This window comes from Bacteroides sp. AF32-8BH (assembly GCF_003435205.1).
GTDB classification, from domain to species: Bacteria; Bacteroidota; Bacteroidia; order Bacteroidales; family Bacteroidaceae; genus Bacteroides; species Bacteroides ovatus.
The window spans coordinates 1-57,671 of record NZ_QVLZ01000010.1 but is presented as its reverse complement, the minus strand read 5'-3'; the positions used below and the strand labels follow the sequence as shown (position 1 = coordinate 57,671).

Annotated in this window: 42 protein-coding genes and 4 pseudogenes (1 of these 46 running past the window's edge); 25 read left to right on the top strand and 21 right to left on the bottom strand. The window is 42.8% G+C overall.

Going from position 1 to position 57,671, the window contains the following annotated elements; translation table 11 throughout:
• From DWZ47_RS08750 to DWZ47_RS08640, 23 genes and pseudogenes are all read left to right on the top strand, one after another.
• Positions 1-493: the final stretch of a ComEC/Rec2 family competence protein gene (locus DWZ47_RS08750; protein ID WP_117512859.1), read on the top strand. 1,601 nt of this gene lie to the left of the window's left edge; 493 of the gene's 2,094 nt are visible here — the last part of the coding sequence; its start codon lies beyond the left edge, outside the window; its stop codon occupies positions 491-493.
• A 46-nt stretch (positions 494-539) separates the two neighbouring features.
• Positions 540-1,577, top strand: coding sequence for a DHH family phosphoesterase (locus tag DWZ47_RS08745; protein ID WP_004297310.1), 1,038 nt, complete (start codon positions 540-542; stop codon positions 1,575-1,577).
• A 118-nt stretch (positions 1,578-1,695) separates the two neighbouring features.
• Entirely contained in the window at positions 1,696-2,391 is a 696-nt protein-coding gene (locus DWZ47_RS08740) for a DUF4827 domain-containing protein (protein WP_004297311.1), read from the top strand.
• A 42-nt stretch (positions 2,392-2,433) separates the two neighbouring features.
• Positions 2,434-3,822, top strand: a complete 1,389-nt coding sequence (gene glmM, locus DWZ47_RS08735) for a phosphoglucosamine mutase (protein ID WP_004297312.1) — start codon at positions 2,434-2,436, stop codon at positions 3,820-3,822.
• Positions 3,823-4,804: 982 nt separating this feature from the next.
• The gene (locus DWZ47_RS08730; protein ID WP_117512857.1) at positions 4,805-8,755 is read left to right on the top strand and encodes a helix-turn-helix domain-containing protein; all 3,951 of its coding nucleotides are present in this window, start codon (positions 4,805-4,807) and stop codon (positions 8,753-8,755) included.
• Between the two features lie 231 nt (positions 8,756-8,986).
• Entirely contained in the window at positions 8,987-11,140 is a 2,154-nt protein-coding gene (locus tag DWZ47_RS08725; protein ID WP_074557423.1) for a TIM-barrel domain-containing protein, read from the top strand.
• A gap of 42 nt (positions 11,141-11,182) precedes the next feature.
• A complete protein-coding gene (locus DWZ47_RS08720) occupies positions 11,183-12,742 on the top strand; it encodes a glycoside hydrolase family 76 protein (RefSeq protein WP_004324754.1) in 1,560 nt (519 codons plus the stop codon).
• A 432-nt stretch (positions 12,743-13,174) separates the two neighbouring features.
• A complete protein-coding gene (locus DWZ47_RS08715) occupies positions 13,175-14,770 on the top strand; it encodes a C2 family cysteine protease (RefSeq protein WP_224440820.1) in 1,596 nt (531 codons plus the stop codon).
• A 109-nt stretch (positions 14,771-14,879) separates the two neighbouring features.
• The gene (locus DWZ47_RS08710; RefSeq protein ID WP_004297318.1) at positions 14,880-18,017 is read left to right on the top strand and encodes a SusC/RagA family TonB-linked outer membrane protein; all 3,138 of its coding nucleotides are present in this window, start codon (positions 14,880-14,882) and stop codon (positions 18,015-18,017) included.
• A gap of 22 nt (positions 18,018-18,039) precedes the next feature.
• Positions 18,040-19,959, top strand: coding sequence for a RagB/SusD family nutrient uptake outer membrane protein (locus DWZ47_RS08705; RefSeq protein WP_004323617.1), 1,920 nt, complete (start codon positions 18,040-18,042; stop codon positions 19,957-19,959).
• Between the two features lie 36 nt (positions 19,960-19,995).
• The gene (locus DWZ47_RS08700) at positions 19,996-21,141 is read left to right on the top strand and encodes a SusE domain-containing protein (RefSeq protein ID WP_004297320.1); all 1,146 of its coding nucleotides are present in this window, start codon (positions 19,996-19,998) and stop codon (positions 21,139-21,141) included.
• 63 nt (positions 21,142-21,204) lie between these two features.
• Complete coding sequence (locus tag DWZ47_RS08695; RefSeq protein ID WP_004297322.1) at positions 21,205-21,681, top strand: hypothetical protein; 477 nt, start codon at positions 21,205-21,207, stop codon at positions 21,679-21,681.
• Positions 21,682-21,797: 116 nt separating this feature from the next.
• Positions 21,798-24,320 carry a glycoside hydrolase family 31 protein gene (locus DWZ47_RS08690; protein ID WP_117512855.1) on the top strand — a complete coding sequence of 841 codons (2,523 nt, stop codon included), beginning with the start codon at positions 21,798-21,800 and terminating at the stop codon, positions 24,318-24,320.
• Positions 24,321-24,396: 76 nt separating this feature from the next.
• Positions 24,397-26,677 (top strand): annotated as a pseudogene (locus DWZ47_RS08685) (GH92 family glycosyl hydrolase).
• A gap of 12 nt (positions 26,678-26,689) precedes the next feature.
• Entirely contained in the window at positions 26,690-29,032 is a 2,343-nt protein-coding gene (locus DWZ47_RS08680) for a GH92 family glycosyl hydrolase (RefSeq protein WP_117512853.1), read from the top strand.
• A 12-nt stretch (positions 29,033-29,044) separates the two neighbouring features.
• Positions 29,045-29,842, top strand: a complete 798-nt coding sequence (locus tag DWZ47_RS08675; protein ID WP_004323619.1) for a basic secretory family protein — start codon at positions 29,045-29,047, stop codon at positions 29,840-29,842.
• 8 nt (positions 29,843-29,850) lie between these two features.
• Complete coding sequence (locus DWZ47_RS08670) at positions 29,851-33,108, top strand: GH92 family glycosyl hydrolase (RefSeq protein WP_117512851.1); 3,258 nt, start codon at positions 29,851-29,853, stop codon at positions 33,106-33,108.
• A gap of 53 nt (positions 33,109-33,161) precedes the next feature.
• Positions 33,162-35,108 carry a glycoside hydrolase family 97 protein gene (locus DWZ47_RS08665; protein ID WP_074557433.1) on the top strand — a complete coding sequence of 649 codons (1,947 nt, stop codon included), beginning with the start codon at positions 33,162-33,164 and terminating at the stop codon, positions 35,106-35,108.
• Positions 35,109-35,858: 750 nt separating this feature from the next.
• A complete protein-coding gene (locus DWZ47_RS08660) occupies positions 35,859-36,179 on the top strand; it encodes a helix-turn-helix domain-containing protein (protein WP_004308054.1) in 321 nt (106 codons plus the stop codon).
• A gap of 12 nt (positions 36,180-36,191) precedes the next feature.
• The gene (locus tag DWZ47_RS08655) at positions 36,192-36,539 is read left to right on the top strand and encodes a hypothetical protein (RefSeq protein WP_004313787.1); all 348 of its coding nucleotides are present in this window, start codon (positions 36,192-36,194) and stop codon (positions 36,537-36,539) included.
• A gap of 99 nt (positions 36,540-36,638) precedes the next feature.
• Complete coding sequence (locus tag DWZ47_RS08650) at positions 36,639-37,391, top strand: DNA cytosine methyltransferase (RefSeq protein ID WP_008776848.1); 753 nt, start codon at positions 36,639-36,641, stop codon at positions 37,389-37,391.
• Positions 37,279-37,704, top strand: coding sequence for a hypothetical protein (locus tag DWZ47_RS30400; protein ID WP_132061476.1), 426 nt, complete (start codon positions 37,279-37,281; stop codon positions 37,702-37,704). The genes DWZ47_RS08650 and DWZ47_RS30400 overlap by 113 nt, the downstream gene beginning before the upstream one ends.
• Positions 37,705-37,752: 48 nt before the next feature.
• Complete coding sequence (locus DWZ47_RS08640; protein ID WP_004308051.1) at positions 37,753-38,526, top strand: phage antirepressor KilAC domain-containing protein; 774 nt, start codon at positions 37,753-37,755, stop codon at positions 38,524-38,526.
• A gap of 78 nt (positions 38,527-38,604) precedes the next feature.
• Here DWZ47_RS08640 and DWZ47_RS08635 read toward each other — a convergent pair whose 3' ends face one another.
• From DWZ47_RS08635 to DWZ47_RS08525, 21 genes and pseudogenes are all read right to left on the bottom strand, one after another.
• Positions 38,605-39,090, bottom strand: a complete 486-nt coding sequence (locus tag DWZ47_RS08635) for a hypothetical protein (RefSeq protein ID WP_007217340.1) — start codon at positions 39,088-39,090, stop codon at positions 38,605-38,607.
• Positions 39,091-39,101: 11 nt separating this feature from the next.
• Positions 39,102-39,566 carry a TraQ conjugal transfer family protein gene (locus DWZ47_RS08630; RefSeq protein WP_117512849.1) on the bottom strand — a complete coding sequence of 155 codons (465 nt, stop codon included), beginning with the start codon at positions 39,564-39,566 and terminating at the stop codon, positions 39,102-39,104.
• Positions 39,567-39,617: 51 nt separating this feature from the next.
• Positions 39,618-40,106, bottom strand: coding sequence for a hypothetical protein (locus DWZ47_RS08625; protein WP_004308049.1), 489 nt, complete (start codon positions 40,104-40,106; stop codon positions 39,618-39,620).
• 10 nt (positions 40,107-40,116) lie between these two features.
• Positions 40,117-40,701 (bottom strand): conjugal transfer protein TraO, encoded by a 585-nt coding sequence (locus DWZ47_RS08620; RefSeq protein ID WP_004308048.1) that lies wholly within the window; start codon positions 40,699-40,701, stop codon positions 40,117-40,119.
• Positions 40,702-40,703: 2 nt separating this feature from the next.
• Positions 40,704-41,603 carry a conjugative transposon protein TraN gene (gene traN, locus DWZ47_RS08615; protein ID WP_004308047.1) on the bottom strand — a complete coding sequence of 300 codons (900 nt, stop codon included), beginning with the start codon at positions 41,601-41,603 and terminating at the stop codon, positions 40,704-40,706.
• Between the two features lie 33 nt (positions 41,604-41,636).
• Entirely contained in the window at positions 41,637-42,755 is a 1,119-nt protein-coding gene (gene traM / locus DWZ47_RS08610) for a conjugative transposon protein TraM (RefSeq protein ID WP_117512847.1), read from the bottom strand.
• On the bottom strand, positions 42,756-42,944 hold the full coding sequence (locus tag DWZ47_RS08605; protein WP_004308045.1) for a hypothetical protein: 189 nt from the start codon (positions 42,942-42,944) through the stop codon (positions 42,756-42,758).
• Complete coding sequence (locus DWZ47_RS08600) at positions 42,944-43,204, bottom strand: hypothetical protein (RefSeq protein WP_004318726.1); 261 nt, start codon at positions 43,202-43,204, stop codon at positions 42,944-42,946. The genes DWZ47_RS08605 and DWZ47_RS08600 overlap by 1 nt, the downstream gene beginning before the upstream one ends.
• A 12-nt stretch (positions 43,205-43,216) precedes the next feature.
• A pseudogene (gene traK / locus DWZ47_RS08595) lies at positions 43,217-43,840 on the bottom strand (conjugative transposon protein TraK).
• A gap of 21 nt (positions 43,841-43,861) precedes the next feature.
• Complete coding sequence (traJ, locus tag DWZ47_RS08590; RefSeq protein ID WP_117512845.1) at positions 43,862-44,881, bottom strand: conjugative transposon protein TraJ; 1,020 nt, start codon at positions 44,879-44,881, stop codon at positions 43,862-43,864.
• A 24-nt stretch (positions 44,882-44,905) separates the two neighbouring features.
• Positions 44,906-45,538 (bottom strand): DUF4141 domain-containing protein, encoded by a 633-nt coding sequence (locus DWZ47_RS08585; protein ID WP_004318720.1) that lies wholly within the window; start codon positions 45,536-45,538, stop codon positions 44,906-44,908.
• A gap of 7 nt (positions 45,539-45,545) precedes the next feature.
• Positions 45,546-46,148 (bottom strand): annotated as a pseudogene (locus DWZ47_RS30915) (TraG family conjugative transposon ATPase).
• Between the two features lie 8 nt (positions 46,149-46,156).
• Positions 46,157-47,803 (bottom strand): group II intron reverse transcriptase/maturase, encoded by a 1,647-nt coding sequence (gene ltrA / locus DWZ47_RS08570; protein WP_005655094.1) that lies wholly within the window; start codon positions 47,801-47,803, stop codon positions 46,157-46,159.
• 630 nt (positions 47,804-48,433) lie between these two features.
• Positions 48,434-50,458: pseudogene (locus tag DWZ47_RS08565) on the bottom strand (TraG family conjugative transposon ATPase); the annotation flags it as partial.
• Complete coding sequence (locus DWZ47_RS08555; protein ID WP_004309896.1) at positions 50,421-50,771, bottom strand: DUF4133 domain-containing protein; 351 nt, start codon at positions 50,769-50,771, stop codon at positions 50,421-50,423. The gene DWZ47_RS08555 and the pseudogene DWZ47_RS08565, both read right to left, overlap by 38 nt.
• A gap of 11 nt (positions 50,772-50,782) precedes the next feature.
• Positions 50,783-51,049, bottom strand: a complete 267-nt coding sequence (locus DWZ47_RS08550; protein ID WP_029425492.1) for a DUF4134 domain-containing protein — start codon at positions 51,047-51,049, stop codon at positions 50,783-50,785.
• A 451-nt stretch (positions 51,050-51,500) separates the two neighbouring features.
• Positions 51,501-52,253, bottom strand: coding sequence for a hypothetical protein (locus DWZ47_RS08545; RefSeq protein ID WP_004309898.1), 753 nt, complete (start codon positions 52,251-52,253; stop codon positions 51,501-51,503).
• 4 nt (positions 52,254-52,257) lie between these two features.
• A complete protein-coding gene (locus DWZ47_RS08540) occupies positions 52,258-52,671 on the bottom strand; it encodes a DUF3408 domain-containing protein (RefSeq protein ID WP_004309899.1) in 414 nt (137 codons plus the stop codon).
• Positions 52,672-52,682: 11 nt separating this feature from the next.
• A complete protein-coding gene (locus tag DWZ47_RS08535) occupies positions 52,683-53,462 on the bottom strand; it encodes a ParA family protein (protein ID WP_004309900.1) in 780 nt (259 codons plus the stop codon).
• Between the two features lie 250 nt (positions 53,463-53,712).
• Positions 53,713-53,940, bottom strand: coding sequence for a hypothetical protein (locus DWZ47_RS08530; protein WP_004309901.1), 228 nt, complete (start codon positions 53,938-53,940; stop codon positions 53,713-53,715).
• The gene (locus tag DWZ47_RS08525; RefSeq protein ID WP_005680110.1) at positions 53,937-54,872 is read right to left on the bottom strand and encodes an amidoligase family protein; all 936 of its coding nucleotides are present in this window, start codon (positions 54,870-54,872) and stop codon (positions 53,937-53,939) included. Before DWZ47_RS08525 ends, DWZ47_RS08530 begins: the two co-directional genes overlap by 4 nt.
• Before the next feature lie 284 nt (positions 54,873-55,156).
• On the opposite strand from DWZ47_RS08525, the gene yfcE reads away from it, so the two are divergent.
• A complete protein-coding gene (gene yfcE / locus DWZ47_RS08520) occupies positions 55,157-55,696 on the top strand; it encodes a phosphodiesterase (RefSeq protein WP_004309903.1) in 540 nt (179 codons plus the stop codon).
• Between the two features lie 1,491 nt (positions 55,697-57,187).
• Entirely contained in the window at positions 57,188-57,343 is a 156-nt protein-coding gene (locus DWZ47_RS30605; protein WP_004309904.1) for a hypothetical protein, read from the top strand.
• Positions 57,344-57,671: the final 328 nt, after the last annotated feature.

Sequence of the window (57,671 nt, the reverse complement as noted above, 5' to 3'; positions counted from 1 at the left end):
TCCCCGGACAAGCCTGGTCTTTTATAACGTGCGCGGTTGCCCTGCAGTACATTGCATTGAGAGCGATGGACGTTCCTGGATAAACTATGTAGATACTATCTCCAATGAAAAACGTCTGAAGCGCATGGCTGCTAACTATTGGAAGCATCATCATCTTCTGCCTCCCAAAGAAATAACTGCCGATTGCCGGTATATGGAACTTAATCGTCAGCAGCAGATTATATCCTATCATGGCTGTCATATTTGTGTAATAAATGATAACCATTGGCGGAACAAAACCACCGTTTCTCCGTTATATATTCAGTATCTTTACTTATGCAAAGGATATGACGGACATCTGGAAGAGCTCACCCGAATCTTTTCTTTCTCTTACGTCATATTGGACGCATCTCTCTCGGAATACCGCAGACACCTCCTTGAAAGCGAATGCAAGCAATCCGGTCTGCGGTTTATCTCGCTATCCGACGAAGGTTCTGTCCGCTTTTTGCTCTAAGTACAAAGATTTATCGTACATTTGCACCTTGATAAAGTATAAGAGTATGTTGACGAAAGTAATTGAACAAGCCAAAATAGACCATTTTACTAAATGGTTTGAACGAGCTGACAAAATAGTAATTGTATCTCATGTTTCTCCTGACGGCGATGCTATCGGTTCTTCATTGGGATTATATCATTTTTTAGATTCACAAGAGAAAACAGTAAACGTAATTGTGCCGAATGCTTTTCCCGATTTTCTGCGGTGGATGCCGGGCAGTAAGGATATCCTGTTGTATGACCGTTACAAAGACTTTGCAGATAAATTGATCGCCGAAGCAGACGTCATCTGTTGCCTCGATTTCAATGCACTGAAGCGTATCGACGATATGGCAGATGCTGTGGCCGCTTCTCCGGCACGTAAAATAATGATCGATCATCATTTATATCCCGAAGATTTCTGTAAGATAGTAATGTCCTATCCCAAAATATCTTCTACTTCCGAACTGATATTTCGTCTCATCTGCCGTATGGGATATTTCAGTGATATCTCTAAGGAAGGCGCAGAATGTATCTACACAGGGATGATGACAGATACCGGTGGGTTCACCTATAACTCGAACAACCGGGAGATTTATTTTATCATTAGCGAACTCCTTTCTAAAGGAATCGATAAAGATGATATTTATCGTAAGGTGTACAACACCTATTCGGAGAGCCGTTTACGTTTGATGGGATATGTATTATCGAACATGACTGTGTATTCGGAATCTAATTCGGCTCTAATCACCCTGACAAAAGCAGAGCAAAGCAAATTTAACTATATAAAAGGCGATAGCGAAGGCTTTGTTAATATTCCCCTTTCCATTAAAAATGTCTGTTTCTCTTGCTTCTTGAGGGAAGATACCGAGAAACCGATGATTAAAATATCCCTTCGTTCAGTAGGAACCTTCCCATGCAATCAGTTAGCTGCCGAATTCTTCCATGGAGGAGGCCACTTGAATGCTTCGGGCGGTGAATTTTTCGGAACGATGGAAGAGGCAAAAGCGGTCTTTGAGAAAGCGCTTGAGAAATATAAACCTTTACTAACAGCGAAAAGCTAAAGATGGAAGGTTAAAAGTGAATATGGAAAGGTTAAAAGATACGAACTTTCAACTTCCCCCTTTCAACTTTTAATGATTTTGAGATACATTTGTGCGGAATATAGCTAAATAACAGATAATGAAGAAACTTGTATTTTTATTTCTCTCTTTGTTAACCGCCGGAAGTCTGTTCCAGGCATGCGACAATTCGAAGACTTATGCAGAAATGCTGGAAGACGAGAAAAATGCGGTGAATAAGTTCATCAAAGATAATGATATCCGTGTCATTTCACTGGAAGAGTTTGAACGGGATACGATTACAGCTTCTAAAGAAGCGGGGAATGGATATGACGAATACGTTGCTTTCTCCAATGGCGTATATATGCAGATCGTAGATCGTGGAGGAAAAGAGGATAAGAATGGAGTTGAAGTTATTAATGAGGTAGATACTTTTGCTAACAATAATGTCATTTGTACCCGCTATGTAGAACAGGATATGATGACAGGAGATACTACATGTTTCAATGTTCCTTTGGAAAAATGGATGGATATTTCTGAATATTATAAGTCTCCATTAACATTCCGTTATGTGCAAAACTCATCTACTGTTTATGGAATCGTTTTATCTGGTGATTTTGATTATGACTATTTGTGGACAGTTGCTAATGGTTATGGAACTGCAATTCCATCCGGATGGCTGATTGCTTTACCATATTTGCGTAATAATGCCCATGTACGCCTAATTGTACCTTCTAAGATGGGACATACAACTGCACAACAATATGTCAATCCTTATTTCTATGATATCCGGAAGTTCGAGAAAGCAAAAAGCTAAAGCACTAACATTAGATAAATCAAATCTTTAACTAAAGAACCTATGACTCTAATCAAATCTATCTCTGGAATCCGCGGAACTATTGGCGGAGGAGCGGGAGAAGGACTGAACCCGCTTGACATTGTAAAATTCACCTCGGCTTATGCTACTTTGATTCGTAGAACCTGCAAGGCAAAGAGTAATAAGATTGTTGTGGGACGTGATGCCCGCATTTCCGGTGAAATGGTAAAAAACGTAGTAGTCGGCACATTGATGGGAATGGGCTGGGATGTAGTAGACATTGATCTTGCTTCTACCCCGACCACAGAACTTGCTGTAACAATGGAAGGCGCCTGTGGCGGTATTATCCTGACAGCTTCTCATAACCCGAAACAGTGGAACGCACTAAAATTGCTGAATGAACATGGTGAATTTCTGAATGCAGCCGAAGGCAACGAAGTACTTCGTATTTCTGAAGCTGAAGAATTTGACTATGCCGATGTCGACCATCTGGGATCTTACCGCAAAGACCTGACTTATAATCAGAAACATATCGACAGTGTATTGGCTCTTGACCTGGTAGATGTAGAAGCTATCAAAAAAGCTGATTTCCGGGTAGCTATTGACTGTGTAAACTCGGTAGGCGGTATCATTCTTCCCGAACTTCTTGAACGTTTAGGTGTGAAACATGTAGAGAAACTCTACTGTGAACCTACCGGAAACTTCCAGCACAACCCCGAACCGCTTGAAAAGAACCTCGGTGACATCATGAACTTAATGAAAGGTGGAAAGGCCGATGTAGCTTTTGTTGTAGACCCCGATGTTGACCGTCTGGCAATGATCTGCGAGAATGGCGTAATGTACGGTGAAGAATATACACTGGTTACTGTTGCCGACTATGTACTGAAACATACCCCCGGTAACACTGTTTCTAATTTGAGCTCTACTCGTGCTTTGCGTGATGTAACTCGCAAGTATGGAATGGAATACAGCGCTTCTGCCGTAGGCGAAGTAAATGTTGTAACGAAGATGAAAGCAACCAATGCCGTTATCGGCGGTGAGGGAAATGGTGGAGTAATTTATCCTGCTAGTCACTACGGACGTGATGCATTGGTAGGCATCGCATTATTCCTTAGCCATCTGGCTCACGAAGGAAAAAAGGTTAGCGAGCTCCGTGCTACTTATCCTCCTTACTTCATTGCTAAAAACCGTGTAGACTTGACTCCGGAAATCGATGTAGATGCTATCCTTGCCAAAGTGAAGGAAATCTATAAGAACGAAGAAATCAACGATATCGACGGTGTGAAAATAGACTTTGCCGACAAATGGGTGCATTTGCGCAAGAGTAATACAGAACCGATCATCCGTGTGTATAGTGAAGCTTCTACTATGGAAGCTGCCGAGGAAATCGGTCAGAAGATAATGGATGTGATTAATGAATTAGCAAAATAATATCCTGTAAAATAGGATTTTATTTATAACATTTGAGTCTCGTATATCATAAAGATAACTGAATAAGTTGTCTCATTGATATACGAGACTTTTTATTAGGATGATATCCACTGAATAATGATAGTTACTCTTCTCCTTGAGTATTAACAATAAAGTTTCTTTTGATTAAGTCTAAACTTCCTTTCGTCCAATAGTAAACTTCTCTTTTGTTATTTACAAACTTAAAATGCAAGCTTCATTTTTATAAATGCAAGTTTTGTTTTTAAAAACGGAACCTTTGTTTTTAAAAACGGAACCTTTGTTTTTATAAATGAAGGTTGCATTTATAGATTGGAAGGGATGAAAAGCAACTTTACTGTTAATAAAAAGAAAGTTTGGACTTAATCAAGAGCAACTTTTCTATTAATAGATTACATGAGAAGTAAGCAGTATTGAGAGGAAACTAATCTATATAGCTTACTTCTCTACTTCGTTAGAATAGATATAGTATAAGGAGGTTAGTGATATACAAAGGTTTATAGATCTTATAATCAATGATAAATAAACGGCTTATATATGTAGATTTGATATGTGAAAAGGATAATTAAAGGAAAATTGTAGTATATTTGTACTGTCCTTTAGGACGTTTTTATTATAAGGAAGCGTTCAAGTGCGAATCTGGACAATTCGAGCTGTGTTGAGGAAATAAACAAAACGTTCTCCCTTTGGTTTGTATGTTGCACCTAGGTGCTGATATACAGTCAAGGGCGTGAGCTGTTTTTGCTTGTATTCAACACAGAGGTAGTCCAGAACCTGCACTTGGATATAAGTTTAGCGGTCTCGCGCTTCTTTTGTGTATACACTTCTGTTGAGACTAGGAAGGAACTAACAAATTGAAAAACATGCAAACGGTACAAGTGTTGCCAGTAATGTTACTAATGTCCGTAACAGTATCAGCAAGAGGCCTAACAGGTTTTGAACAGCTTATTGATAAACGTACGATATGAAAATAAAACTGATAGCATTATTTATAATGATGAGATCATTGGCTGCTATAGCTGACAATGATACTTATTTCTTTTCAAAAGTAGATTATCAACAAGGCTTATCCAATAGTGCAGTGCTTTGTCTTTTTCAAGATAATGTGGGGCTGATGTGGTTTGGCACGTATGATGGAGTGAACTGTTGGGATGGAAAGACGATGGAAGTGTTTCGCTCTGATTTTTCAGAAAGCAAAACGTTGAGCAATAACGTGATTCATTCCATTTCGCAGGCAGATAATAGTTGCTTATGGATTTCTACCCATTTGGGAGTAAACCGCTTCTCGCAAAAGGCGAGGCAAGTGGTAGCCAACTATGATTTTTCAGGTGATTATTATGTTCATTCTAATAATCAGGGAAACACTTGGATACTTACCGGAGACGGAATTTACTATTATAATACGCATCATCAACGTTTTATCCGGGTACAAACTTCTGTTTTACCAGTGGATAGTATGGAACGACGTGCATTTGTGACCGATGATGGGGGGCTTTGGGTATTTCCACCTAGTACGGGACAAATTCTTAATTACTCACTCAATAGGTTTGATACGGATAGTTTGTCGGTGAAATTATCTATCTCAACAAACAAGTTCCATTCGAAAGCAATTGAAGATATTTTCTATCAGAATGGTATTTTTTGTTTCGTAGATTGTGACAGAGATTTATATATGTATGATATCTCTCGTAAATCCAAGATTTATATTCGTAATCTTTCATCACTCGTTCAGAAATATGGAGTAATAACAGGGATTGTTCCCTTTTATGAAGATATTATCATTGGATTTCGTGCTAATGGATTGATTCGTTTACGTACTTCTAAAAAGTATGAAGAAGAGATCGTCAATCGTAATATCCGAATCTATGGAATTTATAGGGAACCGCGTCAAGGGTTGCTTTGGATTGCATCGGACGGGCAGGGAGCTGTGATGTACGCCAAAAAATATTCGATCGCTACCAATTTGATGTTGAATCGTATGTCACCTAATTTGAGTAGACAAGTACGTTCGATACTGACAGATGAATATGGAGGATTATGGTTTGGAACAAAGGGAGATGGGCTTTTACATTTGCCTGATTATCATGAAGCAGTAGGAAATCCTCTTGGGAGGGCTATGGTTTATTCTCCTGGAGAGAAACAGGTAATGTCATCATATATTAAATGGAATCATGAGTTTCACGTTTATAAACTGGCCCAAAGTCGCTATATGGATGGCTTCTGGATAGGGGCAGGAAATCCGGGATTATTTTATTATTCATTCAGAGATGATGCTGTGCATTCGGTAGAATATTCTTCCGGTCGACCTGTTATTGAGATACATGATATTTATGAAGAAAATGATAGTGTGTTATATGCTGTAACGGCGGTGGATGGTTTTTATAAAATGGTGCTTGAAAAGAAAGGAGGGACTATTAATGTACGTCAGCAAAAACGTTATCATTTTTTTCATGAGCAACGGGAGATTATGATGTTTTATCCCATGTTGGCGGAAGGGGATTCTATCTTATGGTTAGGTAGTCGTGAAAAAGGACTTGTTCGTTTCGATAAACGAACGGAAGAATATCAAGTCATCTCTTTGAAAGAAAAGCTGCGCAAGTCGGTAGACGATATATTAAGTTTGTACCGCACTGAAGATGGTAAAATGTATGTAGGAACAACTTCTGGTTTGGTTTGTCTTTCATTTTGTGGAAAGAAGATAGAAGCTACTTATATCGGTAGGGAGCAGGGACTTCTTAATGATATGATACATGGTATACAGGAAGATGGCAATGGCTTCCTTTGGCTGGGTACCAATCGCGGACTCATCAAATATAATCCGAAAAATGGCTCGTCGCATGATTATTATTACAGTGCCGGTGTGCAAATAGGAGAGTTTAGTGATGATGCCTATTATCAGTGTCCTTATACAGGCAGTCTTTTCTTTGGAGGAATTGATGGACTGCTTTATCTGGATCGTAAAGTGGCGGCTGCCCCTGAGTTTTATCCGGATATTGTGTTACGTCGGTTGTGGCTTGGGCGGACAGCAGTAAATTTAGGTGATTATTATACGGAAGATGGAAAAAGTCTGCAATTGGAAGGAGCGGAAACTTCTTTCTCTCTTTCTTTTACCGTACCTGATTATTTGACCGGGAAAGAAGTGGAATATTCATTCATCCTGGAAGGATATGATAACCAATGGACTTCATTCAGCAGCATCAATGAGGCTTCATATACTGATGTGCCTGCGGGTGATTATATTTTTAAAGTCCGTTATAAGAAAGACGTGTTCGATACGGAGTATAAATTCTTTTCCATTCCCATACATATTCTTCCACCGTGGTATCAGTCGCTATGGGCTTATCTCCTTTATATTTTATTAATAGTGCTCTTTGTGGTTTATTTGTTTCATTTACTTCGTAAATATATCCTTCATGAACGTATACTGAAACGGTTGCTCAATACGGAAAATAATAAAAAGGTGCTGGAAAGTAGTAGTTATAATCGTGACTTATTGGATAGTTTTACCCTCATTTACCATGCTTGCGATCAGCTACGTGCAGAAAACACCTCTTATGAACAACGTCGTAAGCAAGTGGAGTTAATACGTGAAACAGCGATGAGTGCTCTTTTCCGGCCAGAGACGCTTTATTCAGAGAAACTGAAGCATTTTTATCCTACTACCTTTGTTTTGTCTGCCCGTATGTGTATACAGGAGTTATCTATGGAAGTACTTCGCACGTTGAAGTCAGAAGGAGTAGATGTTACTTTGGTACAATCTCTGATTCCTGCGAATTTTACTTTTCCGGTCTATAAAAATGCTTTACGTTGTATTCTTTATTATTGTTATCAGTTTGTTTGTCAGAAAACATCGTCAGGCAGAATTACGGTTAGTGTGCAGGAAGAAAACGGCAAGATGTCGTTAATAATATCTGGTACGGTTGATGTGCTTAAAGAACTACAACAACAACTGACCGGAACTCCTTCCTCTGTGTTTAATAAAGAAGATATTGATCGGTTTTTCGGTATTCAGTTGATGCTTTGTTTTGTGCAATCAGCTTTAGAGCAACTTCATACAGTTGTTCGTTATGTAGAATCTGACAGTGGTCAACATAGCCTGATGCTTACTTTCGATCCCGCCACATTAATTGAAAATCAATCGAGTGAAAAGAAAACGATTCTTTTATTAGAAGATCGTGAAGAAATGGTTTGGTTGATAACAGGATTACTTTCTGAAGAATATTTGATACATTCGGTGAAAAGTGTACAGGTGGCATTTGAGGAAATTCATCGTTCGGTTCCTGCTGTTTTTTTAGTTGATATGGCTATGTATGCGGAAGAGGAAAGTACGTTTATGGAATATGTTGGAAAGAATCGCTCGGCTTTATCGAAAACAGCTTTTATTCCTTTGCTGACATGGAAAGCAAGTTCGGTTATTCAACGCGAATTGATTAAATGGTCCGATTCCTATATTGTACTACCCTATGATATTCTCTTTCTGAAAGAAGATGTTCATAAAGCTATTTATGGTAAGCGGGAAGCCAAACAAATTTATTTGGAAGATTTGGGTGAATTGGCAGGGCAAATAGTGTGTACTACAGCAGAACAGGCTGATTTTATCCGTAAACTTTTACAAGTGATTGAACAGAATCTTGAAGAGGAAGAATTGGGTTCAACATTGATAGCCGATCGTATGGCAATGAGTCCGCGCCAGTTTTATCGTAAGTTTAAGGAAATATCTCCCATTGCTCCTAGCGATCTGATTAAAAACTATCGGATGGAGAAAGCTGCGCGCCTTTTAAGAGAGGAAGATCTTTCTATTCAGGACGTTATTGCTGATGTGGGGATATCAAGGCGTTCCTATTTTTACAAAGAATTTGCTAGAAAATTCGGTATGACACCTAAGGATTATCGAGAACAGCATAAGAATCCGTAGTTTTCTTGTACTTTATATTGTGCGCTCATTATACACAATATATTGTAACACATTGTAAATGTCTTGTTTATAATGTGCTCCCATTGTACATGTTATGTGTCTTTTGACGAATGTGATTTTGCCAGCATTTTGTCATTTCAGAGGATGATTAATGAGTGAAAAAGTGTTTAATTCGCTTTGTACTTAGCCATTGAAGGATAAGTATTCAACAGAATCATTAATTAAGAAATCATGAAACAAAACTGCATTAAAACTGTAGCAATTAGTTTGCTCGTAACATTGTCTTTGTCAATTAATGCCTCTACGAGGAAGGTAAATGTCGCGCGTAGCGTTATGGTAGGAAATGGAATTGCCAAATTTGTACCTGATGGCTTTGATGCCAAGAAAGTACCTTCTTTTGCAATTGAAAAAGAACCTCGCGAACAGGGAGCGCTTTCTTCCGGGTGGGAGCTGGTTCCCGATTTTTCACTGACTGACGGTAAAGCGAATGCATCATTAATCATACCGGAAGGTACGAGTATCTACGGAGGCGGAGAAGTTACCGGATCTCTTTTAAGAAACGGAAAAACCATAAAACTGTGGAATACCGATTCCGGAGCATACGGAGTTGATAATGGAACGCGTTTGTATCAGTCACATCCATGGATGATGGGAGTCAGGAAGGATGGAACCGCCTTTGGTATTTTGTTTGATACTACTTGGAAAGCTGAATTAAGCAGTACAGATGAGAAAATAGAGTTAAGAAGTGAAGGGGAGCTTTTTCGTGTATTTATCATTGACAGAGAATCACCGCAGGCTGTTGTTCGAGGATTATCCGAACTAACCGGTACTATGCCGATGGTTCCGCGCTGGGCTTTAGGCTATCAGCAATGCCGTTTTTCTTATACGCCTGACAGTCGTGTAATAGAAATAGCCGATACGCTTCGTTACAAGCGTATTCCGTGTGATGCAATTTGGATGGACATTGATTATATGGATGGTTATCGTATATTCACATTTAACCCGCAAGGTTTTCCTGATCCAAAAGCTGTAAATCGAGACTTGCATCTGCGTGGGTTCCATTCGGTATGGATGATTGATCCGGGAGCTAAAGCTGAAACAGGTTATTCTGTCTATGATTCGGGAACAGCAAATGATGTTTGGGTAAAAACTGTAGATGGAAAAGAATATAACGGTGATGCATGGCCGGGGAAAGTGGCATGGCCGGATTTCACAGATCCTAAAGTTTGCCAGTGGTGGGGCGGACTTTATAAAGACTTTATGGCGCAAGGCGTAGATGGGGTTTGGAACGATGTGAACGAACCGCAAGTGAGTAATACACCTACCGGAACGATGCCGGAAGATAATTTGCATAGAGGTGGAAATGGAATTCCTGCCGGAACTCATTTGCAATATCATAATGTTTACGGGTTCTTAATGGTTAAGTCATCAAGAGAAGGAATGTTAGCCGCGCAACCTAAGAAACGTCCTTTTATTCTGACTCGTTCTAATTTTTTGGGAGGGCAGCGTTATGCCGCAACATGGACAGGTGACAATGGTTCCAGTCGCGAGCATATGGAGATGTCTGTACCTATGTCGTTAACATTGGGACTGTCGGGACAACCTATGAGTGGCGCTGACATTGGTGGCTTCTTGTTCCATGCAGATGCCGATTTGTTTGGGAATTGGATTGCACTGGGAGCTTTTTACCCTTTTTCTCGCGGTCATGCTTGTGCCGGAACCAACAATAAAGAGCCTTGGGCTTTTGGAAAAGAAATAGAAGAGGTTTCCCGTATTGCTTTGGAACGCAGATATATTTTGCTACCTTATTATTATACTCTTTTGCATGAGGCTTCCACAACAGGTATGCCTATCATGCGTCCGATATTCTTTGCTGATCCAAAAGATCTTTCGTTAAGAGCGGAAGAAAAAGCATTTCTGGTTGGTGATGACCTGTTGGTAATCCCTTCATTTGCTAAAAAAACGGCGCTTCCTAAAGGAATATGGGAGGATTTGTCACTAGTAGACGGGGATAAGGATGGTAAATATCAGGCAAAATTAAAGATTCGTGGTGGTTCTATCATTCCTACCGGCAAGATAATACAGAATACCACTGAAAATTCACTGGATCCTTTGATGCTTTTGGTCTGTTTGGATGAGCAAGGCAAGGCTTCCGGAAGTATGTATTGGGATGCTGGAGACGGCTGGTCATACCAAAAAGGTGATTATAGTTTACAACAGTTTACAGCAGAACGTAATGGTAACAAAGTCATGGTGAAACTGGTTGGAAAAACAGGAAAAAGAGAACTGGAGAATAAAGGGATGGCAATTGTCAAGGTGATAACTAAACAAGGTATTCGACTGGCTAGTGGTAATCTGACAGAAGGTATTGAAGTCGGATTGTAAACAGGCTACCACCTCGTTGGGAAATAATAAATGAAAAAATATATGGAAAAGATAATTGGTATATTGATAGTTCTATTTGTGGTTGGGACTACCATGCAGTCGTGTAGTGAAGATAGTAAAGAAGAGGAAAACTTTCTCCAAAAAATTGATCCGGTGGAGCAACTGGAAGTGTTGAATACAAATAGGGAGAAAGAGCTGGTTGTGAATTTTGTGAGGAAAACCTATGTGAAAGATCTCCAGATAGAAATAGCTTATCGGAGGATAGACACCGGAAAGACGCAGGAATGGAGCATTGTTTTATTAAATGGTAATGATGTCAAATACAAAAACGGAGCAAATTATTTGCTACAAGTACCTTCAGAGGGAACGTATGAGGTAGCGGTCACTTTAGTGGGAGTCAATGGTTTGCGGTCGGAGAGTAAAAGTCAGGAAGCGGCAACCTTTGAATATGCACAAATGAAAATGTTTGATTGTGCTCATACCTTGATGACAAAGGTTATAGAGTATTATTATCACAAGGGGCCTCGGACGTGTTGGCAGACATGGTATCCTAAGGCTGACGGTTATTGGGATGGAGACGCACTTGTATGGGGACAAGGTAGTGGATTGTCTGCGTTTGTGGCAATGAGAGAAGCTTCTCTTGGTACGGGGCAGGAACGGCACTATGAGTCTTTGGACAATGATATGTTCAGTGGTATTCAGGCTTTTTGGATAGCAGATCGTGGACGTACTGCATATAGTGTGTATCCGGCAGCTGGCAACGAGCGTTTTTATGATGATAATGTATGGATTGGACTTGATATGGCGGAATGGTATATTATTACTAGAGATAAACGTTATTTGACTCAGGCTGAGGCTGTGTGGAATTATTTGGCACAGTATGGGTGGGATGAAACTTGTGGTGGCGGAGTACATTGGAGAGAATTGAACGAACCTAGTAGGTCGAAGAATACTTGTTCTACAGCTCCGACAGGGGTATTGAGTTGTATTTTATATCAGTTAACTAACAAACAAATTTATTTGGATAAAGCAAAAGAGTGTTTTAACTGGTTGCAGACTTATATGTATGATCCTAGTGATCATTTGTATTATGATAACGCTTCTCCTAAAGATGATGATCCCACTCAGGTAGGTAACATAGAGAAGAATAAGTATTCTTATAATTCTGGTCAGCCTTTGCAGTTGGCTTGTCTTCTTTATAAAATAACGCAAGAGAATTCTTATTTGAATTTAGCAAAACAAATAGCGGAAGCTTGTCACAATAAGTGGTTTAAACAGTTTCATTCGGATATTTTGAAACGTGATTTTAAAGTCCTGTCGCCCGGACACGCATGGTTTAATACTATTATGTGTCGTGGATTTTTCGAACTCTACTCCATTGACAAGAACTCATTGTATTTGGAAGATATACATAGTACGATGTTACACGCCTGGTTTGGCAAAGCACATCATAATAATGGATTGATTAATAATGAGGATTTGAGTGGTTTAAGTGGAGATATTCCGACAGAAGACGGTGGCAATAAATGGCAGATTCTACATCAGGGTGCACTTGTAGAACTGTATGCTCGTTTAGCTGTATGGGAAAAAAAACAGAATTGATTTTCTCGTCGGCAGGTATTTGGAAAAATATCTGCCGGCAAGTTATATATTCTTAGGCAAGTCGTTTATTATCATAGCTAGTCTTTTTACGTCTATTAATAGTGGAGTCGGTACCTTACCCCATTTTGTTCGGGTTTGAAAAGAGAATACAGATTTGAATTAATACTTTTCTCTTGTGTTCTCTTATTGTTCTCTTATTGTGCTTAGTGGTGCTTAATGTGTTGAATATTAGGACTTTATTTTGTGCTCTTATTGTGCTTGTTGTGCGCTTCTTTGTCAACGAAATTTTGTCTTCATTTTGTCACGCCAGAGTATATGTAATAGGTGAAAAAGAACTTATTTTGCTTTCGTTAACAAGAAAAATATATGCATAGTTAAGAATACAAATGTATTTAGTAACCTTAATAAACAAGTAAAATGAATGTATTTAGAATGAAAAAACATCACGCGAAATCGTTGCGGTGGAAGATGAACACCGATTCTTTTCTTATGAAGAGTGGATTTCTATTTTCAATTTTATTATTGTCGTTTTGTGCTGCTAGCTGTTCAGATGATGATGAACAAGGAAAAGGAAGAGCTTTCTTTCAGACTTATTGGGCATTAGATGCCAATAATTCCAGTATGCCTTGTGGCGGAACTCTTTGGACTCAATATTCGGATGCACCTGTTGGGTCGGAAGTTGGAAAGTTAGTAGATAATGATTTAGACACAAAGTACGTTACTTATCATAGTAATGTGAATATAAATTGGAATGGAAACAGTAGTGTCTCAGTAAAATCCTATTCACTTACATCGGCAGCTGATTCTCCGGAAGCAGATCCGAAATCGTGGACATTATCCGGTTCTTCTGACAATCAAAAATGGGTAGTACTGGACACTCAGAAAGATCAGACTTTCGCAGAACGAAAACAGACGAAAACGTATGCTGTAGAAAATGAAGAAGAATATAGATATTATAGATTGAGCATACAAAGTAATCATGGGGCAAGTTCTACTCAACTCGCAGAGTTGTCATTGGCAGCATCTGCTTTCGTTGGAGACATTGATGATTTGATGTCGAAATCTTCCGGAAGTACGTATAGTCCGGATAATGTGATGGGTACTCAGCATGCCGAGTCGGATTTGTCCGTTACGCAGGAAAAATTGCTGTGGTTGAAAGATCCGAATAAAGAACCGGATCCTTTTGCCGGATTGAGTTGGGCTGGTTTCCAAGTCTCCAATCTTTATCCTTTTGGCGAACCTTGTCCGGCAGATGTAAACCAACATTCCATTGGTGACTGCTGTTTGTGTGCGGTGATGGGTTCTTTGTCTTACGTTTATCCGGGATTTATCAAGAATATTATTAAGAATAATGGCAACCAGACATTTACGGTGAAGCTGTACGATCCGAAAGGACAGCAGATCGAAGTCGGAGTAAGTAATCTGTTCGTGGGTACGAGTGGAAGTTTGGGCGCAAGTTCCGGCAAGAGCGGTCAGCCCACATGGTCTACAGTTCTTGAAAAGGCAGTCATCAAGTGGTTTCAAGCGTTTAGAAACACGTCGGACATTGGCGGTATCGGTTCGGAATATGCAGCAGCTATCATCACCGGTAATGGCTCCAGTTTTGCTTTTGCTCCGGAAAAATTAACTCCTGCCGAGCTGCAACGTGCCGTGTCGGTTTCACTGAAGAGAGGAAAACTGGTGGTAGGAGGATTCACTAAAAGCGATGTTCCTGTCGACGGTAAGTATAAAACTGTTTCTGCACATGCTTATACCGTGTCTTTGCCTGTGGATGATACGATGCTTTTCGTCATGCGTAATCCATGGGGTGCAGTGCCTACTATTAGTGGTGGACATGACGGGACGGGCGACGGCATGTTGTTCATCAAGGATGATAATACGGTTCCGCCGCTTATCGATCTCCGTATAATGGAACCGGGAGCAGCAGAAGAATTTGGAGTAGGAGGAAATTTATCTCCTTATACACCGCCTTCTTATACTCCGATGCCAATGCGCATCGCTCCTCATTTATTAAGAACTGGAAGGTAGTTTGATTTAATATTTGAATATACTCATATCCTGTAAAACGCAGGACTCAAAAGATCTTATTTATATGTTAAACTTAAAATTAATATTAACCTTAATTATACATTAAAGTATGAAAAATGTAATTCAAAGCATTTTGGGAACATTCTTTTTTGCTTCTCTAGCTGTCCCGGTTTGGAGTTTGCCAACTGATGGTATGGCTGCATCTTTGCGGGAAGCTTCCGTAGAGAGTACTTTGGAAGTGCAACAGCAGAAAGGAGTTCGTGTAACGGGAATGGTTACTGATAAGGATAAGAATCCATTGCCGGGAGTAACGATTGTTGTAGCTAATGTTGCAAACCCTTCGGGGGCAGTGACAGATGTTGACGGTTTGTTTCAAATAACCGTTCCGGCCAAAAATTCTACATTGGAGTTTTCTTATATTGGATTTAAGAAGAAATCTGTTTCGTTAAATGGATCGAAGTTACTCAATGTAGTTCTGGAGGAAGACGCTTCGGAGTTGGAGGAAGTTGTAATTACCGGTTATGGTAGCCAGAAGAAAGCGTCTATCATCGGTTCTATTGAGACGATTCAACCACAGCAACTGCAATTTGGTACAAGTCGTACATTAAGTAACAACTTAGCGGGTAAGTTAAGTGGTGTAATTGCTATTCAGCGTAGTGGTGAACCGGGGTATGATGATTCTAACTTCTGGATTCGTGGTATTAGTTCTTTTTCGGGCAGTAATTCTCCATTGATCTTGGTGGATGGTATTGCACGAGATCTTAATAACGTAGATGTAGCCGAGATTGAAAGTTTTTCTATTTTGAAAGATGCGTCGGCTAGTGCCATGTATGGTGTACGTGGTGCTAATGGTGTAATCGTCATCACAACGAAACACGGTCAAATTGGTGCACCCCAGGTAAGAGTACACGTAGAACATTCTATTAATCAACCTACCAAATTCCCAGATTTTTTGGATGCACCGGATTATATGACGTTACTCAACCAACTGGCTGCACAGGATGGAGCGATATTACCTTTTGATCAAACGCGTATTGATCGTACCCGTAGCGGATATGATCCCGATCTTTATCCGAACGTAAACTGGATTGATGCAATTACAAAAGATTATGCTTACACAACCAAAGGTAATTTGGAGGTAAGTGGTGGTTCTGATTTCTTGCGTTACTGTATCGTAGCTTCATATTTTAATGAGTCGGGTATTCTGCAACAAGATAAAACATTGCCGGTAGATAATTCTACGGACAATAATCAGTTCAATATGCGTTCGAATATTGATATGAACGTAACCAAAACTACCTTGATGCGTGTAAATATTGGTGGTTTTCTGAATCGTTTCAGGAAACAACGTTGCAGCACAGACCAAGCTTTTTCCGAAGCTTTCGAGACTTTACCTTTTGTGCACCCGGCACGTTATAGCGACGGTTCCATTCCTCGTGAAATGAATAGAGCTAACCCGTGGAGGACTGCGACGCAGGGAGGGTATGACTTCACTACCTCGTCCAAGATTCAGACTTTATTTTCTGTAGAACAAGACTTGAGACAGATTACGCCGGGATTGAAAGCTAAAGGTATCTTCAGTTTCGACCGTTGGAACAGTAGCAGGAGGTCGCGTACCAGCAATACTCCTACCGTACATCCGGCGACAGGGCGTGATGCAGAAGGTAATTTGGTGTATACGTCGTATGATGTGGGCGATGAATCAATGGGTAGTGAAACCGGCACTGAATATGGTAATACCAATGTTTATTTTGAGTTTAACTTGAATTATAGCCGTAAGTTCGGAAAGAACGATATTGATGCTTTGCTTCTTTATAATCAACAGGCTTATGACGACGGTTCTATTCAGGATTATCGTAAACAAGGGTTTGCAGGACGTTTGTCTTATACATACGATAGCCGTTATGTAGCTGAATTCAACTTCGGTTATAATGGTTCGGAAAATTTCGCCAAAGGTCATCGTTTCGGTTTCTTTCCTTCCGTAGCATTAGGTTGGTTGATGAGTGAAGAACCGTGGATGGAGCCTTTGAAAAACACTTTTGATAAGATTAAATTCCGTGCTAGTATGGGACAAGCAGGTAACGATAATATTGGTGGTCGTCGTTTTGCTTATTTGACTACACTAAAAACAGATGCCAGCGGATATACTTGGGGGACTACAGGACAAAAGAACTACGATAAAGGTATTACAGAAGGCGAGATTGGTGTGACAAATCTGACTTGGGAAACAGCTACTAAATCAAATCTTGGTCTGGAAGTTGGTTTGTGGAACGCGTTGGATATTACAGTAGATGTTTTCCGTGAAAAACGTAAGAATATCTTTATGCAACGTCGTATTATTCCTACACAAACAGGTTTTATCACAAATCCTTGGGCTAACTATGGAAAAGTAACGAATGGCGGTATGGAGGTTTCGATTAATTTGCACAAGCAACTTAATAAAGACTGGTTTACATCTTTCTATGGGAATTTTACTTTTGCCAAGAATCGTGTAGACGAGTATGACGAGGCTCCTTCTAAAATTGGTACTTATCGCGGACAGACAGGGCGCTCTATGAATGAACTTTGGGGGCTTACCGCTGAACGTTTGTTCACTGCAGACGATTTTGAGTCTGATGGTTCATTGAAATTCGGTATTCCAAAACAAGAGGTGGGTGCTGACAAACTTTATCCGGGTGACATTAAATATGTTGATATGAATGGAGACGGTAAAATTACTGAAGAAGACGAAGGTTATATTGGCGGAACGGAAGATCCGCGTATCGTTTACGGTTTTGGCGGTGTTATAGCTTATAAGAACATAGATTTTAATTTCTTCTTTCAAGGTACTGCCGACGCTCATCGTGTGATTGGTAATTCAACCATCTTCTTGCCAGGTAGTGGTACAACTGTGCAGGGGAATGCTTATTCTGAAAATCTGGATGATCGTTGGACGGATGATAATCAAGATCCGTATGCTTTTTGGCCTCGCCTTACATATGGTCCTAACAAGAACAACTATCGTGCTTCTACTTGGTGGAAGAAGGATATGAGTTTCTTACGTTTGAAAACTGTAGAAATCGGATATACTTTCCCGAAGAAATGGATGGAAAAAATTTACTCTAAGGGGGCACGCGTATTTGTCAGCGGTAACAACCTCTTATGTTTCTCTCCTTTCAAATTGTGGGATCCGGAACTTGGTACTAATAATGGTTTGAAATATCCGATGAACCGTTCTATTTTGTTTGGTATTGATATTAATTTCTAAACTAAACCTCAAAAACAATTTTATGAGACATCTCAATTTTTCAAAATATATGGTAGCGGGTCTTATGGCGGCTTCGCTGCTTACGACAAATACTTCGTGTGCAGATTATCTTGATAAAGAACCTGACACGGAACTGGACATCGAAATGGTGTTTTCCAATAGAGATAAGGTGTATCAATGGTTGGCTTTTGTGTACAACACAATTCATGAGCCTGATAAATGGCGTATCTGGAAAGATGGTTACGAAGTGTTTGCTGATGACCTGACTCCTTCAAAGCGCTGGGAGCAATGGGATGGTAAAACCACCATTCCTAAAATCTTTGGTGAATGGACTGTCAATTCGACATGGGATGGCGATTTTTGGCGTATGATGCCGCAATATATCCGTCACGGATATATTTTTCAACAACGTGCCTATGCTTTGCCGGATAGTGATTTGCCACAGAGTGAAATAGATAATATGAAGATGGAAGTTAAGTTCCTAACTGCTTATGCTTGGTGGCAGTTGGCTGAAAACTATGGTGCTATTCCTTTTAAACCGGATTATATCACCCCTAGTGATTTCACCTTGTCTGATTTGATGATTGGACAAAGTCCTTTTGATGAAGTAGTAGATTATTGTGATCAACAAATGTTGGAGGCCGCAAATGCACTGCCTGCTATCTACGATGATCCTTCTAAATATGGTCGTATCAATAAGATTATGGCACTGACTGTTCGTTCTCGTATGTTATTGTTTGCTGCTAGCCCTCTGGTTAATGGTAATGAATGGTACAAAGATTATCGTAATAAAGCGGGGGAACTGGTATTCAATCCGACTTACGATCCCAACAAATGGGTAAAAGCAGCCGAGGCTTGCAAGCTTTGTATTGATGAAGCGGAAAAAGCAGGATACAAACTGTATGTTGAAACAGGTCCTACCGGTGAGAACGATCCATTCATGTCTACCTATAATGTCCATATCAAGAAATGGAGTGAAGGAAACCGAGAAATTACTTTCCCGGTAACAAAAGGAAACGGTTACTTTGATTTTTTCCTTTATGGAGCTTCCACACGTGAATTCAGTGGCGGTGGTGGTCAAGGAGTCTATCAAGGATTGGTTGATGCATTTTTCACAAGAAGGGGATTACCTATTCTTGAGGATGAATCTTATTCAGAAAAGGGATTCTCGGAAAATGTAGATAAACGTAATACTAGCTGGTCTTATGGTACCGGTAAAGAGGGAGAAATAACTGCTGCCGGAATCTATAAGATGTATTGCAACCGCGAACCTCGTTTTTATAATGCTGTTTCTTTCCATGGATCTTGGCAAGAATGTGCGAAGCGTCCGTATGACTTCTTCTACAACGGAAAAGACAATATTCGTACCAGCTCGCCTCATGATGCTCCTCAAAATGGTTATTTGGTTCGTAAGAGTCTTTGTATGACCGATAATAAAAAAACAGGTGTATATACTAGTCGTCAAGGTTTCACTTATCGGTTGGCTTTCACTTATTTGGATTATGCCGAAGCTAATAATGAGGCCTATGATACAAGTGCTGCCCGTGAATTGTGCTTAAAATATTTAAATAAGGTAAGAGAACGGGCAGGTGTGCGTCAGTACACATTTGACGCTGTCTCTGACTTGGATGAGAATTTTATACATATAGAGAACACGCAAGCAGCTGTGCGTAAAGTTGTCAAAGCTGAACGTCGTGTAGAACTTTGTTTGGAGAACAATCGCTGGTACGATCTTCGTCGTTGGAAAGATGTGGAAAATACACCGGAAATGATTGGTGATGATTATGGTATGAATTCAGAGGGAACTACCAATGAGACTTTCTTCAAACGTACCGTTTATCAGACTCGTGTATGGAAAAGATGTTACTATTGGATGCCAGTCTTTATTGATGAATATGAGAAGAACCCGAATTTGGTGCAAACTCCGTTCTGGCTCGAATAGTGAATAACAATCAATTATTTAATGAAGTAAAAAATTATGAAGAAGATATTCTATCAAATAATGGGGTTGTGCAGCATATTAGGAGTGGCGACAGCCTGTAATGAAGATCCAGAGTACTTCACGCTGGACGAACAGCCTGACGAGATGCATATTGTAGCTTCTACCGATAAGCTGGTGTTGGATAAAGGAAAGGAAGACGAAACTGCGATAACCTTTACTTGGGATGCCGCTAGTAGTCCGGTCAATGAGACTGACTTAGTGACCTACTCGTTACGTTTGTATGCTACGGCAAATAAAAGTGCAAATAATACCGATTTTTATGAATTGGATACTGATCGGAAAAAGAGTTTCACGCATGATGAACTTAATGCTATTATTGGTACTTGGGTGTTGCCGGGGCAAGAGGTTAAAGTTACTGCACAAGTCGTTTGTACCGTTCATAATGCGGACAAATACATAAAGCCGGAATCGTCCACGGTAGAATTTACTGTGTCGGGTTATGAGAAGTATCCTACTTATATTTACATTCACATGACAGATAATGAGGGTAAAGTCTCAACTCAACGGCTAGGACAACGCAACATGGGAACCGGTATTTATGAGGGTACATTTGATGTGACTCCTTGTGCGTATCATTTTATTACAGTAGCAGGTGGAGATTATCCTGCCTACGGTAATAGTGGAGATGGTCTTCATATGGTCTATTTGAATGAGGGTGAAATTACAGAATTTACTAATACAGAAACAGGACGTCGCACTTTCATTGTGGACACTAATAACGATTATAATGATTGCCGTATGATGGAAATTTTAGAACTACCTGTTCCTGAAACAATGTATATGGTAGGTAATGGTTGTTCTGTTGGTTGGACTCTTAATAGTGGTGATGGTCTTTTCAAAATAGAGAATGCTCGTAATCCACACCTGTATTCTTGGACAGGTGAGTTCAATGCTGGCGGTGAAATAAAAATCAGTCTTGGAGGTTCAAGTTGGGGTGAAGATCCGTTCTTCTTTGCTCCGGAGGCCGCTACCGATCCGTTAACAAATCATGACTTGACAAAGTATCGTCTGGAAAAAGATGGCGGTGACCTCAAGTGGGTTCCTACTGTAAGTGGTCGTTACAAGTTTACTTTCTGTTTGGATGTGAAAGATATGCATACAGAGTTTGTTCCTGCAAACTAATAAAAGAATGGAAGCCGGAAGAATTCCGGCTTCAAAACTTGAATACTATAAATCTTGATTACAATGAAACATTTATATCGTTTGGTAGTATCTTTACTACTATTTGTGGGCTTTCAGTCTTGCGTTGACGAAGATGGGGCCGGTGTTCCTTCACCTAAAAGTTTAATTATAGAGGCCGATGAGTATACGTTGGACATGACAGATCTTACCACTCCTCAATTTATAGCTTTCCGTTGGGTAGATGTAGGTAATGCCACTTATACGGTAGCATTTACTAAAGCCAGTGATTCTGATACAGAGAATATTGTCACAGAAGTCTTGAACAACGAGGTGACAGTTGAAGAAGAACTTAATGTGTTGAGTATGACCATAAGTAAAGTTCAATTAAAAGACTACTTGACAAAAGCTGGCTTTACACAAACAGGTACCTATGATGTTGTTATTAGCATCACTGCAACTCCTATTGATCTGTCTATTTCTACTGCTTTAGCCGAAGAAGGCAGTGTGAAAACGGCTGTCATTCATGTTACCAGAGATTGATTCTGTGTAAATTCAAACATCTCTTCTTTCTTTTTTTGTATTTTTGCATGAAAAGTGGAAGAGATGCCTTAATATTCTAAACCAAACCAATTATTCATTATTCAAAATTCAAGCAGATGAAGAACTTTTACTTGTTCTTTTTGATAACTTTCTTTTCAATTTCCTTGGGTGCACAAGAAAAATCGAATAACGTTGCCTATGAGGATACGAATGTACGTTTTACAGTCATTTCTGACGGTACAATTCGTATGGAGTATGCTCCTGATGGTAAATTCATTAATCAACACTCTTTCTTGGCTGTAGAACGTAATTATCCGGCAGTTAAATTCAAACTAAAGAAAGGTGCATGGATTGAGCTTTCTACCTCTAAAATGAAACTGCGTTATAAAAAAAATAGTGGTGCTTTCACTGCCGAGAATCTTCAGATTTCTTCGATGAAAGGGTTGACACCTGCTTTCGTTTGGAAGCCAGGTATGAAGCAACAGTATAATCTGAAAGGCACGACTCGTACACTTGACGGATGGGACGGGGATAAGTGTTGGGGGCACAAAGCGGATTTGGAAGATGGGCTTCTTGCTAAAGACGGGTGGACTTGCTTAGATGACTCCAACAATTTTCTTTTCGATGGTGATGCGGATAACTGGAATTGGGTGAAGACTCGTGAACATGTTGAGGGGGCTCAAGACTGGTATTTTATGGCTTATGGACATGATTATAAAGCTGCATTGAAAGACTATACTCTTTTTGCCGGCCGTATGCCTCTTCCTCCCCGTTATGCTTTCGGTTATTGGTGGAGTCGTTATTGGATGTATAGTGATCATGAATTGCGAGAATTATGCAAGAATTTTGAAAACTATAATATTCCTTTGGATGTGCTTGTTATAGATATGGACTGGCATTATACAGATAAGGGACGGGGGAGTTGGACCGGATGGACATGGAACAAAGAGTTGTTTCCTGATTATCGTAAACTCCTTAAAGATTTGAAAGCTGACAATGGACTACGTGTTACCCTTAACCTGCATCCTGCAGAAGGAGTCCGTAGTTACGAAGAACAATATGAAGCTGTGGCGCGTGATAATGGAGTGGATCCGGCTACTAAACAGGAAATACCTTGGATATCTTCAAAAAAGAGTTTCATAAAAAGTATGTTCAAGAATGTTCTAATGCCTATGAACAATGCCGGAATAGATTTTTGGTGGCTGGATTGGCAGCAGGAACCATTTGATAAAGAAGTGAAAAATCTAAGTAATACTTGGTGGCTGAATTATATATTTTTCTCCCAAATGGAGCGTGAACGTCAGACGCGTCCATTGATTTATCATCGTTGGGGAGGACTTGGAAATCATCGTTATCAGGTGGGCTTTTCGGGTGATACATTTATTTCCTGGGCTAGTCTCGATTACCAGACTTACTTCAACTCTACTGCCAGTAATGTACTTTATGGTTATTGGAGTCATGATATAGGAGGTCACCAGGGTGTAGACCATATTGATCCGGAATTGTATGTTCGTTGGATGCAATTTGGCGCTTTTAGTCCTATTTTACGTTCACATAGTACGAAGATTGCTGGTTTGACAAAAGAGCCTTGGGTATTCAGTAATGAGGTATCTGATATTTTGCGTGGCATCATTCGCCAGCGTTATAATATGGTACCTTATATTTACACAATGGCTCGTGAGGCTTATGAAACAGGACTGTCACTCTGTCGCCCAATGTATTATGATTATCCGGAAACGCAAGAAGCTTATGATTACCGCAATCAATATATGTTTGGTAATGATGTAATGGTAGCTCCTGCAACTTCACCTATGAAGGATGGTTATACCGAAGTGAAAGTATGGCTTCCGGAGGGACAATGGTATGAATTTGCTTCCGGAAAGACGTTGCAAGGGGGACAAGTATTGACTCGTTATTTCGCTCTTGACGAATACCCCATTTATATTAAAGCAGGTGCGGTACTGCCGATGTACAACGATAAAGTGATGAATCTGAACGGTAAGGATGAAACGATTGTTTTGAATGTTATTCCGGGTAAGACTTCTTCTGAATTTACATTGTACGAGGACAATGGCGATGATAAAAATTATCAGAAGGAATTTGCTACGACTGCTATTCACTCTGAAAAGACGGGCTCAAAACTGACGCTAACTATTAGTCCGCGTAAAGGTTCTTATAAGGAAATGCCTGCACAACGTTCTTATCAGGTAAAGGTTCTTGCTTCGGCTATACCTGAAAGTGTGACAGTAGACGGACAGAAACAAGATTTCGTTTACCTGAATGAAGAATTCGCTCTGTTGGTAGATATTCCGCAGAAAGATTGTAATAGAGAAAAAGTGGTTGCAATTGAATATCCTGCTTCCGAAGTCAATTTGGATGGATTATTTGGTGCTGCCAAACGTGTAGCTAAGGCGATGGAGAAATTGAAATATCGTAATTCTTATATTGTTTTTCAACCGGACTTTTGCAAATTGGGCAGCATCAAGGAGGCTATACGTTACACACCAGAGAATTTGGATGATTTGTCTGCTGAGTTTTGGAAGAGTTATAAAAACTTGCCTGCCCTGTTGAAAGATGTTCAAAAACTAAATGAGGATGAGGTGAAATGGTTCTTACAGTTGATTAAATATGAACAATAAATAGATTTCTTTTCGTGCTCGCTTATGAATATCACCGAATAAAGTAATATATAATATTATACTTAATTCACAAACCATGAATAAAAAGAAACTCTTGTCTCTCGGAGGTGCCCTGTTATTGGGCACTTATTTCCTTTTCGCGCAGAAACAACCTGTCGACTACGTGAATCCTTTGATGGGAACCGACTCTAAAATCTCGTTATCCAATGGGAATACATATCCTGCTATCGCATTGCCGTGGGGGATGAATTTCTGGATGCCGCAGACTGGCAAAATGGGTGATGGCTGGGCATATACTTACGCTTCGGATAAAATCCGTGGCTTCAAGCAAACCCACCAGCCTAGTCCCTGGATCAATGACTACGGACAGTTTTCAATCATGCCAATGACGGGACGATTGAGAATTGATCAGGAGCAGCGTGCCTGCTGGTTCTCGCATAAGGCAGAGAAGGCAACTCCTTATTATTATAGTGTTTATTTGTCAGAATATAATCTGACAACGGAAATTGCTCCGACAGAACGTTGTGCTTATTTCCGGTTCACTTTTCCCGAAACGAAAGATGCGTATATCGTGATAGATGCTTTTGATCGCGGTTCGTATGTGAAGGTGATTCCCGAAGAAAACAAAATCGTGGGATATACGACACGCAACAGCGGCGGCGTTCCACGGAACTTTAAGAACTATTTCGTGATAGAGTTCGACAAACCTTTCACGTTCAATAAAGTCTGGGCAGACTATCATACGGTAGAAAAACATCTGGAGTTGCAGTCCAATCATGTGGGAGCAGCTATCGGTTTTTCCACGAAGAAAGGCGAACAGGTGCATGCCAAGGTCGCTTCCTCGTTCATCAGCCCCGAACAGGCAGAACTGAACTTGAAGGAAATCGGCAAGAAAACCTTCGAGCAGACGAAGGAAGCAGGGCGTAAGGCTTGGAACGACGTGCTGGGACGCATCAAGATAGAAGACAATGATGAAAACCGTATGCGTACATTCTACTCCTGTCTGTATCGTTCCGTGCTTTTCCCCCGTATGTTCTATGAAGTAAATGCGCAGGGCGAAACAGTTCATTACAGTCCTTACAACGGCGAAGTCCGTCCGGGCTATATGTTTACCGATACCGGATTCTGGGATACCTTCCGTTGCCTGTTTCCGTTTGTGAACCTTGTATATCCTTCCATGGGAGAAAAAAATGCAGGAAGGCTTGTTGAATACTTATCAGGAAAGCGGCTTTTTTCCCGAATGGGCTAGTCCGGGACACAGAGGGTGTATGGTTGGCAACAACTCTGCTTCAGTAGTGGCGGATGCCTTTATGAAGAATGTAACCAAAGCGGATGCAGAAAAAATGTACGAAGGCTTACTGAAAGGTGCCAACAGTGTACATCCGCGAGTTTCCACTACCGGACGTCGTGGATATGAATATTATAATAAAATGGGTTACGTACCATACGATGTAAAGATCAATGAGAGTGCTGCACGTACGCTGGAATATGCTTATGATGACTGGTGTATCTATCGTATGGGCGAGAAACTGGGACGTCCTGCCGAGGAACTGGACGTTTATAAAAAAAGAAGTCAGAACTATCGCAACCTGTTTGATCCGGAAACGAAACTGATGCGTGGAAAGAATGCCGACGGTACGTTCCAGTCTCCTTTTAATCCCTTTAAATGGGGAGATGCTTTTACCGAAGGAAATAGCTGGCACTATACCTGGTCGGTGTTCCATGACGTACAAGGATTGGTCGACCTGATTGGGGGCAAGAAGGTGTTTGTCAGTATGCTTGATTCCGTATTCAGTCTTCCACCGGTATTCGATGACAGTTACTACGGTGGAGTCATCCATGAAATCCGCGAAATGGAAATTGCCAATATGGGGAATTACGCGCATGGTAATCAACCGATCCAACACATGATTTACCTGTATAATTATGCCGGTGAACCTTGGAAAGCACAATACTGGTTGCGTGAGGTTATGACTCGCCTGTACTTTGCTACCCCGGATGGTTATTGCGGTGATGAGGATAACGGACAGACTTCAGCCTGGTATGTCTTTACGGCATTAGGTTTCTATCCGGTATGTCCGGGCAGCAATGAATATGTGCTGGGAGCTCCCTATTTCAAAAAGACAACTATTACATTGGAAAACGGGAAGAAGCTGGAAATCTCTGCTCCCAAGAACAGTGATGAAAACCGTTATATCCGTTCATTGAACTATAATGGCAAGAACTATACGAAGAACTATTTGAACCATTTTGATTTATTAAAGGGCGGGCGACTGCTATTTAATATGGATAATAAACCCAATATGGGAAGAGGTGTGAATGAATCAGATTATCCGTATTCTTTCTCTCGCGACTAAAACTAACTGGATATGGGTATAAAGAAGAGATTAGGGATAATGGCTATGGCGGCGGTTACAGTATCGTCCGCCATGGCTCAACAACCAGTGGATTATGTGAATCCGATAATTGGTACTAATGGTATGGGGCATACCTTTCCCGGTGCTTGCACACCTTTCGGATGGGTACAGTTGAGCCCGGATACAGACACAATTCCACATAACGTAAACGGAGCCTATCAGAAGAACGCCTATGAGTATTGCGCCGGTTATCAATATCGTGATAAGACAATTGTGGGTTTTAGCCATACACACCTTAGCGGAACCGGACATTCGGACCTGGGCGATATTTTACTGATGCCTGCCGTAGGTGAACTGAAACTGAATCCCGGCAGGGCGGATTACCCGGACGAAGGATACCGTTCCCGTTTCAGCCATGCCACGGAAAAAGCTGCTCCCGGATATTATGAAGTGATGCTGGATGATTATGGCATTAAGGCGCAGTTGACTGCAACGCAACGTGTGGGTATACATAAATATACCTTCCCGAAAGGAAAAGACGGTCATCTGATTCTGGACTTGGTACATGGTATCTATAATTATGACGGTAAGGTACTATGGGCAAACCTGCGGGTTGAAAATGATACCTTGCTTACGGGCTATCGCATAACAAACGGATGGGCAAGAACCAACTATACTTATTTTGCAATTTCTCTTTCACAACCTATAAGGGAATATGGGTATAAGGACAAAGAAAAAGTGCGTTATAATGGCTTCTGGCGTCGTTTCAATATGGAAAAGAATTTTCCGGAGATTACAGGACGCAAGATTGTGGCTTACTTCAACTTTGATACAGTCAAAGAATCCGAACTGGTCGTAAAGGTGGCATTGTCGGCTGTCAGTACCGAGGGAGCTATCAAGAATCTACATGCCGAAGCTTCCAGAAAAAGCTTTGAAGAACTGGCAGAAGCCGCCCGAACGGACTGGAACAATGAACTCGATCATTTTGAGGCGGAAGGAACTGCAGACCAGAAAGCAATGCTCTACACTTCGCTTTATCATACGATGATTAATCCGTCGGTCTATATGGACGTAGACGGATCTTATCGTGGCTTGGATCACAATATCCATCAGGCAAAAGGCTTCACCAACTACACGATATTTTCACTCTGGGATACCTACCGTGCGGAACATCCGTTCCTGAATCTAGTGAAGCCGGAACGTAGTGTGGACATGGTGGAGTCAATGATTAAGCATGAACAGCAAAGTGTGCACAGGATGTTGCCTGTCTGGAGTCTGATGGGTAATGAGAACTGGTGTATGAGTGGCTACCATGCCGTATCGGTGTTGGCGGATGCCATAACTAAAGGAATTTTTTCCAATGTAGACGAGGCTTTGGACGCAATGGTCAGTACTTCTACTGTACCTTATTACGAAGGAGTGGCGGACTATATGAAACTGGGCTATATCCCGTTGGACAAAAGCGGTACGGCAGCTTCCTCCACGTTGGAATATGCGTATGATGACTGGACCATCTATCAGACTGCCTTAAAATCCGGAAAGAAAGAGATTGCCGAAACGTATCGGAAGCGTGCTTTGAACTACCGTAATATCTATGACACGACGATTGGTTTTGCCCGTCCCCGATTTAATGACGGTTCATTCAAAAAGGAGTTTGATGTGTTGCAGACCTATGGTGAGGGGTTCATTGAGGGAAATTCCTGGAACTTCTCTTTCCATGTGCCTCATGACGTATTTGGCATGATGGACCTGATGGGAGGGGAGAGAGTGTTTGTAGACAAACTGGATAAGCTGTTCTCTATGCATCTGCCGGAAAAGTACTATGAACACAACGAGGATATAACGGAAGAATGCCTGGTTGGCGGATATGTGCATGGCAATGAACCCAGCCATCATATTCCTTATCTCTATGCATGGACCTCTGAACCTTGGAAAACACAGTACTGGTTGCGTGAAATCCTGAATAAGATGTATCGTAATGACATCAACGGACTGGGTGGCAATGACGACTGCGGACAGATGTCTGCTTGGTATCTTTTCTCCGTAATGGGTTTCTATCCGGTTTGTCCCGGAACAGACGAGTATGTACTGGGAGCCCCGTATTTGCCTTATCTGAAGCTGAAACTTCCCAATGGCAATACATTGGAAATCAAAGCACCGGGCGTCAGTGACAAGAAGCGTTATGTTCAGTCTCTGAAACTGAACGGGAAAGTATATGATAAGATGTATATTACGCACGAGGATATATTGAAAGGTGGAGTATTGGAGTTTAAGATGTCAGCATCGCCCAACAAGCGTCGTGGCCTGACGAAAGAAGACAAACCTTACTCGTTAACCGACGGAATCAATAAATAATAAAATAAAGATATGAAAAAGAGAAACTTGATCTATGTTACCTGTATGCTAATCGCTATGGGAGCTTGTTCTGCAACTTCAAAGAATCAGGCTGAAGTTGTGACTGACACATGGGGAAAATATAATGTGGGCACTATCCTGTTTGAAGATAAAGCACCGGAAACGAAAGGTTCTGATGTCTATCACCGGATTATTCCCGATGCGGAATCGTATATCAAGGCCCAGGCACGTGAGGTATTGGCCACCCTTTATAATTCTCCGGATGATAGTATTCCGACAGTGAACAAGATACATTATACGTTGGAAGATATTGAAGGAGTTTCAGCTAAAGGTGGCGGTAATGGTGATGTCACAATCTTCTATAGCACGCGGCATATTGAGAAATCATTTGCGAAGAATGATACGGCAAAGCTGTTTTTCGAAACGCGCGGAGTATTGCTGCACGAACTGACACATGCCTATCAGCTGGAACCGCAAGGAATTGGTTCTTATGGGACTAACCGTGTTTTCTGGGCATTTATTGAAGGCATGGCCGATGCTGTACGTGTGGCAAACGGTGGTTTCGATGGTCCTAATGCCCGTCCAAAAGGTGGGAACTATATGGACGGTTATCGTACGGCCGGTTATTTCTTTGTCTGGCTGCGTGATAACAAAGACCCTGAATTCTTGCGTAAGTTCAATCGCAGTACGTTGGAGGTGGTGCCTTGGTCGTTTGATGGTGCTATCAAACATATTTTAGGGAATGAATATAATATTGATGAACTGTGGCACGAATATCAAGTTGCGGTAGGAGATGTACAAGCACAATAAGAATAAATATGGCTAGTAGATTGGGTAAAAAGAGATTGTTTTTGGTTTGGTCGTGTCTGGTGAGTATTTTGCCGGGCATGGCTCAAACCGAGAAACTGATTGATTATGTGAATCCATTTGTGGGAACAGATGGTTATGGTAATGTATATCCGGGTGCGCAGATTCCTTTCGGAGGAATTCAGATGAGTCCGGACACAGATAGTAAATACTATGATGCGGCTTCTGGTTATAAATATAATCATTCCACCTTGTTGGGATTCAGCCTGACTCATTTAAGCGGGACTGGTATACCTGATTTGGGAGACTTTCTGTTTATTCCCGGAACAGGAGAGATGAAACTGGATCCAGGGACACGTGAGGAGCCGGAAAAGGGATACCGTTCACGTTATTCTCATGAGAAGGAATGGGCATCACCTAATTATTATGCGGTGGAGCTGTCAGATTATGGAGTAAAGGCTGAAATGACGTCAGGAGTACGTAGTGGTATGTTTCGCTTCACCTATCCTCAATCGGATAAAGCTTTTATTATGATCGATATGAACCATACTTTATGGCAATCTTGTGAATGGGCGAATCTGCGCATGGAAAATGATTCCACCATCACCGGATATAAACTGGTAAAAGGCTGGGGACCGGAACGGCATATTTATTTCACGGCTACTTTCTCTAAAAAGTTGACCGGTTTGCGCTTTATGCAGAATAAGAAACCGGTGATTTACAATACCTCCCGGTTTCGTAGCAGCTATGAAGCCTGGGGAAAGAATTTGATGGCTTGCATCTCTTTTGATACGAAAGCCGGAGAGGAAGTGATTGTAAAAACTGCTATTTCATCGGTCAGCACAAACGGGGCAAAGAACAATATGGCGGAACTTGCCGGACTCGCTTTCGATGAACTGAAAGCTAAAGGAGAAGCACTGTGGGAAAAAGAACTTGGAAAATATACCCTTACTGCCGACCGTAAAACGAAAAGAACATTCTATACGTCGGCTTATCATGCGGCTTTGCATCCGTTCATCTTTCAGGATGTAGACGGGCAGTTTCGAGGATTAGATAAAAATATAGAGAAAGCCGAAGGATTTACCAACTATACGGTATTCTCTCTTTGGGATACCTACCGGGCTTTGCATCCCTGGTTCAATCTGGTGCAGCAGGAAGTGAATGCCGATATTGCCAATTCCATGTTGGCTCATTATGATAAAAGTGTGGAGAAAATGCTGCCTGTCTGGTCGTTTTATGGAAATGAGACTTGGTGTATGATTGGTTATCATGCAGTTTCCGTATTGGCTGACATGATTGTGAAGGGAGTAAAAGGGTTCGATTACGAACGTGCGTATGAGGCTATGAAGACCACGGCGATGAATCCGAATTATGACTGTTTGCCGGAGTATCGTATGATGGGATATGTGCCTTTCGATAAAGAGGCGGAATCAGTATCTAAAACATTGGAATATGCGTATGATGATTATTGTATGGCACAGGCTGCCAAGGCTTTGGGTAAAGAGGATGATTATCGTTATTTCTTGAATCGTGCACTCTCTTATCAGACTTTGATTGATCCGGAAACGAAGTATATGCGTGGCAAGGACAGTCAGGGAAACTGGCGTACACCGTTTACTCCGGTAGCTTATCAGGGCCCCGGATCTGTAAATGGATGGGGGGATATTACGGAAGGCTTTACTGTACAATATACCTGGTACGTACCACAAGATGTACAAGGATATATCAACGAAGCTGGCGAAAACTGGTTCCGCAACCGGTTGGACGAACTGTTCACAGTAGAGTTGCCGGATGACATTCCGGGAGCACATGATATTCAAGGCCGTATCGGAGCCTATTGGCATGGAAATGAACCTTGCCATCATGTAGCGTATCTTTATAATTACTTGAAAGAACCTTGGAAATGTCAGAAGTGGGTACGGACGATTGCTGACCGTTTCTATGGCGATACTCCGGATGCATTAAGTGGCAATGACGATTGCGGACAGATGTCGGCTTGGTATATGTTCAATTGCATAGGCTTTTACCCGGTGGCTCCTTCAAGCAATATGTATAACATCGGTTCTCCTTGCGTTGAGGCAATAACTGTTCGGATGAGTAACGGAAAGGTGATTGAAATGGTAGCAGATAATTGGTCGCCGAAGAATGTGTATGTAAAGGAATTGTATGTGAACGGCAAGAAGTATGACAAGTCTTATTTGAAATATGAGGATATACGTGATGGCGTGAAACTACGTTTTGTCATGAGCAGTAAACCGAACTATAAGCGTGCGGTATCGGATGAAGCGGTAGCTCCTTCTTTGTCGTTGCCTGGAAAGACAATGAAATATCAGGCAAATTTTTCAGAAAAGAAAAAGAGTGGTAATCCTGTTTTTAAAGGTTGGTATGCCGATCCCGAAGGAGTCGTGTTTGGAGATGAATATTGGATCTATCCTACGTATTCGGCACCTTATGATGAACAAACCTTTATGGATGCCTTTTCGTCTAAAGACTTGGTGAACTGGACAAAGCATCCGAAAGTCATATCAAAAGAGAATATCAGTTGGCTTCGTCGTGCTCTTTGGGCGCCAGCGGTGCTTTCAGCGAATGATAAGTATTATTTGTTTTTCGGAGCTAATGATATTCAGAATAATAATGAAGTAGGAGGGATTGGTGTTGCTACGTCAGATAGTCCTGCCGGACCTTTTAAGGATGCTTTGGGTAAGCCGCTGATTGATAAGATCGTTCATGGGGCTCAACCTATCGATCAGTTTGTATTCAAGGATGATGACGGGCAATATTACATGTATTATGGTGGCTGGGGACATTGTAATATGGTGAAAATGGCTCCTGACTTATTGAGTATTGTTCCTTTTGAGGACGGAACGATGTATAAGGAAGTCACTCCGGAAAACTATGTAGAAGGACCATTTATGTTGAAACGTAATGGAAAATATTATTTCATGTGGTCGGAAGGTGGCTGGGGACTCCCGAACTATAGTGTAGCATATTCCATTTCAGATTCTCCCTTTGGTCCGTTCAAAAGGGTTGGTAAAATCCTGGAACAGGATCTTTCGGTAGCTACCGGAGCAGGACATCATTCGGTGATAAAAGGAGCCGGAGAAGATGAATGGTATATTGTTTATCATCGTCGTCCGTTAGGTGAAACAGCAGCAAATAGTCGTGCAACTTGTATTGATCGAATGTATTTTGATGAAAACGGGTATATTAAACCAGTGAAAATGACTTTTGAAGGAGTATTATCCAGTCCGCTTGATAGTACGAAGTGATGTTTTTATTACATTTGCCAATGTAAAACGATTATTAATTAAATATCTAAATCATGAGAAGATATATTCTGTTAGTTGTGTGTTTGTGCTTAGTTTCACTACTTCATGCGCAGAACCGGTTAGAGTTGGTTTCTCCCAATGGAGAGCTGAAAGTGTCCTTGAATCTCTCGGATAAAATCTATTATAGTATAGATTATAACGGAGATGTATTGTTGAAAGACAATTCTCTTTTGTTGGTTCTGAAAAATCAAGTGTTGGGACAGAACCCTAAGTTGCGTCGTCAGAAGCAATGGAGTGTCGACGAGCAATTAACTCCTATTGTTCCTTTGAAATATTCGAAAGTCAATAATCGTTATAATCAATTGCTACTGACCTTTAAAGATTATTCAGTAGAATTCCGTGCTTTTGACGATGGAGTTGCTTACCGGTTTATTACCTCACAAAAAGGTGATGTTGAAGTAATGAACGAAGAGTTTGCTATCAACTTCCCGTCGGATTATCTTCTTCACTTGCAACAACCGGGAAGTTTCCATACAGCTTATGAGGAACCTTACACACATGTTCAAAGTAATGCGTGGAAGCCTGAAGAACGGATAGCTGTTTTGCCGGTATTGATTGACACACAAAAAGACTATAAAATATTAATCAGCGAGTCGGATTTGGCTGATTATCCATGTATGTTTCTCAAAGGAACGGGCACGAACGGAGCAATTTCTGTTTTTCCTAAAGCTCCGCTTGCGTTTGCCGAAAACAGTGATCGTAGTGTGAAGATTACTCAAGAAGCTGATTACATTGCTAAAACAAAAGGTACGAGAAATTATCCTTGGCGTTACTTTGTGATAAGTAAAAATGATAAGCAGTTGATTGAGAACACAATGACTTATAAACTGGCTGAAAAGAATCAACTTCAGGATATTTCATGGATTAAGCCGGGACAGGTAAGCTGGGAATGGTGGAATGACGCTTCTCCTTACGGACCGGATGTGGATTTTGTTTCCGGTTATAACTTGGATACTTATAAGTATTACATTGATTTTGCTTCTAAATTTGGTATTCCATATATCATTATGGATGAAGGCTGGGCTAAAAGTACGCGTGATCCTTATACGCCTAATCCCAAAGTAGACTTGCACGAGTTGATTCGTTATGGCAAAGAAAAAAATGTAGGGATTGTGCTTTGGTTGACATGGTTGACTGTAGAAAACAATTTTGATCTCTTTAAGACTTTCAATGAATGGGGAGTAAAAGGACTAAAGATTGATTTTATGGACAGAAGCGATCAGTGGATGGTCAACTATTACGAACGGGTAGCCCGGGAAGCAGCCAAACATCATTTGTTTGTCGATTTTCATGGTTCTTTCAAACCTGCTGGGCTGGAATATAAATATCCGAATGTACTGTCTTACGAAGGAGTGCGTGGCATGGAACAAATGGGCGGTTGTTATCCGGATAATAGTTTGTATTTACCATTTATGCGTAATGCTGTCGGTCCGATGGATTATACTCCTGGAGCGATGATTAGTATGCAGCCTAATGTGTATCGGTCGGAACGTCCTAATGCTGCAAGTATTGGAACACGTGCTTATCAGTTGGCACTCTTTGTGGTTTTTGAGAGTGGTCTGCAGATGTTGGCAGATAATCCTACTCTTTATTATCGTAATGAAGATTGTACCCGTTTCATCACACAAGTTCCCGTAACATGGGACGAGACTGTGGCACTGGAAGCTAAAGCGGGTGAATATGTCATTGTGGCAAAACGGAAAGGCGATAAGTGGTTTATAGGAGGAATGACTAACAATGGTGAAAAGGAACGTGAGTTTACCATAAAGTTAGATTTCTTGAATAAAGATCGCTCTTATCAAATGACATCTTTTGAGGATGGTATCAACGCAGGACGTCAGGCGATGGATTATCGTTGCAAGTCATCCCAGGTGAAAGCCGGGGAGCAGCTAACTATAAAGATGGTTAGAAATGGTGGCTTTGCAGCTGTCATTGAATGATGGCACATATTCTAACTTTCCATACATAAAAATGGAAATCATCTTTCAATCTATCACCATCCTTCTGAAACACCTTGTTCATCGAGCTTTCAGGGCGGTGATAGATTGTTCTCCACCTATCACCTAATCATTCATCTATCACCGTCTGAAATGAACATGCCTGCATATAAATATAAGCTGGTATGTAAATAGAAGTTTCAACAGGGGATACCTTTGGTTTCAAGGCGGGAAACTTTAGTTTCCATTAGGGGAAACTGCAGTTTCATAGGCTTGAAACAAAGTGTTTTATTACTTAAAAGAGTGTAGTTCGTTTTAATCTTTTATAAATCAGCGATTAAAAGTGTTTTTATAAAGATGCAGGTAACGATATAGTAGTGGAAGTTCAGCTACACATTGCATTGCTCTGCATAATTTCAAATATCTCTGTAACACAAAGGTAAGCAATGTTTTTGATGCTTCCAAGTTAATCATAGCATATTTATAGAAGGGTTGACAATTAATTGTCAGCCCTTTTTTTATCCGATATCCTCTGTCATTCTATCAGTCTCTTTTTTAAGAAGGAGAATTGCGTGTATTCCCCTTTCTATCCTGATGAAGAAAAAATATTCTGAAAATTCACATTGATACCAAGTGAGTTACAAGGAAAATGTGGGGCTGGCGGTTACCGTCAGCCCTATTTTTTCATGCCTAATTTTGAAAACTTTGCAACCGAAGAAAGAAAAATAACCCATTAGAACAAAGGAATATTGTATGGAAGAGAACAGAAATGATATTGAGATACTCAAAGCAATGATAAAGGACAACTTTGAGGAACAACGAAAACTGATTGCCAAGCTGGAAACGGCTCTGGAAGCAGTAACCAGTTTCAACGGTAAGCAAATGCTGGACAGCCGGGATATGCGCCTGATGCTGAAAGTATGCGACCGGACACTGATCCGCTGGCGTAATTCCGGGAAACTCCCATTTTTCAAACTCAGCGGCAAGATTTACTTCTGGGCTTCTGACGTATATAAATTCCTGAGAGAAGAATGTCTAAACGAAGATTTCATATCCGATTCTATTAACTCATAAATAAAAATTCACATGGAAAATCAAAGTAAAGTAATCGTCATAGAACGAAACAAATTCGCAGCACTCGTCAAATCACACCGCAAATGCCTCCAGATGCTGAACATCCTGACTTACATCTACACAGTTAAGGAAGTAAGCCTTACCCTGACCTTGCAGGAAATCTGTGAAGTCCTGCACATGACTCCCGAAGAAGTGGAGATACAGCGACAGAAAGGATATATCCGCTTCACGACACAGAAAGGGATGACCGTCTATGAAATCACGGACCTGCTCCGATTGGAAAATATGCTGGAGATGGGGAGCATCTATCGTAAGATCGACAAAAAAGTAATGAACCTCGAACCTCTAAATAATGAATAAACAATGAAAGAAGAAGAGCAAGACAAGAAACAGCGGAAGCGTCTGGTACACGCTTCCCTGTTTAGTGGATTCGGCGCCCCAGACCTGGCTGCCGAATGAATGGGATGGCAGAATGCCTTCCATTGCGAGATAGACGATTTTTGTAATACCATTCTAAATTACTGGTTTAAAGATGCGAAAAGTTATACAGATGTCACAACGACAGATTTCAGGGAATGGAGAGGAAAAATCAATGTCCTTACAGGAGGTTTTCCTTGTCAACCATTCTCCGTCGCAGGCCAAAGAAAGGGAGCGGATGATAACCGCTATCTCTGGCCTCACATGCTCAGGGCCATACATGAGATCAGGCCCGATTGGGTCATTGGTGAGAACGTTGCTGGCATCCTCACGATGGTACAGCCCGGTCAGGAGACTGAAGTGGGAAGTCAATCCACTCTATTCGGAGAGAGTGAGCCTGTATTTAAAAGACGACAGCAATATGTTGTTGAAACCATTTGCCGTGATCTTGAACGCGAAGGATATTCCGTCCAGCCGGTACTTATACCGGCTTGTTCCGTCGGTGCACCTCACAGACGGGATAGAGTTTGGTTTATTGCCCACCGTGACGGCACAGGACTACAAGCGCAGGGGGCCGGGCAGCAGGCAGCAGGGACTACCGGAGATAATCCATGGAATGCTTCTGCCAACGCCAGTGGCAACAGAGATACACCATGCCGAAAGAGTCAGGAAATGGAAATCGATGAATTTATCCTCACCCCATGCCCAGATAGCCGGAGAGAAGAATCCCAACGGCCTGACGGATTTTCTGGACTTTTACGGGATACTACCGGAACCGATACCGGACAATACTGAGCTGGAAAACACGGACGGGAACAATCTGGAAGAATCGATCCTACAATGGCTGGCAGAAGGACAAGTGATGCCGACACCGACAGCGCGGGATTGGAAAGGCGCACCTTCACTGGAGAACCTGAAGAAACGGGGAAAGATACCACAGAAGAACAGCCTTCCGGATTTCTTCGCCCGGACTGGAAAGAGTTTCCAACTCAATCCCCTGTTTGTAGCCGAGATGATGGGCTTTCCACCCGATTGGACGGTATCTCCTTTTCTCGGTGAAGACAGGCATCCATTAAAGGATACGGGAACGCTATCGTCCCCCAGGTAGTCTACGAGATATTTAAAGCAATAGAAGAAACCTATAAATTAAACAGTCATGAATAAAGTATCGATATTTGAACATCCCGAGTTCGGACGCATCCGGACACTGGAAATTGACGGGAAAATATGGTTCTGCGCCTCGGATGTTGCCGCCGCACTTGGCTACTCCAATCCGAGAGATGCCGTCGTAAGACATTGTAAACCAATGGGTGTCGTGGTTTACGACACCCCTACACGCAGTGCCGTCCAGAAAATCAAGTACATCAGCGAAGGAAACGTATACCGGCTGATTGCCGGTAGCAAGCTGCCTTCCGCTGAGAAATTCGAAAGCTGGATATTTGATGAACTGGTTCCCGAAACACTAAAGAACGGTGGCTATCTTCTTAAGAAGAATGGCGAAACGGATAATGAACTGCTTGCGCGTGCCATATTGCTCGCACAGAACCGTATAAAAGAGCGAGACAGCCGTATTTCAGCATTGGAGAAGGAGAACAACTATGCTATCCTGAAACTCAAGCTACAGGCCCCAAAAGTTCAGTATTACGACAAAGTCCTGCAATCCCAAAGCACCTACACGACCACACAGATAGCGAAAGAATTGGGAATGACTGCCGGAATGTTGAACAAGCGGCTCCGATGGGCAGGCATCCAGTTCCGTCAATCCGGTCAGTGGCTGCTCAAAGCTCCTTACCAGAATCAAGGCTATACAGCAACCCGGACCCATGTATGGGAAAGCCGCACAGGAGAAACAGGCACGGCCATGTTGACGGTCTGGACGGAAAAGGGCCGGTTATTCATACATTATCTTTTTGAGGCTTATCTGGTATAGCCGGAATATAAGACCGGGATAAATAAAAAAGCTACTGAAACAAAAATTCAGTAGCTTTTTTATTGCTTTCAATTGATACTATCTCAACCGTGGTCCCGTTTTCTTCTTTTCTTTCACAGGCACAATTTCTTGTCGGGGTGCTTCTTGCGGCCTTATTCTTTCACTTACAGTCTCACTCTGAAGAAGCCTGTTTAAATACCGGAGGTCCTTCAGTAACTCCTGTTTGCATTCCATCTCCAGGGAATGGGCCATATTCGACATCGGGTTGGTACTTTTCTTGACAAGCGGACCGTTCAGGAGATCTTCTTCTACATACAGGGTACAACGCTTCAAATAGCCTTCAATGTCCTTCGGCGTTTCAGCGGTATCAATCGCCTCCTGAATGGCCTTATAATTCTTATCCATATAACAGGCCTTATACAAGTCATCGGCATGCCAGTCAAAGAAATGAAGATAGTTTTTTCCCAGTTGCTGGTTATACTCTTTTATATCGCTTTCCACAACCCCTTTCTTCTTGTCAAGATATTGCTGCAATTGTTCGATCCTTAAATCACTTTTATCCATTGTTGTCCGATTTATAGTTCCATGTCCGTTTCAGTTTCGCTCTGAAAGGATATATCCAGTTCTCTTTCCTGATGGAAATTATCCGCTATCACGAATTTAATTTCCGCATTCTTGCTGCTTCGGTTATGATAGAAGAGCGTGAATACCTGGCGGCAGGGATCGCTGTCATCCAACTCCGCTATCGAATCCAACGGTTGCATCTCCCGGTTCACCCGATAGACCTTCTTCTTGTCGTACACCTCGCCGCTACCCTCCATCTGTATATAACCGATTTGATAGCCGGCTTCCTCATAGTTTCCGCTACGATTGAGTGTCAGACGAATCTCCACGGTCTCATCCGGGGAAATGGTCTTCTGGAGATACCAGGACGTTAGCGAGAAATCATAAGCCTGCTGTACTTCCAATTTATCATCACAGCCACCCAGCAGGCAAAGCAATGTGAGCATGATACCACTTATTATTAATTTCATCTTCATGATTTTACGTATTACTAAATGAATAATTTACTTGATTGAGTCCGTTGTCGGCTAACGCCTGATGCCCGTTTTTATCTTTCTTTCAGGCGGCTCTTCTCTCTTCTTTTCTGTTTTATTAGCCGTCTGTTGCAAATTCTCTTCGGGAGGCGTTTGCGCAAGGATATTCGCGAATTCCCGGTAATCCCTAACTAACTGCTGCATACACTCCAACTTCAGGAAATGGGCAACATTCGTTGTCCGGCTGGAACTGTTACAATCCACCTGACCGTTCAACAGTTTGTTCTCACAGTAAGCAATGTTGTCCTCAACAATATTCCAAACCGTATCCATGCCCTTTGCCCCGTCCACCGCCTGCCGGAGTATCTTATAACACCCGGACATAAAATGAGACTTATACAGGCTCTCCGCATTCCATTCGAAAAAGTGTAGGAAATTCTCATTCATCTTCTTGCTTTGTTCACGTATGTTCCGGTCTTCCCGGTTTATTTTCATATCCAGCCAATGAAGCATCTCATCCACGTTCCAATTGCCTTGTTCCATACTGTTGCCGCTAATTGAAAATGTACTTGACACCGACAGCTGCCACCGTGTGGAAATTCCCCACGGATGATCCGAAGAATATCCTCTGGCGGACATTGAAAAGAAAAACCAGCCTGTCGGAAAGGAACGCCTCCATCTCGAAAGCCGGGGCAAAACCATAAATGAAGCATCCGTCATTCTTTAAAGTCGCCCCGTCATAGAGCAGCTTGCAGTTCCAGTTGGTCGTCTCATAACCCGCCAGAGCGGAAAGACCGGCAGAGAAGAACACGTTCTTACCACGGTCCGAGATGAACGGCACGAAATAACCTACCTCCCCGGTAAACTGCGCTTTGGGGATCGCAACATCCTTATAGGAATAGTGCTTTTTCACATAATCCGCCCCGAACAGCCAGCGGGAATGGTTCCGGTTATACCGACTCAGAGCCAGTCCGACCTGGAAATTACCATGCAGATGCTTCACATTTGAACCGAAGTCGTCTACACCGCCTAACGTAAGCTGGATACCTTTCTGCCCCGGCAGGTAACGCTGGGCAAAAGATTTGCCTGCCACAAAGGGCAGACAAATGCATAACAAAATAAATAAAACTCTTTTCATGATTACTCACCGATTAATTCATTCACAATACGCGCGTCCACCAGGTCACTGTTCTCAATATAGAACCGCTGGTGACGGCCTCCCCCTTTCTCGTAAATTTCCACTTCCAGCAACTTGTCGTCAGGAATGACAATTTTCGGAAAGGCATACACGATCCGTCCCGTGCTCTTTCCTTCGATGCGTGTCAGGGCATTGAGCGTGCGTACCGGTTCAATATAAGTTTCCTGCTGAGCCGTCCTTTTGGCTATCTTCTTATCCACTATCTTAAATCGCACGAAATCCACATCGAAAGGCACATTGGAATTGTTCGTCAGGGAAACATGGAAGAAGATCAGGTCCTTATGCACATAAATGCCCTTTAAAAGAGCCTGCATCCCGAACTGCCTGCATCCGATATGCTTCACGTCCCTACGGTCCAGCCGGTGGATGGTGTACATCACGCTGGCAATGACCGTCGGATCTTCCTCGCCCAGTTCCGTGACACGGATGGAGCTGCCTCCTTTCTTTTCTCCCTCGTCCGGGTTCATCCACTGGTCCATATTGATATTCAGTGTGGAAGGCTCTTCCTTATAAACGACATTGAAGGAAAAGAAAGAGCCGTCTCCTGTAATCACGGAGAAGTTCGTCTCTCCCGGAAACTCCTTCACCGCCGCTTTGACACGTACCACGTTCTCGACTCCGTCAGCCTTGCCTGCGATGATATTGTTACTGCCCAAATCCACGTAGCGCACTTCCGAAGGGAAGAGGATATGCACCGTCTTCCCAAAAGTGACCTCTATTTTATAAGGGATGATATGCTGGCCCGCCGTCAGAATCCTGACGGGATTTACCGGCCTTTCCTCCTGTGAAAAACCGGATACCGAGGCCAGAACAGCCATCAAGAATGCTATAACTATTTTCATTGTCTTGTCTTTTTTATTAAAGTGAATAATCCGTTATTGTCTCTTTGTGACCAGCAGCACCTTATATCCGGCTTTCAGTGTCACCTTGACCGCGCGAACCCGTCCGGCGATCAACCGCGTGCCGCCCTGCATGACTCCGCGCATCAGGTCCATGACCACCTGCTGTCCGGCAGAACGTGCAAACGAAACGCTGTTTCCCATGCTCTCGCTGACCGTTCCAGCCGCATCCTTTGCCGCATTGCGGGTTTCCGATCCGGGAACGAAAATACCTTTCTGCCCGTCTATATCGTAAGTCGCCAACTGAACAGGAATGATATTCCCGGCATACTCGATGCTGCTGATCAGGATATCCAGACGCTCTCCCTGTATGACCGCCGCACCTGTTACCAGACTGTTCTCCGGAACGGTAATGTTGCCGGCTTGTAGAGGTTGCAGCAACCGGAGTTTTACCCTGCCTCCCTGTTCAATGATCTGGTTCTCCGAAATGCAGGCGGCGATGGTATTCGTCCCCATTTGGTAGCTGTTCCCGACAGCAGTATTAAAACCGTAATTCCTCTCGACAGTAAGCGAAGCGATATAGGCGGAATCCGTAACAGGTTGTGAAAGGCCGGAGGTCGTCTGATACTCCGCCCGCTGAACCGGAACAGTTTCCGTGGGTTCTTTTCCGACAGCTTTCTCCTGGACCGTATCCTTATCCGGGTTCAGATACTTTGCCGCCATCTTGTAGGACCGCTCCATCAGTTCTTCTCGGGTAGCCGCCTTGTTCTTCTCCTTTTCCGCCTCTTCCAGCTTTTTGTTCAGTTCATCTACTTTTCTTTCCAAATCGCTGTTTGCCGTCTCTTTGGGAGTCTCATAGAAGTCATTCAACTGCCCGGAGATTTGCTCGTAGGTATTAACGGACTGTTGCAACCGGTCTCCGTCCTTTTCTTTTTCACCGGTATCGGATGCCCCCTTTCCTTCGTTCATTAATGTCCCGGCAAGCTGCTCCAACGACTTCATCCGGCTTTCTTCCTCCACTTCCGCCTGTTGCTTCTCATAGGCAGCGGTCTTCTTATCCACCAGTTTGGCAGTGGTAGGTTCGGGTACGTTCACATTGAATCCTGAATTTCCGGGGGCTTCCGTCTCGTTTTCCTTGCCGGAGGGGGCAAATATTCAGTACATGACTCCCAGGAAGACCAGCACAAAGGCCGGAATCACAATGAACTTCCTTCTTTTTTCCATCTCTTCCGGTGTGAGCACCTTCTTCTCTTTTTCAGGTTCTTCCTTCAAGGCTCTGCCGTTTTCCGGCTGTACCGCCGTTTCTTCTGCCGCTTCGGGCTTTTCCAAATCTTTATCTTCCATTACTCGTTGGTTTTAGGGTGATACATTATACTGTCTTTATCCGCCCGGTGGAGGGAGTCCACCGGATGGACAAACGGCAACTCCTTTTGTGTGCCGTGAGAGAGAAAACGCCCGAAAGCGCGTGCTACGGTGATACCACATAGAACGGTACTGGTAACCAGCATGCCCACAAGCACTCCCTTACGCTCTTTTTCGGACAGCTCCTCGCAAACGTTCTTCAGTTTTTCGCTGATCTCTGTCTTTATCTTCCTGCTTTTCATTACCTTAATATATTAGCGTTCAACGGTCCTTATATCCCTGTTTTCCAAAATCTCAAAGCGTTCCGCCATGAAGCCTTGCGGATTATTATCCGACCTGACCGTACTCTGCAGGAAGCAACGGGTGACCAGGGAACGCTCGGTGATATTGCTGTTTCGGATAATCATCTGCCGGGCAAAGGTGGTGATCCGGTACGGATAGTTATCGAAATCACACTGCATGCTGTCTACCAGGACAGTCTGGTTAATATTACCGCTGATCAGACGATTATAATAGCCTTTCTCGTTCCAATCCCGGTAATAACTATAAAGACTCTTGTCCGCCAGATACATGGCCCGGTTGATATTGGATTCGATAGCGGCCTTATCGGGAGCCAGCGTAAAGAACAGTTCATGCATGCGGCGCACATGCTCGCGGGCCTCCACCGGACGGTTCAATGCCGCATCTTGGGATAACGCCACTATGAGTGACTTGCCCTGATCCAATACATATACTTTCTCCCGTTGCTGGTTAGCAAAGAGGTAGGACTTTCAGATGGCATACGTAGTCAGTGAGGCACAAATACCCAGAAAGACCAACGTGAACAGGCGGATCTGCCTGAACGAGGATTCGATGTTTTTAAAACTTTTAAATTCCATAATTTTATGTTTTTTCAATTTCTACTTTTTCAATAATACGGCACCGACATTTCCCGTCGAAGCACCCGCCGCAGCACCGGCTACATTGGTCACCTTGGATGTCGTATTGTTGACATTCCGGTTATAGGCACTCATACCTCCCGCTTGGACAATCCAGTTCGAAACAGTGGGCACACAAAAATATCCGATAATGCCGATGACCATGAATATCAGATAGATGGCCGAGGAACTGTCCACGTCAATGACACTCATCGGATCGGCCATCAGGTTCATCTCTTCCTGCAGGATTAGCGTCTGTATCTTGGCAAGCATCGCCCCGAAGAGATCAGCCACCGGTAGCCAGAGATAGACACTGATATAGCGTGCCAGCCATTGGACAAGCGTGTTCTGCAGTCCGTCAAAAACACTCAGGGCAAAGGCTATCGGTCCCAAAATGCTTAGGACTATCAGGAAAAAGGTACGGATCGTGTCGATGACCAGCGAAGCGGACTGGAAGAGAATCTCCAGCAATTTGCGCATGACCATCTGGACAATACCTTGCAGGGAGAAGGCATACGAAACCTCATACATGGTCTGCAAGGCCGTATGCTCCTCCTCACTCCAGCCCATGTTATCCAGTTCCGCATCCAGCTCCTCATTGGAAGCAAAGACACGTCCGGTCATCATCGTCTTAGCCATCATGTCCGCACGGAGCTTGTCCTTCTCCTGCTGGTACTTCTGCAAGTCGAAGGTCTGGTCACGGAGCAGCATTCCGGTTCCCTGAACGATGGGGCTAAAGATACCGTTGAGAGTTCCCAGCACCATCACGTCAAAGAAAAGGATACACATGCCCAGGACAAAAGGCCGTAACATCGAAAAGACATCGATGGGCTCCGCACGGGAGAGCGACTGCCAGACACGGTAAGCGATATAGAACAAAGCTCCTAATGCAGCGAGTGCCATCGCCATGTCCATCATCGGGTGGCAGAGTTTGGTCATCGTATCATAGAGATTCCGAAGAATCTGGTGCATATTTTCAAATGAAATGGATAATAATACCATAATTGATTCTTTTAAAATTGTAGACTACCAATAACGCTCATCCTTGCCGTACAGGTCAAATACCTGTTGCTGCTCGTTCTTCTCCTTGGCACGCAGGTAGGATACATGCAGGTTCTTGCGGGTGTAGTAGTTGGCCAATTCCTTGTAATGTGTCATTTCCCTGTATACCCGGTTCACCAGGTCAATGCGTTCCTTGTCGTTCATGGACATGCCGGTGGGATTGATGATATTCTTCAGCTCGGTAATGCTGCGGCTGCTCTTCTTCATGATGGTGTTATAACCGGCAGCTATCGCATTCAGCTCCCGCTGGCTGAAATTCTTGTCGGTTAGCATCTTGCCGAAATTGTTCACGTAAATCTCGGAGATATCACCGAGCATCAGGACGGACTCCTTGACTTTCTCGCTGCCGCTGATCAGGTCGTTCACTTTGCGCAGCTTGTCGTAATACTCACGCCCCTGCTCGAAAATCTTTGAGGTCTCCTTCCATGTGGAGAGGGCATTCTGCGCCGTTTCCGAGGTCTCCACTATTTCGTTGACACTGTTCACGATACCCTGGACGAGGTTGCCCGGATCGGACACCACCCACTGTGCTTGTACGCTTGCCGGTACTATAAAGGCCGACAGGACAAACAACATGCTTATAATTCTCTTTCTCATTGCTTCTTTATTTTAATCGTTTATTTTTCTTTTTCTTCTCACTTGCCAACATTCGGATAGCCTGCTCCATATTGCCGCCCAGCTTCTCTGTCATTTGTGTGACTTCCAGTTTTTCGGTTTCTTCCGTGGTATAGGTGAGATACTCCTCGACAGAGGTTTCTGTGGCATAGACAGCGGACCGGACACCTCCCAAGCCTATTCAAACCTCCTTATACTTCCGTGCCGGATCGTTGGACTGATTGATAGACAATATCTGCCCTTTCTCTTTGTCGGTCAATCCGAGCAGGGACTGTACGGAGTCAAACTTGTTAATATACTTTCGCTGATCCAGCAGAATCTTACAATCGGCATTGTTGATAATGGTGTCTTTGATAATGGGACTTGATACAATATCGTCCAGTTCTTGAGTGACGACAACGGCCTCACCAAAATACTTTCTAACCGTTTTGTATAAAAACTTTATATAGTCAGCCATGCCTTCACGTGCGATTGCCTTGCCGGGTAGGTCGGGGGCATTACTGCCCCTTTCCCCCCTAAGAACCGTACGTGAAAGTTTCCAATCATACGGCTCAAGCAACTTTAAATTTCTATCTAATAGAAACCAGCTCATTGTTACATCTATTTAAGTTGAATGACTTTTCTTCTGCAACTGTCATGTACCAAGAAATTAACTTTCTTTCCATTGACAATTCTTTCATTAGTTCCCCACGAGTGTTCTTTGTCTATGGGTTCTCCGCATATGGGGCATAAATGATTTTGTTTTTCCCACATATACAGCAATGATTTTCTACCATTAAGCGACTTGAGCATCTTGTAAGTCTTGCGCTTTTCAAAATATTCTTTCCATTCAGGGTCGAGAGGATTGGCTTCACCTTTCACTTTTACGTATCGGGTGATTTTCGTGTCGTACAGTCTTTTGAGGGCAATCTTATCATCCGCTTTACCCCTTTTGAAGTTCGCCACAAAGCACCAGTTACGATTCTTTATTCGTGTAAAGTATCTGCTGGCAATCCAATATTTACCTTTCTTGGGATGTCGTCTCTTGGCCCATTGCCATAGCTTTTCAAATATCAAGTAATCAGCTTTTCTGAATGTGTCCGAAGCCACGCAATTCTTGTAGTAATTCACCCAACCGACTATTACCGGATTCAAAAGTCTTATAAGAGATTCCTGTTTACTACCTTTATTGGAATCAATGATTCCTCTGATTTTCTCCATGAATCCCTTCAGACTCTTTTTGGACGGCTTTATTAGAAGTATTCCATTGTATTTACGGATATTGTACCCGAGAAAATCAAAGCCCTCTTCAATATGGGTTATCTTTGTCTTTTCTTCTGATAGAGTAAGTCCCCGACTTTCAAGGAAGTTCTCCACTAACGGCTTTATTTCCTCCAATGCTTCCCTAGTCCTTCCCGTAATGATAAAATCATCCGCGTATCGAACCATGTGAACCTTTGGATAATATACTTGTCCCTTAACGGATTTCCTATAATACTTTTCTGCGAGCATTGCTTGCAGACCGTCCAATGTCATATTGGCAAGAGTTGGCGAGATAATTCCACCCTGTGGAGTTCCTTCTTCCGTAGGGAATAATTCCTTGTTGAAAACGAAACCGCATTTGAGCCATTTTTTCAGCATGACTTTATCCATTGGAATATTTTCCAACAGCCAGTCATGACTGATATGGTCAAAACAACCTTTGATGTCTCCTTCTAAAATCCATTCGGGAGAAGCTGTCTTGGCAAGGACGCAAAAACATTGTTCTCTTGCATCGCCAGCACTTCTCTCTTTACGGAATCCGTAGGAGTTGCTGTCAGCAGTTGTTTCTGACACAGGTTCCAATGCGAGCAGATACAATGCCTGCATTGCCCTGTCTTTCATCGTCGGAATCCCTAATGGACGCAACTTCCCGTTACTCTTTTTAATATGTATCCTTCTTAGAGGTTGAGGGGTATAGCCTCTTCTTCTTAGCTCGCTGATGGCCTTGAATTTACTGTTGGAAGTTGCCCACACAGCTTTATCAACACCCGCAGTTTTACTGCCTCTGTTCGATGTAACACGTTTTACCGCTAAAGCTTTAGCGTAAAACGAATGCGTCAGCATCCACTGCAAAGCTTTCACCCTGCCGTGTTTGCCTGCTTTCTGAGCTTTTACAATACGTGCTTGTAGCTTATTAACCGCTATTTCGCACTTGTTCCAGTCTATGCTTTCCCAAGTGCTCCACTTTTGGTCAGTAGATGCACACGATGTCTTACTTTCGTTCATTTGCTTTTCTCCTTTAAATAAGTTCTAAAAGTTTCTTGTAAAAAGTCACCTTGCGGAAGTCAGCCCACTTTCGTGTGAGGTGATGTTTCAACCTCTATCCGCTCCATTACAGAATGGCATTCGCTTTTTCCACATTCCTCTGCCCGCATTTCATTCGGCTTTCCTTACGGTTTGCTTACCTGCTGTTATACAGGAGAAATACGGGTTTACCATGTTTCTTGTATATGACAAACGAATGGGTTAGAATCCGTCTATCCGCCGACAGTCATCATGTTCGTGTAACCTTAGCATGAAGAAGGTTATCCGACTGCGTCCCTTTTGGGTTAGAGCCCAGTATCATTAACAGCTCATTCGAAGTTACGACGTTTATCAACGGTTCACATTACGTTATTCATACCATTCAGCCTAGCTCCCCTGCCACTCGATACTAACGGCAGTTGTCGTTCCCTCGCGGTTCTGACTTCTCCTTTCGGAAGGGCTTCATTGTTGGTTCTGCTATCGCACGACCTCATTGCTTACTATCGCACGTTCCCATAGGCTACTGTTGACGAAACAACAGGTTTAATCGTTCTATTTCCAGCGCGTGGAATGGAATGTTAAACAATCATATACAAGACTTACATGTCGCAGCCAAGCCTCCTCTACAACTATCATCTTTCGCACCCCATGCAAACGTCTCATTTTGTTTATGAAAGCCTCCATAATGATGACAGTGACTACCGGAAAAAGAATTTTATGCTCCTTAATTTCGTCAATTTCAAATACCACAAAACGCTTGTTCAAGAGGTCGAGCTGCTCGTCGGAGTTCAGCAGATAATCGTACTCTCCACCACGATAATAAGGAGCCAATACATTCAGAAAGTTAGTGAGATCGAAATCCTTCTCGCGGTAATGCTTCTCCTCCAGTATTCCACGGAACTCTCCCTGTACGAACTCGTAGAAAGTATTAAAGGAAGGAACCAGCTCATTGTCCTCCTTTATCTTTTCAAGGAACAGGTTAACCGCCATTGAGAGTGCTACTTCCTCGGCACGGGTAATGACTTCCGTATCCCTTTTCCAGAGCGACATGATCAGCGTTTTAATGGACTCTTTCTTTTCCAGGTCAAAGACCTTGTCTTCGGTGAAAAATGGATTAAAAGCTATCGGATGTTTTTCACTATACGTATAATATATGCCATCCTCACCGTTTGTGCGCTGGTGAATCAGGTCACATAATCCCTTGTAACTGTTACCGATGTCGATCAATATAATGTGGGTATTCTGTTCCCAATACTGTCTCACAAGATGGTTCATAAAAAATGACTTGCCCGAACCGGAAGGCCCGATGACCAGCTTGTTACGGTTGGTTGTAATACCACGACGCATCGGTTCGTCCGAAATATCCAGATGCAGGGGCTTCCCGTTTGTCCGGTCTGCCATCTTGATACCGAATGGCGACAGGGAATCCGCATAGTTCGTCTCTTCCGTAAAGAAGCAGACTCCCTGTTCGACGAAAGTGAAAAAGGACTCCTCGGAAGGGAAATCGCCCTCGCCTCCCGGAATACCTGCCCAATACAAGGCAGGTGCGTCAATGGTATTATAACGGGGCTTGCATCCCATCAGGGCCAGAGCAGAACCGGTATCGTTCTTTATCACCTTGAGCTTCTCCCGGCTGTCCGACCATGCCATGACATTGCAATGGCAACGGATGGCGGTCAGCCCGAAGGAATGCGCCTCGTCCAGGTAGGCATCAATCCACTGCTTGTTAAGTTGGTTGGCTCGGCTGTATTTGGAAAGCGAGTGCATGTTGCGTGCCGTCTTCTCAAAGCGTTGCAGGATTTCTGCCGAATCATCGATGAACAGGAACTGGTTGTAAATATGGTTACAGGAGAGCATTAGCCCCACCGGAGCGGCAAAACTTAGACGGCAGTCGCTGCGGTCGGTGGAGTATTTCTCATACCGGGTATCCGTCTGGACGGAACCGGGAAGATCATCCACATCGGAAAGCGTATGTACGCAGAGGATATCATCCCCGATGCGCATCTCCGACGCGCTCATCTGTATATCCTTCAGTGTGGTCGTGTCCTGCTGCGAAAGAGAAAAATACTTTTCAATCAATCCGGCCTGCTGCGGTGTGCCGACTATCTCATCGGTGGTCAACCGCTCCAGACGGATAAAGGCCGAGTCATTCAGGATGCGCTCGAACTGGTCGACACTCTCCAAAAACAGGCTGACCGTTTCTTTGTCCCGGACTTCCTTCGGAATTATATTCCCCCGGCAGAGGATGGAGAAATTGCTCTGGCTGCGGCTGCGTTCCTTAGTCGTCTTGGTGATAAACAGGTAAGAGAAATGATTTAGGAAAGGCCGTTCATTAAAATGAAGTTCGAAAGAACGGTCCAAAAAACTCATCCCGTCTTTCTGCGTGTCGGCCTTGTAATTTTCTTTCAGAAACCAGTCCTGGCGGTGTACTATCGTATAATTCGGCAGTACCTTGACTGCCTTTGTTCATGTGCCGTGCATGGATGCATAATCTGCGGAAGTGACCGTGAACAGCTCCGGAAGAAAGACCTTGAAGCCGATGGTCACGTCCGCGTCTTTGGAGAGAATGCACCCTTCCTCCACGGACAGGATTGGAAACTTACTTTCCAGCGTTGCGGCTTTTAATATATTTCTCATGAATGCGTTTTTTAAATAAGGAAGATATACGTTTGCGATTGATGATATAGGACGGGTGGTACTTGACTGCGGCCAGCTTCATCAAGCCGTTGGGACCATACTTCTTGTTCAGGTGGAACACCCCGAAGATCAGAGAGAAAGCGGAGAGGACACCGAAACCGATACAGAACCACCGGTCAATACCTATCATATAGAAGATGACGAACAGCAGGAAAATGGCCAGCAAGCCCCCGACAAAAAAGTACAGGTATTGTGCCTGCAAGCCGTTGAATTCCACGTTGCGTCCGATTCCCTTGTTGATATTGTATTCCATAGCCTGCTATATTACAGGAAGAAGGAACGAAGGACTGTCGCCGCGACGATGAGGAAGACGCAGGCTCCAAACCAGCTCCCGGCGGTTTTACCGGTGTCGGGGTCGCCGCTACTGAACTTCGAATATACCTTAATGGCACCTATCAGCCCCACAATAGCCCCTGCCGCATATATCAACTTGGTGGCGGGGTCAAAATAACCGGTAAGCATGGATGTGGCCTTTGTTATACCGGCACTTCCGTCCCCTTCGGCATAGGCACTCAGGGTGGAAACAGCTATTCATGCGATAAGAGCAACCGTCTTTTTAAAATGTCTTTTCATATACAATCTAATTTTTTAATGTGAATAAAAACCTTGTTTCAAACAAACCGCAGGAAGTTTCCTGCCTGCGGATTTGTCCTTGCAACCACGATGTCTTTTTAGGATCAACCTGAGTCATAGTAACCAATCATAGATACCTCCGTTTTTAAGGGGTTAATCACTCTTTTAATGTTCGCTCCGGTAAAGGGTAAGGATCAACCGGAATCATAGAAGCCTCTCATATATCTATATCTTCCTTTTAACAGGTTATACACTACGTTTCAAGAACCCGTCCTGCCCGGATCAACCGGAGTCAAAGAAATCTATCATGCTTTTTCGTCTTTTTAGGTTATACATTCTGTTTTAAAACTTGCTGCACCCGGATCAACCGGAATCATAATACTGTCTCATATTCCTTACTTGTTCTATTTTATTGGGGCACATGCTCCGTAATATCAAATTCCCGGAGAATGTCGTCCCTATTCTTTCCAGTCAATAAATGGGGTTCACCCCGGTCTACATACAAACGCATATAGCGTTTCAGTTTATCGCTGCTTCCCAAGACGCTCGCCTGCAGTACCCTTTCCATGTTCGTGCCTTCCAGCTTTTGGAAAGTCTGCCGGGCCTGTTCCTGTTCCGCTTCCGTAAGTTCGTCCGATGCCATTGCTTTCTCAATCATATCCATATCGTCAAAGGTGACACCGGTTGCCCGGTGGGGATTGCTCCGCTGTACGTATCCCGTAATCTCGTAGCGTTCGGGAATCTCCTCTTTTTCTTCACCGGAAGAAGGAGAGGGCTCCTGCATATAATCAATTTCAGGATAATTCAGTTTTTGAAAAAGAGCCGGAACTTCCGGGAATTTCGTATTCTTATCAAGGGGTTCGTGTACTCGGAGAACCGGCTCTGTTTTCTTTTCGGGAGTAAAGGTATCACTCTTTTCTATGCCTGATTCAGGCTGTCCGCTATTGTCATCTATTGTCAGTGAATGTCGCATTTGGTATCGGCTTTTGCCTATTATTCCCGCCTGAGACGGAGCAATTGCCGGATGGATGGCGGCAGGTGCAGTCCGACGTTCCTTCTTGTCCTTTCTGCCTCTCCATGTGAAAATGCTGCCTGTATGCACATACTTTTCAATGCTCAGGTAAGAGGCATAGATGAACAGGATAATAAAAAGGTATTCCATGTCCTTATGATTTTAGTGATTGGTAATACTTCTCCAGCACAGCGTTTATCAATCCGCCGTTCTCTTCGAAATGATGTGCCAGCACCTGGTTTACAAAACCGGCTACGGTCACCTCGCCACGTCCCACCGCCCATACCAAGGAAGAGATGCGGCGATGCAGGTCGGCATCGATATGCAATGATTTACGGGATTTGGTCCTGACCGTATTCAGGAAGGATGCCCTGTAAGCGTCGATTTCCCCGGTGGTAAAGACCGGAGCTTCGCTACTCCCGGCAATCTCCTCTGCCGTATCCTCCGGCTTAGGGGATACACTCGTTGCAGGGGAGTCCGGTCGTATCGTCCCTTTCCTGGCGACAATATCCAATATGGCCTTCTCATCAATGCTCCGAGGGTCAAATTTCTTTTTTCCGCTGTCCATAATTCCTTTTATTATAAGGTATGGGAGGCATCCAGATGTGTTACGGCACATAACTCCTCTATCAGTTCACAGAGACCCGAACCTTTTATCTGGCGGTTGTCGGGAGGGAACAGTGTGGAACGGAAGATACTGTTCTTCAGGGAGCTCAACTCCTTGTTATAGCGTTTGGTATCCGGTATCCGTGACTCCAGCAGGTGTAACTCCGCTTTTTGTATGACACGGTTCCAGGACTCGTAGCTTTCTGTCCGTTCACGCTTGTCGACCATGTTCCAGAAAAGATAGATGCCTTTCAGGTTACAGTTGTGCCTGGCAATCAGTTCTTCCTCCACCACCTCGGCAAACTGGAGGGAACTCTGCATGACGACATTATCGGCCTTTAGGGGGATGAAAATGTAATCTATTGCGGAAATGGTATGGACAACCCCTTCGCTGCGGAGGGTTCCCGGAAGGTCGAACAGTACGACATCAAAGACGGCATCCTGCTCTTCGATGTAGCGGTACAGGTCTTCTATCGCTTTCTCCGGATTGCTTTTGATTACCGGATAGGAACGTTTCCGGATTTGTTCATGCTGCCGGTAGAGGACCACTTTGAGAAAATCACTTTCCTGCACGCTTTCTATGTCCCGGTCACGCATCCGGGAGATGCTGTGCTGGGGGGAGTCGCAATCCACGACACCCACCTTCAAACCTTTCTGGTAGTGAAGGATACTGGCCACCAGAACTGTGAAGGCAGACTTTCCGACTCCTCCTTTCTGGCTGGCAAAGGCAATTAATAACGGTTCTTTTTTCATACGCTTTCTTTATATAATCAGATAAAAATATAATGCTGTAAAACTGTAATGCTTATAATTGTATATCGTTCTACACTGCAAAAGAAAGGAATGCCGGGAAAAGATGAAATACCCTGTCACGGATAGTCATGGATAGTCAGGAATTGACAGGAGGAAACGCCGTCAGGCAGACAGGAAAGGTTGCAATGAAAAAAGAAAAATCCCTGCCTCATCTTTGAAGCAGGGACTAATAATAAAGGAGCGATACCGGTTACCGGACGTAACCGGCGGCTTGCAAGTCCGTCAGGAAATGTTCAGGGGTATCGGTGGCAACTGACACGCCATGCAGCTCCCCGTAACGCCGGGCAAAGTTCTCCATATACTCCTGATCCGTGCAATCATAGTCGAACCGGCTTCCCTCACGGAGCAGCCGGACGAACTCTTCCGGGCTGGCGGCGGTTATCTGACCGCCATCCAGCAAATGATAAGTCTGTATCATACCGCTAACTTTTTAGTTCTAAGTTTAAAAAATAATTTCTGTTTCCCGTCCAGGAAGGGTAACTCCTCCAATGTCATCCGGCTGGGAAGGCTGGATCTTTTCGCAAAGGTAATTAATCCGTTCAAGAACCGGATCCAATTCTCCATCTTTGTGAAATTGGTCGTACCGGAATGCTGGCGGAACTCAACGGTCCGGTGCCTAGAATAAGCCTCAAAATTGACCTTGTGGTATCGGTCATTATTAAAGACCTCCCGCAGGCCGTCTATCGTCCTTACCGATTTGATTCTCTCGTCGGAAACACCGGAGAGGGTTTTGCAGTAGGTATTGTTCCGGCGTGTCCTTGGCATAAAGGCATCAATCAGGTGTTCGAGATGCTTGTAGGTCAAAGTCAGATTCTTCCAGGTGTCCAGATTGAAACCAGCCGCATCCATATGGACATGGAACCCGCAACTGTCATTCACTTTTGCATTACAGATGTCAAGCACCCAGCATACCGTTTCCAGCTCTTTCAGGCCATTCTCACCCACCAGTATCGGGCTGACCAGCTCGAAAGTATTATTTCCCTGCAGGCTGCTGTCCGTCACCAGCTTCCAATGATCCCTGGTCGTGTGGTTATAACCCTCAACGGCAACATGGATACCGGCCTCCCTCAATTCGCGTGCCAGTCTTTCCATATTACAGTTATAGGCTTCAATCTCAATACCGAACTTGTGGGTGAAGGTGTAATCCATCAGGGTGGTTGCTGCCCTGTTCAGCAAGACTCCACCTTCTCTTTCAAGCATTTTCTTCTCAACATTATATACAAAACCATAGTTGCCACGTGTCACCAAATCGGCAATTTCCCTGCGCATCAGGCCCAGACGGAGCAGCTGCTCAATCTTGCTCGTCTTGGTGGTACTCTGTTCTAAGATATTTCTAACTTGTTCGTTCATAGCTTTTTATCCTTTATTATTATACCACTAAGGTAGCATAATAAACCCACATGTCATAGTATTAGAAGCCTTATTGTCAGACTGTTAGCTTAGTTTAGCAAGGCTAAATACCCTTATTTTATGTATCCGATTATAACATTGCAGCAATCTACAAGGACAGCAATACAGCAATCTACAGTTCAGGGAACCTGTCTTTTTTTCTCATCGTTTCCCCGGTTAGGGAGATTAGATAATTATGCTTATTTTTGTGCATTGAAAACTTAACCCGTAACGAATAGATTATGATGAAATACCTGATTGTGTCCGACATACATGGCTCGTTACCGGCACTGGAACAAGTGCTGGCATTTTACAGGGAGCAGCAATGCGGAATGCTTTGTATTTTGGGAGATATCCTGAATTATGGTCCCCGGAACGGGATACCTCAAGGACTTGACCCGAAAGGGATCGCAGAACGTCTCAATGCGATGGCCGGTGAGATTGTCGCCATCCGTGGAAACTGTGATTCGGAGGTGGACCAGATGCTGCTGGACTTTCCCATCCTGTCCGATTACACCCTGTTGGTGGATAATGGAAAACGTTTCTTTCTCACCCACGGACATATCTACAATGAGGACAGACTGCCGAAGGGAAGGTTCGATTGTCTTTTTTATGGTCACACCCACCGGTGGAAACTTGAACGGACTGAGCATACAGCGGTCTGCAATACCGGCTCCATCACTTTCCCGAAGGACGGGAACATGCCAACATTCGCTATTTACTGTGACGGTACGGTATCCGTTCACCGGCTGGACGGCAGCAGGCTCAAGGAACTTTCTCTCTGATGGGGAATGTATAATAACAGCCTATTATAATTGTAGCCTTTTATAATTGCTTATCCATTATACAAATATAGCAATATCCAAAACGCCAATTATTCAGTTGTCACTGTGTAACATTCCAAGAGACTACAGATATAATAGTATTCGGATTATCCGATTATCAAAATATTCAGTTCTCTGAATATTCAATTATCACGAAAAAGAAGCCATCTGATGTGTCGGATAATCGTAGAATGCTCTACTATTACAGGAAGCTACAGCCTATTCCGCCTCCGGAATATTGGTAAAAAACGCCAACTTTCCTGAAGAAGCAGACCGAAATCGGGAGAGGTTGCCATCGGGAGGGAGGCACCAGTCGGGGCAATCTACAGTTCTACTTAAAAACGTTGTCCCCGTAGAGGGGACAGCAAGTTGTGTTTTCGTTTAACGAAAACCGGACGGTTTAACGGCATATTCCGCCGCCAAACCGTTCCTCAGAATATAGCTCCAGAGTCGCAAATTCAGCCAGAAAGAAACTGCATGTTGCAAGAGTTATTTATTGATATCTTCCTTTAAAGACTTGATTCTTTTATTATTAATCATTCTTCCCGGCTTGATTGAACTAAAAATAAAAAATAACTGTTACCCCAATTCCAATTGCAATGAATTTGGTTTTGGCATTTATCATCTTTAGTAGCTGTAATACATCCTTCTAAACTCTTCCCCTTGGTCTTGTTGGTCTGGTAACATGTTTGGATGGTCCCTACCAGAACTTATAGTTAAAGTAAAAACGGAATTGTTTTTTGTAATATCCCTTACAAAAAATAGGAAGTCCCAAATTAGATTCTGAATAATTAATTTTAAAGGCATTCTTTATGTCATCTAAAGAATTAAAAAATAGATTGCCATCTCCTTTTGTATCATCAGAAATAAGATATAATGTGATAATTGATTTTTGTAATATTTCTGTGTCTTTAGGGGAAAAACTTTGAAGACTTGACTATATCCTGTATTTTACAGGAAAGTATAAATTTGGACTGTGAACTAGAAATAAATTAGGGGATCTTTTTATTGGGGAGAACGTATGAACTGGTATATATTGGTATTGATAATTGACGTACCAGCTGTGCATCTGTCCATTTTCTATCTCGGTAGCGATATACAAGGTTGGAAGATGAATACAGAAGGGGTTGCACAAATGAGAAGAATTTAGTGGCTATACTGTTTTCGCTGTGCTGTATGCTGGCGGGAAGGATACTCCTTTTGGGAAAGTAGAAAGATAAAAGGCAGTCGGGCACTAGAGATAAAAAGTGAGAGGAGCTCCATAGAACGGAAGCTCTCCTCTTTTATTTTTTTATTTTGTACTAAGTTATAAGATTCCGGCTTGTCACAAGCAAGAATAATATAAGCAGATTCCTGTTTCACAACAGATATCTATGCCGCAAAGATACATGAAATATATATTAACACAATGATTTAACGGGTTTTGTTGGGGAAGCTGTCTGTGACGGGGGAATGGACGCTAAGGTGCTTGACATACTGGAGAACTGCTTCGAGTGGAACAGGGACAGGAAACTGATACGGAAAATAAGGAAAGAGGTGGAGGACTTCGAGCGTTGGACGGAAATGAAGGCGGCAGAAATGCTGCGTGCCAAGAGGCAGCAAAAATAAATCTCATTTATATCATATTATGCAATATACAAAGCTGATAAAATATTCAAAAAAAATATTTTATCAGCTTTCAAATAATGAATTACTACATAACCTACATTAAGAAGTGCATTAGTATATAGAAAGTAGTGAATATACACTAGTTACGATAAGCCGAGTTTTTTTTACTAAAGATGGTGGCGAAGATTCTTGTTTCATTACTTCTCTGTCATCGAAATATGAAGTTAAAAACATAATTGTCAAAATCAACAAACGTGTATACTGTTTTATAATTAATATAATTAAGGTTAATACTGAATACGTTAAAAGTCAAAAGTGCCATGTTTAT

What these genes read in the sequence shown, in the direction of transcription:
- DWZ47_RS08745 (WP_004297310.1), top strand. Translation starts at nt 540, where the DNA reads ATGTTGACGAAAGTAATTGAACAAGCCAAAATAGACCATTTTACTAAA.
- DWZ47_RS08740 (WP_004297311.1), top strand. Translation starts at nt 1,696, where the DNA reads ATGAAGAAACTTGTATTTTTATTTCTCTCTTTGTTAACCGCCGGAAGT.
- glmM (WP_004297312.1), top strand. Translation starts at nt 2,434, where the DNA reads ATGACTCTAATCAAATCTATCTCTGGAATCCGCGGAACTATTGGCGGA.
- DWZ47_RS08730 (WP_117512857.1), top strand. Translation starts at nt 4,805, where the DNA reads ATGAAAATAAAACTGATAGCATTATTTATAATGATGAGATCATTGGCT.
- DWZ47_RS08725 (WP_074557423.1), top strand. Translation starts at nt 8,987, where the DNA reads ATGAAACAAAACTGCATTAAAACTGTAGCAATTAGTTTGCTCGTAACA.
- DWZ47_RS08720 (WP_004324754.1), top strand. Translation starts at nt 11,183, where the DNA reads ATGGAAAAGATAATTGGTATATTGATAGTTCTATTTGTGGTTGGGACT.
- DWZ47_RS08715 (WP_224440820.1), top strand. Translation starts at nt 13,175, where the DNA reads ATGAAAAAACATCACGCGAAATCGTTGCGGTGGAAGATGAACACCGAT.
- DWZ47_RS08710 (WP_004297318.1), top strand. Translation starts at nt 14,880, where the DNA reads ATGAAAAATGTAATTCAAAGCATTTTGGGAACATTCTTTTTTGCTTCT.
- DWZ47_RS08705 (WP_004323617.1), top strand. Translation starts at nt 18,040, where the DNA reads ATGAGACATCTCAATTTTTCAAAATATATGGTAGCGGGTCTTATGGCG.
- DWZ47_RS08700 (WP_004297320.1), top strand. Translation starts at nt 19,996, where the DNA reads ATGAAGAAGATATTCTATCAAATAATGGGGTTGTGCAGCATATTAGGA.
- DWZ47_RS08695 (WP_004297322.1), top strand. Translation starts at nt 21,205, where the DNA reads ATGAAACATTTATATCGTTTGGTAGTATCTTTACTACTATTTGTGGGC.
- DWZ47_RS08690 (WP_117512855.1), top strand. Translation starts at nt 21,798, where the DNA reads ATGAAGAACTTTTACTTGTTCTTTTTGATAACTTTCTTTTCAATTTCC.
- DWZ47_RS08680 (WP_117512853.1), top strand. Translation starts at nt 26,690, where the DNA reads ATGGGTATAAAGAAGAGATTAGGGATAATGGCTATGGCGGCGGTTACA.
- DWZ47_RS08675 (WP_004323619.1), top strand. Translation starts at nt 29,045, where the DNA reads ATGAAAAAGAGAAACTTGATCTATGTTACCTGTATGCTAATCGCTATG.
- DWZ47_RS08670 (WP_117512851.1), top strand. Translation starts at nt 29,851, where the DNA reads ATGGCTAGTAGATTGGGTAAAAAGAGATTGTTTTTGGTTTGGTCGTGT.
- DWZ47_RS08665 (WP_074557433.1), top strand. Translation starts at nt 33,162, where the DNA reads ATGAGAAGATATATTCTGTTAGTTGTGTGTTTGTGCTTAGTTTCACTA.
- DWZ47_RS08660 (WP_004308054.1), top strand. Translation starts at nt 35,859, where the DNA reads ATGGAAGAGAACAGAAATGATATTGAGATACTCAAAGCAATGATAAAG.
- DWZ47_RS08655 (WP_004313787.1), top strand. Translation starts at nt 36,192, where the DNA reads ATGGAAAATCAAAGTAAAGTAATCGTCATAGAACGAAACAAATTCGCA.
- DWZ47_RS08650 (WP_008776848.1), top strand. Translation starts at nt 36,639, where the DNA reads ATGGGATGGCAGAATGCCTTCCATTGCGAGATAGACGATTTTTGTAAT.
- DWZ47_RS30400 (WP_132061476.1), top strand. Translation starts at nt 37,279, where the DNA reads ATGAATTTATCCTCACCCCATGCCCAGATAGCCGGAGAGAAGAATCCC.
- DWZ47_RS08640 (WP_004308051.1), top strand. Translation starts at nt 37,753, where the DNA reads ATGAATAAAGTATCGATATTTGAACATCCCGAGTTCGGACGCATCCGG.
- DWZ47_RS08635 (WP_007217340.1), bottom strand. Translation starts at nt 39,090, where the DNA reads ATGGATAAAAGTGATTTAAGGATCGAACAATTGCAGCAATATCTTGAC.
- DWZ47_RS08630 (WP_117512849.1), bottom strand. Translation starts at nt 39,566, where the DNA reads ATGAAGATGAAATTAATAATAAGTGGTATCATGCTCACATTGCTTTGC.
- DWZ47_RS08625 (WP_004308049.1), bottom strand. Translation starts at nt 40,106, where the DNA reads ATGGAACAAGGCAATTGGAACGTGGATGAGATGCTTCATTGGCTGGAT.
- DWZ47_RS08620 (WP_004308048.1), bottom strand. Translation starts at nt 40,701, where the DNA reads ATGAAAAGAGTTTTATTTATTTTGTTATGCATTTGTCTGCCCTTTGTG.
- traN (WP_004308047.1), bottom strand. Translation starts at nt 41,603, where the DNA reads ATGAAAATAGTTATAGCATTCTTGATGGCTGTTCTGGCCTCGGTATCC.
- DWZ47_RS08605 (WP_004308045.1), bottom strand. Translation starts at nt 42,944, where the DNA reads ATGGAAGATAAAGATTTGGAAAAGCCCGAAGCGGCAGAAGAAACGGCG.
- DWZ47_RS08600 (WP_004318726.1), bottom strand. Translation starts at nt 43,204, where the DNA reads ATGAAAAGCAGGAAGATAAAGACAGAGATCAGCGAAAAACTGAAGAAC.
- traJ (WP_117512845.1), bottom strand. Translation starts at nt 44,881, where the DNA reads ATGGTATTATTATCCATTTCATTTGAAAATATGCACCAGATTCTTCGG.
- DWZ47_RS08585 (WP_004318720.1), bottom strand. Translation starts at nt 45,538, where the DNA reads ATGAGAAAGAGAATTATAAGCATGTTGTTTGTCCTGTCGGCCTTTATA.
- ltrA (WP_005655094.1), bottom strand. Translation starts at nt 47,803, where the DNA reads ATGAACGAAAGTAAGACATCGTGTGCATCTACTGACCAAAAGTGGAGC.
- DWZ47_RS08555 (WP_004309896.1), bottom strand. Translation starts at nt 50,771, where the DNA reads ATGGAATACAATATCAACAAGGGAATCGGACGCAACGTGGAATTCAAC.
- DWZ47_RS08545 (WP_004309898.1), bottom strand. Translation starts at nt 52,253, where the DNA reads ATGGAATACCTTTTTATTATCCTGTTCATCTATGCCTCTTACCTGAGC.
- DWZ47_RS08540 (WP_004309899.1), bottom strand. Translation starts at nt 52,671, where the DNA reads ATGGACAGCGGAAAAAAGAAATTTGACCCTCGGAGCATTGATGAGAAG.
- DWZ47_RS08535 (WP_004309900.1), bottom strand. Translation starts at nt 53,462, where the DNA reads ATGAAAAAAGAACCGTTATTAATTGCCTTTGCCAGCCAGAAAGGAGGA.
- DWZ47_RS08530 (WP_004309901.1), bottom strand. Translation starts at nt 53,940, where the DNA reads ATGATACAGACTTATCATTTGCTGGATGGCGGTCAGATAACCGCCGCC.
- DWZ47_RS08525 (WP_005680110.1), bottom strand. Translation starts at nt 54,872, where the DNA reads ATGAACGAACAAGTTAGAAATATCTTAGAACAGAGTACCACCAAGACG.
- yfcE (WP_004309903.1), top strand. Translation starts at nt 55,157, where the DNA reads ATGAAATACCTGATTGTGTCCGACATACATGGCTCGTTACCGGCACTG.
- DWZ47_RS30605 (WP_004309904.1), top strand. Translation starts at nt 57,188, where the DNA reads ATGGACGCTAAGGTGCTTGACATACTGGAGAACTGCTTCGAGTGGAAC.